This is a genomic window from Pseudomonas sp. B16(2017), from assembly GCF_002113205.1.
Classification (GTDB): Bacteria; Pseudomonadota; Gammaproteobacteria; order Pseudomonadales; family Pseudomonadaceae; genus Aquipseudomonas; species Aquipseudomonas pharyngis.
In genome coordinates this window covers 1-46,613 of the sequence record NZ_NEKA01000025.1, presented here as the reverse complement: position 1 = coordinate 46,613, position 46,613 = coordinate 1, and the positions used below count along the sequence as shown (strand labels likewise).

The 46,613-nt window shown below is 61.4% G+C and carries 39 protein-coding genes and 1 other RNA gene; 25 read left to right on the top strand and 15 right to left on the bottom strand.

Going from position 1 to position 46,613, the window contains the following annotated elements; genetic code table 11:
* Positions 1 to 331: 331 nt before the first annotated feature.
* The gene (locus tag CAG25_RS27480) at positions 332 to 799 is read left to right on the top strand and encodes a hypothetical protein (protein WP_085613305.1); all 468 of its coding nucleotides are present in this window, start codon (positions 332 to 334) and stop codon (positions 797 to 799) included.
* Positions 800 to 849: 50 nt separating this feature from the next.
* Here CAG25_RS27480 and CAG25_RS27475 read toward each other — a convergent pair whose 3' ends face one another.
* Positions 850 to 1,530, bottom strand: a complete 681-nt coding sequence (locus CAG25_RS27475) for an alpha/beta family hydrolase (protein WP_085613307.1) — start codon at positions 1,528 to 1,530, stop codon at positions 850 to 852.
* A 94-nt stretch (positions 1,531 to 1,624) separates the two neighbouring features.
* Here CAG25_RS27475 and ccoN (CAG25_RS27470) point away from each other — a divergent pair, with 94 nt between their 5' ends.
* The 17 genes from ccoN (CAG25_RS27470) to CAG25_RS27395 all read left to right on the top strand — a co-directional run bounded on the left by ccoN (CAG25_RS27470) (position 1,625) and on the right by CAG25_RS27395 (position 17,591).
* The gene (ccoN, locus tag CAG25_RS27470) at positions 1,625 to 3,049 is read left to right on the top strand and encodes a cytochrome-c oxidase, cbb3-type subunit I (RefSeq protein WP_007969190.1); all 1,425 of its coding nucleotides are present in this window, start codon (positions 1,625 to 1,627) and stop codon (positions 3,047 to 3,049) included.
* 10 nt (positions 3,050 to 3,059) lie between these two features.
* Positions 3,060 to 3,668 carry a cytochrome-c oxidase, cbb3-type subunit II gene (gene ccoO, locus CAG25_RS27465; RefSeq protein WP_085613304.1) on the top strand — a complete coding sequence of 203 codons (609 nt, stop codon included), beginning with the start codon at positions 3,060 to 3,062 and terminating at the stop codon, positions 3,666 to 3,668.
* A 5-nt stretch (positions 3,669 to 3,673) separates the two neighbouring features.
* Complete coding sequence (locus tag CAG25_RS27460; RefSeq protein ID WP_085613303.1) at positions 3,674 to 3,871, top strand: cbb3-type cytochrome c oxidase subunit 3; 198 nt, start codon at positions 3,674 to 3,676, stop codon at positions 3,869 to 3,871.
* Positions 3,868 to 4,821 carry a cytochrome-c oxidase, cbb3-type subunit III gene (gene ccoP, locus CAG25_RS27455; RefSeq protein WP_085613302.1) on the top strand — a complete coding sequence of 318 codons (954 nt, stop codon included), beginning with the start codon at positions 3,868 to 3,870 and terminating at the stop codon, positions 4,819 to 4,821. Before CAG25_RS27460 ends, ccoP (CAG25_RS27455) begins: the two co-directional genes overlap by 4 nt.
* Before the next feature lie 482 nt (positions 4,822 to 5,303).
* Positions 5,304 to 6,746, top strand: coding sequence for a cytochrome-c oxidase, cbb3-type subunit I (ccoN, locus tag CAG25_RS27450; RefSeq protein WP_039770049.1), 1,443 nt, complete (start codon positions 5,304 to 5,306; stop codon positions 6,744 to 6,746).
* Positions 6,746 to 7,354 (top strand): cytochrome-c oxidase, cbb3-type subunit II, encoded by a 609-nt coding sequence (ccoO, locus tag CAG25_RS27445; protein WP_011333287.1) that lies wholly within the window; start codon positions 6,746 to 6,748, stop codon positions 7,352 to 7,354. Before ccoN (CAG25_RS27450) ends, ccoO (CAG25_RS27445) begins: the two co-directional genes overlap by 1 nt.
* 5 nt (positions 7,355 to 7,359) lie before the next feature.
* Positions 7,360 to 7,545, top strand: a complete 186-nt coding sequence (locus CAG25_RS27440; protein ID WP_003175465.1) for a CcoQ/FixQ family Cbb3-type cytochrome c oxidase assembly chaperone — start codon at positions 7,360 to 7,362, stop codon at positions 7,543 to 7,545.
* Positions 7,542 to 8,525, top strand: coding sequence for a cytochrome-c oxidase, cbb3-type subunit III (gene ccoP / locus CAG25_RS27435; RefSeq protein ID WP_039770046.1), 984 nt, complete (start codon positions 7,542 to 7,544; stop codon positions 8,523 to 8,525). Before CAG25_RS27440 ends, ccoP (CAG25_RS27435) begins: the two co-directional genes overlap by 4 nt.
* Before the next feature lie 160 nt (positions 8,526 to 8,685).
* Positions 8,686 to 8,862, top strand: coding sequence for a hypothetical protein (locus tag CAG25_RS28590; protein ID WP_158090095.1), 177 nt, complete (start codon positions 8,686 to 8,688; stop codon positions 8,860 to 8,862).
* 258 nt (positions 8,863 to 9,120) lie between these two features.
* Positions 9,121 to 10,536: a cytochrome c oxidase accessory protein CcoG gene (ccoG, locus tag CAG25_RS27430; RefSeq protein WP_085613301.1), complete on the top strand. Its 1,416-nt coding sequence runs from the start codon at positions 9,121 to 9,123 to the stop codon at positions 10,534 to 10,536.
* An 11-nt stretch (positions 10,537 to 10,547) separates the two neighbouring features.
* Positions 10,548 to 11,087, top strand: a complete 540-nt coding sequence (locus CAG25_RS27425) for a FixH family protein (RefSeq protein ID WP_085613300.1) — start codon at positions 10,548 to 10,550, stop codon at positions 11,085 to 11,087.
* Positions 11,088 to 11,203: 116 nt separating this feature from the next.
* Complete coding sequence (locus CAG25_RS27420) at positions 11,204 to 13,654, top strand: heavy metal translocating P-type ATPase (protein WP_085613299.1); 2,451 nt, start codon at positions 11,204 to 11,206, stop codon at positions 13,652 to 13,654.
* 22 nt (positions 13,655 to 13,676) lie between these two features.
* Positions 13,677 to 13,889, top strand: coding sequence for a cbb3-type cytochrome oxidase assembly protein CcoS (ccoS, locus tag CAG25_RS27415; protein WP_064594725.1), 213 nt, complete (start codon positions 13,677 to 13,679; stop codon positions 13,887 to 13,889).
* The gene (locus CAG25_RS27410; protein ID WP_085613298.1) at positions 13,882 to 14,565 is read left to right on the top strand and encodes a sulfite exporter TauE/SafE family protein; all 684 of its coding nucleotides are present in this window, start codon (positions 13,882 to 13,884) and stop codon (positions 14,563 to 14,565) included. Before ccoS ends, CAG25_RS27410 begins: the two co-directional genes overlap by 8 nt.
* 82 nt (positions 14,566 to 14,647) lie before the next feature.
* On the top strand, positions 14,648 to 16,030 hold the full coding sequence (hemN, locus tag CAG25_RS27405) for an oxygen-independent coproporphyrinogen III oxidase (protein ID WP_011333280.1): 1,383 nt from the start codon (positions 14,648 to 14,650) through the stop codon (positions 16,028 to 16,030).
* A gap of 199 nt (positions 16,031 to 16,229) precedes the next feature.
* A complete protein-coding gene (gene fnr, locus CAG25_RS27400) occupies positions 16,230 to 16,964 on the top strand; it encodes a fumarate/nitrate reduction transcriptional regulator Fnr (protein ID WP_039770035.1) in 735 nt (244 codons plus the stop codon).
* 78 nt (positions 16,965 to 17,042) lie between these two features.
* Positions 17,043 to 17,591 (top strand): adenine phosphoribosyltransferase, encoded by a 549-nt coding sequence (locus CAG25_RS27395; RefSeq protein WP_085613297.1) that lies wholly within the window; start codon positions 17,043 to 17,045, stop codon positions 17,589 to 17,591.
* Between the two features lie 127 nt (positions 17,592 to 17,718).
* Here CAG25_RS27395 and CAG25_RS27390 read toward each other — a convergent pair whose 3' ends face one another.
* The 5 genes from CAG25_RS27390 to dnaX all read right to left on the bottom strand — a co-directional run bounded on the left by CAG25_RS27390 (position 17,719) and on the right by dnaX (position 23,407).
* Complete coding sequence (locus CAG25_RS27390; RefSeq protein WP_085613296.1) at positions 17,719 to 18,867, bottom strand: acyl-CoA dehydrogenase family protein; 1,149 nt, start codon at positions 18,865 to 18,867, stop codon at positions 17,719 to 17,721.
* Between the two features lie 71 nt (positions 18,868 to 18,938).
* Positions 18,939 to 19,541, bottom strand: coding sequence for a recombination mediator RecR (gene recR, locus CAG25_RS27385; protein WP_007951652.1), 603 nt, complete (start codon positions 19,539 to 19,541; stop codon positions 18,939 to 18,941).
* Between the two features lie 66 nt (positions 19,542 to 19,607).
* Positions 19,608 to 20,642, bottom strand: a complete 1,035-nt coding sequence (locus CAG25_RS27380) for an NADP-dependent oxidoreductase (protein ID WP_074687639.1) — start codon at positions 20,640 to 20,642, stop codon at positions 19,608 to 19,610.
* A gap of 262 nt (positions 20,643 to 20,904) precedes the next feature.
* The gene (locus CAG25_RS27375) at positions 20,905 to 21,243 is read right to left on the bottom strand and encodes a YbaB/EbfC family nucleoid-associated protein (RefSeq protein ID WP_007951650.1); all 339 of its coding nucleotides are present in this window, start codon (positions 21,241 to 21,243) and stop codon (positions 20,905 to 20,907) included.
* A gap of 67 nt (positions 21,244 to 21,310) precedes the next feature.
* Positions 21,311 to 23,407, bottom strand: coding sequence for a DNA polymerase III subunit gamma/tau (dnaX, locus tag CAG25_RS27370; protein ID WP_085613295.1), 2,097 nt, complete (start codon positions 23,405 to 23,407; stop codon positions 21,311 to 21,313).
* A 145-nt stretch (positions 23,408 to 23,552) separates the two neighbouring features.
* Between dnaX and CAG25_RS27365 the strand changes: the two genes are divergently transcribed.
* Positions 23,553 to 24,302: an ABC transporter substrate-binding protein gene (locus CAG25_RS27365; RefSeq protein WP_085613294.1), complete on the top strand. Its 750-nt coding sequence runs from the start codon at positions 23,553 to 23,555 to the stop codon at positions 24,300 to 24,302.
* 9 nt (positions 24,303 to 24,311) lie between these two features.
* Here the strand turns inward: CAG25_RS27365 and CAG25_RS27360 are convergent, their stop codons facing one another.
* The 7 genes from CAG25_RS27360 to CAG25_RS27330 form a co-directional block, all read right to left on the bottom strand.
* Positions 24,312 to 26,270 (bottom strand): hypothetical protein, encoded by a 1,959-nt coding sequence (locus CAG25_RS27360; RefSeq protein ID WP_085613293.1) that lies wholly within the window; start codon positions 26,268 to 26,270, stop codon positions 24,312 to 24,314.
* 245 nt (positions 26,271 to 26,515) lie between these two features.
* Positions 26,516 to 26,612: signal recognition particle sRNA small type (gene ffs, locus CAG25_RS27355), an RNA gene on the bottom strand.
* Between the two features lie 111 nt (positions 26,613 to 26,723).
* The gene (locus tag CAG25_RS27350) at positions 26,724 to 27,890 is read right to left on the bottom strand and encodes a putative zinc-binding metallopeptidase (protein WP_085613292.1); all 1,167 of its coding nucleotides are present in this window, start codon (positions 27,888 to 27,890) and stop codon (positions 26,724 to 26,726) included.
* Between the two features lie 68 nt (positions 27,891 to 27,958).
* Positions 27,959 to 30,316 carry an NAD-dependent DNA ligase LigA gene (gene ligA / locus CAG25_RS27345; RefSeq protein ID WP_085613291.1) on the bottom strand — a complete coding sequence of 786 codons (2,358 nt, stop codon included), beginning with the start codon at positions 30,314 to 30,316 and terminating at the stop codon, positions 27,959 to 27,961.
* Between the two features lie 87 nt (positions 30,317 to 30,403).
* A complete protein-coding gene (gene zipA / locus CAG25_RS27340; RefSeq protein WP_085613290.1) occupies positions 30,404 to 31,270 on the bottom strand; it encodes a cell division protein ZipA in 867 nt (288 codons plus the stop codon).
* A gap of 259 nt (positions 31,271 to 31,529) precedes the next feature.
* On the bottom strand, positions 31,530 to 35,018 hold the full coding sequence (smc, locus tag CAG25_RS27335; RefSeq protein WP_085613289.1) for a chromosome segregation protein SMC: 3,489 nt from the start codon (positions 35,016 to 35,018) through the stop codon (positions 31,530 to 31,532).
* A 2-nt stretch (positions 35,019 to 35,020) separates the two neighbouring features.
* Positions 35,021 to 35,680: a GntR family transcriptional regulator gene (locus tag CAG25_RS27330; RefSeq protein ID WP_039770022.1), complete on the bottom strand. Its 660-nt coding sequence runs from the start codon at positions 35,678 to 35,680 to the stop codon at positions 35,021 to 35,023.
* Positions 35,681 to 35,946: 266 nt separating this feature from the next.
* Between CAG25_RS27330 and xdhA the strand changes: the two genes are divergently transcribed.
* The 4 genes from xdhA (at position 35,947) to guaD (ending at position 42,090) form a co-directional block, all read left to right on the top strand.
* Positions 35,947 to 37,401 carry a xanthine dehydrogenase small subunit gene (xdhA, locus tag CAG25_RS27325; RefSeq protein ID WP_085613288.1) on the top strand — a complete coding sequence of 485 codons (1,455 nt, stop codon included), beginning with the start codon at positions 35,947 to 35,949 and terminating at the stop codon, positions 37,399 to 37,401.
* Positions 37,394 to 39,787: a xanthine dehydrogenase molybdopterin binding subunit gene (gene xdhB, locus CAG25_RS27320; protein WP_085613287.1), complete on the top strand. Its 2,394-nt coding sequence runs from the start codon at positions 37,394 to 37,396 to the stop codon at positions 39,785 to 39,787. The genes xdhA and xdhB overlap by 8 nt, the downstream gene beginning before the upstream one ends.
* A 127-nt stretch (positions 39,788 to 39,914) precedes the next feature.
* Positions 39,915 to 40,772, top strand: a complete 858-nt coding sequence (gene xdhC / locus CAG25_RS27315) for a xanthine dehydrogenase accessory protein XdhC (RefSeq protein ID WP_039770016.1) — start codon at positions 39,915 to 39,917, stop codon at positions 40,770 to 40,772.
* Positions 40,773 to 40,785: 13 nt separating this feature from the next.
* On the top strand, positions 40,786 to 42,090 hold the full coding sequence (gene guaD, locus CAG25_RS27310) for a guanine deaminase (RefSeq protein WP_085613286.1): 1,305 nt from the start codon (positions 40,786 to 40,788) through the stop codon (positions 42,088 to 42,090).
* 157 nt (positions 42,091 to 42,247) lie between these two features.
* Here the strand turns inward: guaD and CAG25_RS27305 are convergent, their stop codons facing one another.
* A complete protein-coding gene (locus tag CAG25_RS27305; protein ID WP_007952027.1) occupies positions 42,248 to 43,012 on the bottom strand; it encodes a GntR family transcriptional regulator in 765 nt (254 codons plus the stop codon).
* Positions 43,013 to 43,236: 224 nt separating this feature from the next.
* On the opposite strand from CAG25_RS27305, the gene CAG25_RS27300 reads away from it, so the two are divergent.
* A complete protein-coding gene (locus tag CAG25_RS27300) occupies positions 43,237 to 44,427 on the top strand; it encodes a benzoate/H(+) symporter BenE family transporter (protein WP_039770013.1) in 1,191 nt (396 codons plus the stop codon).
* Between the two features lie 60 nt (positions 44,428 to 44,487).
* Here CAG25_RS27300 and CAG25_RS27295 read toward each other — a convergent pair whose 3' ends face one another.
* Positions 44,488 to 44,832 carry a YggL family protein gene (locus CAG25_RS27295; protein WP_039770011.1) on the bottom strand — a complete coding sequence of 115 codons (345 nt, stop codon included), beginning with the start codon at positions 44,830 to 44,832 and terminating at the stop codon, positions 44,488 to 44,490.
* Between the two features lie 233 nt (positions 44,833 to 45,065).
* Here CAG25_RS27295 and dacB point away from each other — a divergent pair, with 233 nt between their 5' ends.
* A complete protein-coding gene (gene dacB / locus CAG25_RS27290; RefSeq protein WP_039770010.1) occupies positions 45,066 to 46,526 on the top strand; it encodes a D-alanyl-D-alanine carboxypeptidase/D-alanyl-D-alanine-endopeptidase in 1,461 nt (486 codons plus the stop codon).
* Positions 46,527 to 46,613 lie beyond the last annotated feature (87 nt).

Genomic DNA, 46,613 nt, shown 5'->3' with positions numbered 1-46,613 from the left:
TGTCGTAGCGCTTGCCTAAATTGGACATTGTTATGCACCTTCACCCTCTTGAATGAACGAGTCAATCAACAAGGGCGACAGGTAGCCTGACACAGAGGGCGTTTGCCAAAAGTGACCCGCCGTAAGGGCGGAACCCTAAGCAGCCATCACCGCAGCAACGGATATACACCCCATCAAGGCAATCTTATTAGCTGACCACTACAAGCACATATGAAGCCATCCGCCTAGCTGTCAGGTTTGACAGTAGACGCTCATCTTGAGGAAGGCATATCAAGTGTTTGGCGATCTATTAAAAGAACGCCAATCACCCTTCATGAAAAAGGAACTCCAGATGAGCAGCCTTACTGTTTTTGTCCCTCGATCCCATAGCCCTACGATCCTTGCAAATCAGTTCCACTGGAAATTTGGAAGCAATCCCGAAGTGGCAGCTGAAAGATCCCTGTTTTATCTACATGAGTATCCGCCAACGGGGGAGTTGTCTTGGTCAATCTCAGGATCGACCGGATCAATTTCTGGCGGAGACTACTTCGCCTACAGCATGAATTTCCCGTACATCAATGACGCCCCTCTCAAAGCCACCTACACGCTTAAGGACAAATTGAGCTTCAGACACAGTCATTCAATTCCCGCGCCGGATGGCTTTGATGGATGGAGTGTGGTCGATGCCGATGAAGCCACCCTGACCATAGACCTCGATCCTGCCAAGGGAATCGCAGTAGGTACTTTTGAAGCAAAGTTCAAAAGTCATGGCTATCGGACACAGCCCATCGGACGCTTTAACCTGGTGATCAGTGAATAGCGTCCACGGTTTCCGACATAAAGGATGTGCCCGGACTTTACCGGTCTGGGCTACATCTGAAGAAACCCAGCCACCTTCTCCGCAGCCGAAGCCAAATGCTGCTCATGCGTAAACCCGGAAACCTTGAGCGGCTTCAAATCATGATCCCCCGCAGCCAGCCAAAACACTTCAATACTCGGCGATAAGGAATACCCTTCAACAGCGTCCCGATTGCCAAGCGCATCCCGCTCCCCCTGAACAATCAACGTCAGTGTCTTCAACCCAGCCAGATGTTCGACCCGCGGTTTCTCAGGTTTCCCAACCGCATAAAACGGATAACCCAGACAAACCAAAGCATCAGCGCCAAGCTCATCAGCCAGCAAACTCGCCATCCGCCCCCCCATGGACTTGCCGCCAATCGCGAGTGTCCCAGCGACATGAAGTCGCACCAGGCCATAAACCTCACGCCAACATTCCAGCAACTTCGGCGCCGGATTCGGCGGACGCTTGCTGCCGTCGATACGCCGCTGCGCCATATAAGGAAACTCAAACCGCAACACGTTGATACCAAGCCCGGCAAGGCGCCCAGCCATATCAGTCATCCACTCGCTATCCATCGGCGCACCAGCACCGTGGGCCAGGATCAACGTCGCCGAAGCCTCACCACTGGCGGCGTTCCAGAGCCATCCATGATCGAGCACGCACTGCGCCCATTGATCCCCGTCAATACTGGCCTTGTGCTGTTTGTCCATGCTTGCCTCGCTTTTAGTCTGCCTATAACTCCAGACGAAGGATTCGCGGCGTTCCTGCGCGCGCTCACTTCGGCTGAACCGTGGATGGGGAACCATGAACACTTCTATCAGTACCGCCTACAACTACAAGGTGGTCCGCCAATTCGCCATTATGACGGTGGTGTGGGGCATCGTCGGCATGGGGCTCGGGGTTTTTCTCGCGGCTCAATTGGTCTGGCCCGAACTCAACTTCAACCTGCCGTGGACCAGCTTCGGACGCCTGCGCCCGCTGCACACCAACGCGGTGATCTTCGCGTTCGGCGGCTGTGCCTTGTTCGCCAGTTCGTTCTACTCGGTACAGCGCACCTGCCAGACGCAATTGTTTGCGCCGAAAATCGCCGCGTTCTGCTTCTGGGGCTGGCAGCTTGTGATTCTATTGGCGGCCATCAGCCTGCCGCTGGGTTACACCAGTTCCAAGGAATACGCCGAGCTGGAATGGCCGATCGACATTCTGATCACCATCGTCTGGGTCGCCTACGCCATCGTGTTCTTCGGCACGATCATGCAGCGCAAGACCAAGCACATCTATGTGGGCAACTGGTTCTTCGGCGCGTTCATCATCACTGTGGCGATCCTGCACATCGTCAACAACCTTGAGCTGCCGGTGAGTTTCACCAAGTCCTACTCGGTGTACGCCGGTGCAACCGACGCGATGGTGCAATGGTGGTACGGCCACAACGCCGTAGGCTTTTTCCTCACCGCCGGTTTCCTCGGGATGATGTACTACTTCGTGCCGAAACAGGCCGAACGCCCGGTGTATTCGTATCGCCTGTCGATCGTGCACTTCTGGGCGCTGATCACCCTGTACATCTGGGCCGGTCCGCACCACTTGCACTACACCGCGCTGCCGGACTGGGCGCAGTCGCTGGGCATGGTGATGTCGCTGATTCTGCTGGCACCGAGCTGGGGCGGGATGATCAACGGCATGATGACCCTCTCGGGCGCCTGGCATAAGTTGCGCAGCGACCCGATCCTGCGCTTCCTCGTGGTGTCGCTGGCGTTCTACGGCATGTCGACCTTCGAAGGTCCGATGATGGCGATCAAAACCGTCAACGCCCTCTCCCACTACACCGACTGGACCATCGGCCACGTACACGCCGGCGCACTCGGCTGGGTGGCGATGATTTCCATCGGCGCGCTGTACCACATGATCCCGAAAGTCTTCGGCAAAGAGCAGATGCACAGCATCGGCCTGATCAACGCGCACTTCTGGCTCGCGACCATCGGCACCGTGCTCTACATCGCCTCGATGTGGGTCAACGGCATTGCACAAGGCCTGATGTGGCGTGCGGTGAACGAGGACGGCACGCTGACCTACTCCTTCGTCGAAACCCTGGTGGCCAGCCACCCGGGCTTCGTCGTGCGGCTGATTGGTGGGGCGATCTTCCTCAGCGGCATGTTCCTGATGGCTTACAACACCTGGCGCACCGTGCGGGCCTCGCAGCCTGCTGATGTCGTTGCTGCCGCGCAGATGGCCTGAGGAGTCCGCCATGAAACACGAAACGATTGAAAAGAACGTCGGCCTGCTGATGTTGCTGATGGTGTTCGCCGTGAGCATCGGCGGCCTGACCCAGATCGTCCCGCTGTTCTTCCAGGACGTGACCAACAAACCGGTGGAAGGCATGAAGCCCTACACCGCGCTGCAACTGGAAGGCCGCGACATCTATATCCGCGAAGGCTGCGTCGGTTGCCACTCGCAGATGATCCGGCCGTTCCGCGCCGAAACCGAACGCTACGGGCACTACTCGGTGGCCGGGGAAAGCGTGTGGGATCACCCGTTCCTGTGGGGCTCGAAACGTACCGGTCCGGACCTGGCCCGGGTTGGCGCGCGTTACTCGGATGACTGGCACCGTGCGCACTTGTACAACCCGCGCAACGTTGTACCGGAATCGAAGATGCCGGCCTACCCATGGCTGGTGACCCAACCGGTCGACAGCAGCCACACCGAAACCAAGCTCAAGACCATGCGCACCCTCGGCGTGCCGTACACCGACGACGACATCAGCGGCGCGGTGACCAGCCTCAAGGGCAAGACCGAAATGGACGCCCTCGTCTCCTACCTGCAAGTGCTCGGCACTGCGATCAAGAGCAAGAGGTGAGCACGATGGTCATTGAAATGAGTGCAGGCCTGATTCGCGGCCTCGGCACGGTCGTGGTGTTCGTGGCCTTCGTCGGCCTGACCCTGTGGGTGTTCAACCGCAAGCGCACGCCGGAATTCGCCGAAGCACGCCTGCTGCCGTTCGCCGACGAGCCGCAACCCGACACTACCCAAGTTAATGAAACAAGGAGTACCCGGCCATGACCACCTTCTGGAGTACGTGGATCTGCGTACTGACCATCGGCAGCCTGATCGGCCTGACCTGGCTGCTGGTCGGCACCCGTCGGGGCGAAACCAAGGGCAGCGTCGACCAGACCATGGGCCACAGCTTCGACGGCATCGAGGAGTACGACAACCCGCTGCCGCAGTGGTGGTTCATGCTGTTCGCCGGCACGCTGGTGTTTTCCGTGGGCTATCTGATTCTTTATCCGGGCCTGGGCAACTGGAAAGGCATCCTGCCTGGCTACGAGGATGGCTGGACCGGCGTCCACGAGTGGGAAAAGGAGATGAGCAAGGCTGACGCCAGGTTCGGGCCGATCTTCGCCAAGTTCGCCGCGATGCCGGTGGAAGAAGTGGCAAAGGACCCACAGGCACTGAAAATGGGCGGCCGTCTGTTCGCCTCCAACTGCTCGGTGTGCCACGGCTCGGACGCCAAGGGTGCGTTCGGTTTCCCTAACCTCGCCGACAAGGACTGGCGTTGGGGCGGCAGCGCCGAAACCATCAAGACGACCATCATGGGTGGCCGGATGGCGGCGATGCCGGCGTGGGGTGAAGTGCTGGGCGAGGCCGGAGTGAAAAATGTCGCGGCGTATGTGCGTCATGAACTGGCGGGGCTGCCACTGCCGGCGGACAACAAGGCTGATCTTCAAGCGGGTCAGCAGGCGTTCAGCACAACCTGCACCGCCTGTCACGGGGCAAACGGCCAGGGCACCGAAGCCATGGGCGCGCCGAACCTGACGCACCCGGCCGGTTTCATCTACGGCACCAGCCTGACGCAACTGGAGCAGACCATTCGCCATGGTCGTCAGGGCCACATGCCAGCTCAGAACGAGCTGTTGGGCAACGATAAAGTGCAATTGCTGGCCGCTTATGTGTACAGCCTGAGCAATGGATTGAATACAGAAAAACTGATTACCGAGGACAATAAAAAGTAATCATTGCGCACAAGACGTGCCGCACGTTTCCAGTGCGGCAGTTTCCAGCCCCTTTGCGACGCATTGTCGCACCCCTTCACCCCCTCTCCTTTCGGTTACCCGGATTCGGGTCTACGCTTGCTCGATGCGGACTGGCCCGTGCCGGTTCCAGGTCGACCCCGAGCGAGGCGTTGAACGAATCGGCTGACTGACATGGCCGCAAAGGCCGGTAGATACCGGCTGTCGTGCCCATTACCGTCCGTCACCCGAACCGAGCGTTCGAACACACCCCGTTACATCTGACCGGGACCCCTCGCTTTTTTCGTCCGCTGCGACATTTTGCCCGAGGGCAATTTTGTCCTTACGCGGCGCATGGAAAGGCCGCAGAATCAGCGTTGGAAAGCATTGACCCAGGTCATGGCGCGTTGCATTGCCCCCCTGCTTTCTACATACTTGCGGCCGATTTTAATCCTAATAAAACACCCAAACCGTGGAACCTTAGAATGAGCACAGCAATCAGTCCGACTGCTTATAACTATAAGGTAGTCCGCCAGTTCGCCATCATGACGGTGGTCTGGGGGATCCTTGGCATGGGGCTCGGTGTCTTCATCGCCTCGCAACTGGTCTGGCCGGAGTTGAATTTCGGTCTGCCGTGGACGAGCTTTGGACGCCTGCGCCCGTTGCACACAAACCTGGTGATTTTCGCCTTCGGTGGTTGTGCACTGTTTGCCACTTCCTACTATGTCGTGCAGCGAACCTGCCAGACGCGACTGATTTCCGACAGCCTCGCGGCCTTCACCTTCTGGGGATGGCAAGCGGTGATCGTCGGCGCGATCATTACCTTGCCGCTGGGTTACACAACCACCAAGGAATACGCCGAGCTGGAATGGCCGATCGCCATTTTGCTGGCCATTGTCTGGATTTCCTACGGACTGGTGTTCTTCGGCACCATCACCAAGCGCAAGACCAAGCACATCTATGTCGGTAACTGGTTCTACGGTGCGTTCATCGTGGTGACCGCGATGCTGCACATCGTCAACCACATGTCGCTGCCGGTCAGCCTGTTCAAGTCCTACTCGGCCTACTCGGGCGCCACCGACGCGATGATCCAGTGGTGGTACGGCCACAACGCCGTGGGCTTCTTCCTGACCACCGGTTTCCTGGGGATGATGTACTACTTCGTGCCGAAACAGGCCGAACGTCCGATCTACTCCTATCGTCTGTCGATCGTGCACTTCTGGGCGCTGATCACTCTGTACATCTGGGCCGGTCCGCACCACCTGCACTACACCGCTCTGCCGGACTGGGCGCAGTCGCTGGGCATGGCGATGTCGATCATCCTGCTGGCACCGAGCTGGGGCGGCATGATCAACGGCATGATGACCCTGTCGGGCGCCTGGCATAAGCTGCGTACCGACCCGATCCTGCGTTTCCTGGTGGTATCGCTGGCGTTCTACGGCATGTCGACCTTCGAAGGTCCGATGATGGCGATCAAGACCGTCAACTCGCTCTCGCACTACACCGACTGGACCATCGGCCACGTACACGCCGGCGCTCTCGGCTGGGTAGCGATGATCTCGATCGGCGCGATCTACCACATGATCCCGAAACTGTTCGGCCGCGCGCAGATGCACAGCACCGGCCTGATCAACGCGCACTTCTGGCTCGCGACCATCGGTACCGTGCTGTACATCGCTTCGATGTGGGTCAACGGCATCACTCAAGGCCTGATGTGGCGTGCAATCAACGACGACGGCACCCTCACCTACTCGTTCGTCGAAGCGCTGCAGGCCAGCCACCCTGGCTTCATCGTCCGAGCTCTGGGCGGTGCGTTCTTCGCCAGCGGCATGCTGCTGATGGCTTACAACGTATGGCGCACCGTTCGCGCCTCGAACCCGGCTGAAGCCGAAGCCGCCGCCAAGATCGCCGTAGTTGGAGCTCACTGATGAAGCATGAAGCTGTCGAGAAGAATATTGGTCTGCTGGCCTTCTTCATGGTCATCGCCGTCAGCGTCGGTGGCCTGACCCAAATCGTTCCGCTGTTTTTCCAGGACGTCACCAACAAGCCGGTCGAAGGCATGAAGCCGCGCACCGCCCTTGAACTGGAAGGCCGCGACGTTTACATCGCCAACGGCTGTGTCGGCTGCCACTCGCAGATGATCCGACCGTTCCGTGCCGAAACCGAACGCTATGGCCACTACTCGGTCGCCGGTGAAAGCGTCTGGGATCACCCGTTCCTGTGGGGTTCCAAACGTACCGGTCCGGACCTGGCCCGCGTCGGCGGTCGTTACTCCGATGACTGGCAGCGTGCGCACTTGTACAACCCGCGCAACGTCGTCCCCGAGTCGAAAATGCCGGCCTACCCGTTCCTCGTAGAAAACAAGCTCGATGGCAAAGACACGGCCAAGAAAATGGAAGTGTTGCGCACGCTTGGCGTCCCTTACACCGACGAAGACATCGCCGGTGCAAGAGATGCCGTGAAGGGCAAAACCGAAATGGACGCGCTGGTGGCCTATCTGCAAGGCCTGGGCACCATCATCAAAAGCAAACGGTGATTCTGATGGATATCGGGATGATTCGAGGCCTGGGTACCGTTGTCGTGATGGTTGCCTTCATCGGCCTGGCGTTGTGGGTGTTCAGCCCCAAGCGCAAGTCGGAGTTTGAAGACGCGACCTTGCTGCCCTTCGCGGATGATCCCGAAGCCATCAAGCACGTCGAGCAAGCTTCTAGGAGTAACAAAGAATGACTACATTCTGGAGTCTGTACGTCACAGTCCTCAGTCTCGGTACGATCTTTTCCCTGACCTGGCTGTTGCTGTCGACCCGCAAGGGCCAGCGCAGCGAACAGACGGACGAGACGGTCGGCCACTCCTTCGACGGGATCGAGGAGTACGACAACCCGCTGCCGAAATGGTGGTTCATGCTGTTCGTGGGCACTATCGTGTTTGCTCTGGGTTACCTGGTGCTGTATCCGGGCCTGGGCAACTGGAAAGGTCTGCTGCCGGGCTACAACTACCTCGATACCGAGAAGCAGACCGCGTTCGCCAACGGCCAGACCGGCTGGACCGGCGTTCACGAGTGGGAAAAGGAAATGGCCCGTTCGGACGCCAAGTTCGGTCCGATCTTCGCCAAGTTCGCCGCCATGCCGATCGAAGAAGTCGCCAAGGATCCACAAGCCCTGAAGATGGGTGGCCGTCTGTTCGCCTCCAACTGCTCGGTCTGCCACGGCTCCGACGCCAAGGGCGCTTATGGTTTCCCCAACCTGACCGACGCCGACTGGCGCTGGGGCGGCGAGCCGGAAACCATCAAGACCACCATCATGGGCGGTCGTCACGCGGTGATGCCGGCCTGGGCAGAAGTGATCGGCGAGCAAGGCGTGGCCGACGTGGCCGCGTTCGTGCTGACCAATCTGGATGGCCGCAAGCTGCCGGAAGGCACCAAGGCAGACCCGGCCAACGGCCAGAAACTGTTCGCTGCCAACTGCGTGGCCTGCCACGGCCCGGCGGGCAAGGGTACGCCAGCCATGGGCGCACCCGACCTGACTCACCCGGCCGCGTTCATCTACGGTTCGAGCTTTGCACAACTACAGCAGACCATCCGTTACGGCCGTCAGGGCCAGATGCCTGCCCAGGAACAACTGCAGGGCAACGACAAGGTTCACCTGCTGGCGGCTTACGTTTACAGCCTGTCCCACGGTGAAAAACCTGCGGAAGCCGAGGCCCAGTAAGGCCGACGCCTGAAGCAAACAAAGCGGCCCCGCCAATGAGAATTGGCGGGGCCGCTTTGCATTCCGGCACCTTCATGATTTGAGACGAATGCTCGATGGACGCTTAATGAGGTGCCCTGTAGCTTGTCGTTCGACACATTGACCTCAAGGAAGAAAACCAATGCGAGAATCTGATCACGACTGCGTTCAACCCCATGACGATTTCCTTTACGCCTATTCGGAAATTCAAACCACACCTACCGAAGCCCCTGCCAGCGACAAAACAAAAACAGTCGAACGCGCCGAGAAGAGTAACGGCAACGGGCTGGACAGTCTCGGAGGTGGAAAACTGGTTTGATGCCGCTCCAGACAGGCATGTCAGCGTATTCCGGAGGCTCGTTCGCGAGAACGGGACCAAGGATCGTCTATAGTCAATTGATCTGCATCATGCTTTGTTACATTCGCTACACCATTCATGATTTTTCCCCAACGCGACCAAAGGTCGCACCCGTTCGTCGGTAGTACAGGCGTATCATTGCGCCACCGCAACACCCCTTTTTGACCCCGGCCGGCACGTATCGACCGAGGCATTTTTCCACTGCCGTGGGATGCAATGATGAGCAACCAGATTCCGGTACACGACGTCACGCCACCCAGCAAGAACGCAAACAACAGCGTCGACCTTTACGCCTCTCGAGAAAAAATCTACACCCGTGCTTTCACTGGCCTGTTCCGCAATCTGCGGATGGCAGGCGGCGCCGCCCTGTTCCTGCTGTATTTCGGTACGGTATGGCTGAACTGGGGCGGCCATCAGGCCGTATGGTGGAACCTGCCGGAGCGCAAATTCTTCATTTTCGGCGCCACGTTCTGGCCCCAGGACTTCATTCTGCTTTCGGGCCTGTTGATCATCGCTGCGTTCGGCCTGTTTTTCATCACCGTGTATGCCGGCCGGGTCTGGTGTGGTTACACCTGTCCGCAAAGCGTCTGGACATGGATTTTCATGTGGTGCGAGAAGGTCACCGAAGGCGACCGCAACCAGCGCATCAAGCTCGACAAGACGCCGATGAGCGCCAACAAGTTCCTGCGTAAATTCGCCAAGCACGCGCTGTGGCTGCTGATCGGTTTCGTCACCGGCATGACCTTCGTCGGTTACTTCTCGCCGATCCGCGAACTGGTAATCGAATTCTTCACAGGGCAAGCCGATGGCTGGTCGTATTTCTGGGTCGGTTTCTTCACCCTGGCCACGTACGGCAATGCCGGCTGGCTGCGTGAGCAGGTGTGCATCTACATGTGTCCGTATGCACGCTTCCAGAGCGTGATGTTCGACAAGGACACGCTGATCGTTTCCTACGACCCGCGTCGCGGTGAAAGCCGTGGTCCGCGCAAGAAAGGCATCGACTACAAGGCTCAGGGCCTGGGCGACTGCATCGACTGCACCATGTGCGTCCAGGTCTGCCCGACCGGCATCGACATCCGCGACGGCCTGCAGATCGAATGCATCGGTTGCGCCGCGTGCATCGACGCCTGCGACAGCATCATGGACAAGATGGATTACCCTCGCGGGCTGATCAGCTACACCACCGAGCACAACTTGTCCGGGCAGAAAACCCATAAACTGCGGCCACGCCTGATCGGTTATGCCGTGGTGCTGCTGGCGATGATCAGCCTGTTGGTGACGGCCTTCTTCATGCGTTCGCTGGTGGGTTTCGACGTCAGCAAGGACCGCGTGCTGTATCGCGAAAACGCCGAAGGCCGGATCGAAAACGTCTACAGCCTGAAGATCATGAACAAGGATCAGCGCGACCACACCTACGTGCTGGAAGCCGCCGGTTTGCCGGATCTGCGCCTGCAAGGCAAACGCGAGATCAAAGTGCCGGCCGGGGAAATCTTCAGCATGCCGGTCGAGCTGTCGAGCGCGCCTGAACAATTGCCTTCGAGCACCAACGAGGTGAAATTCATCCTCAGGGATGCCGATGACGACAGCGTCCACGTAGAAGCCAAGAGCCGGTTCATCGGCCCACAAAATCGTTGAGAGAACTGAACATGCCCGCAGCAAACGCCGCAAGTCCCTGGTACAAGCACCTTTGGCCATGGATCATCATCGGGATTCTGGCCTGTTCGGTGACCCTGACGCTGTCCATGGTGACCATCGCGGTGAACAACCCGGATAACCTGGTCAACGACAACTACTACGAGGCCGGCAAAGGCATCAACCGTTCGCTGGACCGTGAATTGCTGGCGCAGACCCTGAAGATGCGCGCCGCCGTGCACCTGGATGACGTCACCGGAGAAGTCGACCTGCGCCTGAGCGGCGACAGCCAGCCGAAAACCCTGGAACTGAACCTGATCTCGCCGACCCAGCCGGAAAAGGATCGCAAGATCGTCCTGGCCCGCAGCGAGACTGAACAGGGCCGCTACATCGGCCAGTTGAGCGACAAGATCGAAGGCCGGCGCTTTGTTGAGTTGCTGGGCACTCAGGACGACCACGTGTGGCGGATGTTCGAGGAGGAGCTGGTGAGTCATGACAAGGACTTGTTGCTGGGTGATGAGCCGCTTCAAGGCGCTGAAGACCTGAAGAAATAAAGCCGCGCTTCGCGCATCGCGAGCAGGCTCGCTCCCACAGGTTTTGTGAACGCCGCAAACCCAATGTGGGAGCGAGCCTGCTCGCGATGAGGCCCTCCCGGACGACGATTTAGCTGATGAACACCCCACTCCCCTGTTACCACTGCGCCCTGCCCGTCCCGTCCGGCAGCCGCTTCACCGCCGTCGTGCTCGGGGAGTCCCGCGAGTTCTGCTGCCCCGGCTGCCAGGCGGTGGCCGAAGCCATCGTCGCCGGCGGGCTGGAAAGCTATTACCAGCATCGCAGCGAAGCTTCGGCCAACCCCGAAGCGCTGCCGGTGCAACTGGTGGACGAGCTTGAGCTGTACGACCGCGCCGACGTGCAGCAACCCTTCGTGCGCCACGAAGGTGAACTGGCCGAAACCACGCTGTTGATGGAAGGCATCAGTTGCGCCGCGTGCGGCTGGCTGATCGAGAAACACCTGCGCACCCTGCCCGCCGTGGCCGAAGCGCGGCTGAACCTGTCCAACCATCGCCTCTACGTACGTTGGGCCGACGGACAATTGCCGCTGAGCCAGATCCTCGGCGAACTGCGCCACATCGGCTATGCCGCGCACCCGTATCAGGCCGACCGCGCCAGCGAGCAACTGGCCAGCGAAAACCGCCTCGCCCTGCGTCAGCTTGGTGTGGCCGGGCTGCTGTGGTTTCAGGCCATGATGGCGACCATGGCCACCTGGCCGGAATTCAACATCGACCTCAGTCCCGAGTTGCACACCATCCTGCGCTGGGTCGCGCTGTTCCTCACCACGCCGATCGTGTTCTACAGCTGCGCGCCGTTTTTCAAAGGGGCCATGCGCGACCTGCGCACCCGTCATCTGACCATGGACGTTTCGGTCTCACTGGCGATCGGCGCGGCTTATATCGCCGGGATCTGGACCTCGATCACCGGGGTCGGCGAGCTGTATTTCGACGCGGTGGGCATGTTCGCGCTGTTCCTGCTTGCCGGACGTTACCTCGAACGCCGCGCCCGAGAGCGTACCGCCGCTGCCACTGCGCAACTGGTCAATCTGTTGCCCGCTTCGTGCCTGCGCCTCGACAACGCCGGCCAGAGCGAACGCATCCTGCTCAGCGAACTGCGCCTCGGTGACCGGGTGCTGGTGCAGCCCGGTTCGGTGCTGCCGGCGGACGGCAAGATCCTCGATGGCCAGTCGAGCATCGACGAGTCGGTGCTGACCGGCGAATACCTGCCGCAACCGCGTACCAAGGGCGATGCGGTCACCGCCGGCACGCTGAACGTGGAAGGCGCGCTGACCGTCGAGGTGCAGGCGCTCGGCCAGGACACGCGGCTGTCGGCAATCGTCCGCCTGCTGGATCGCGCCCAGGCGGAAAAACCACGGCTGGCGGAAATCGCCGACCGCGCCGCGCAATGGTTCCTGTTGCTGTCGCTGATCGCGGCGGCCGCCATCGGCCTGTTGTGGTGGGAACTGGATTCGTCGCGGGCGTTCTGGATCGTCCTCGCCATGCTGGTGGCGACCTGCCCGTGCGCGCTGTCACTGGCGACACCGACCGCCCTCACCGCCGCCACCGGCACTCTGCACAAACTTGGCCTGCTGCTGACGCGCGGCCATGTGCTGGAAGGTCTGAACCAGATCGACACGGTGATCTTCGACAAGACCGGCACTCTCACCGAAGGCCGACTGGTACTGCGCTCGATCCGCCCGCTCGGCGCCCTCGACAGCGATCAATGCCTGAGCCTCGCCGCCGCCCTGGAAAACCGTTCCGAACACCCGATTGCCCGCGCCTTTGGTCGCGCGCCACTGGCTGCCGAAGACGTCCACAGTACGCCGGGCCTGGGGCTTGAAGGCTTGGTCGGCGAACAGCGCTTGCGCATCGGTCAGGCGGATTTTGTCTGTGATCTCAGCGGCGCGCCGGTACCATCGATGCCGAAAGAGCCGGGGCAATGGCTGCTGCTCGGTGACAATCAGGGCCCCCTGGCCTGGCTCGCCCTCGACGACCGTCTGCGCGACGACGCCCCCGCCCTGCTCGCCGCGTGCAAGGCGCGCGGCTGGCGCACGCTGCTGCTGTCGGGCGACAGTTCGCCGATGGTCGCCAGCGTCGCCGCCGAACTGGGCATCGACGAGGCCCGGGGCGGTCTGCGCCCGGACGACAAGCTGCAAGTGCTGCAACAACTGCACAAGGACGGCCGCAAGGTGTTGATGCTCGGCGACGGGGTCAACGACGTGCCGGTGCTGGCTGCTGCGGACATCAGCGTGGCCATGGGCTCGGCCACCGATCTGGCGAAAACCAGTGCCGATGCGGTGCTGCTGTCCAACCGACTTGACGCCTTGGTACAAGCCTTCACGCTGGCGCGCCGCACACGCCGGGTGATCATCGAGAACCTGTTGTGGGCCGCGCTGTACAATGGCCTAATGTTGCCGTTCGCCGCCCTCGGCTGGATCACTCCGGTGTGGGCCGCCGTCGGCATGTCGATCAGTTCGCTGACCGTGGTGCTCAACGCCCTGCGCCTGACTCGCCTGCCGAGCGCGCCGGCCGTTAGCGCCACGTCAGAAACCCGCCCGCTGCCGGCCTGAGCCGCGCGGGCATGGAGTACAGATGCCAGCTCTCTACGTGATGATTCCGGCCGCGCTGCTGATCGTGGCCATCGCCGTCTACATCTTCTTCTGGGCGGTGGACAGCGGCCAATACGACGACCTCGACGGCCCGGCCCACAGCATCCTGTTCGACGACCAGGACCCGAACCACACCGCTGCGGTGGACGAAGCCAACCCTACAAAAGCGGACGACAAGGCGCCACCCCATGCTTGAACTGGCGCCGCTGCTGGTGTCTGCGTTGATCCTCGGCCTGCTCGGCGGCGGCCATTGCCTGGGCATGTGCGGAGGCTTGATGGGCGCACTGACCCTGGCGATTCCCAAGGAACAACGCAGCCGACGTTTTCGATTGCTGCTGGCCTATAACCTCGGGCGGATTTTCAGTTATGCCACGGCGGGATTACTGATCGGACTGGCCGGATGGGCCGTGGCCAACAGTCCTGCCGCGCTGTTCATGCGCGTGCTCGCCGGTTTGCTGCTGATCGCCATGGGTCTGTATCTGGCGGGCTGGTGGAGCGGCCTGACCCGTATCGAAAGCCTTGGGCGCGGACTGTGGCGTTACATTCAACCCGTCGCCAACCGCTTGCTGCCAGTGTCGAGCCTGCCCCGGGCCTTGCTGCTCGGCGCGCTGTGGGGCTGGCTGCCGTGCGGGCTGGTTTACAGCACGTTGCTGTGGTCGGCCAGTCAGGGCAATGCACTCGACAGCGCGTTGCTGATGCTCGCCTTCGGGCTCGGCACCTGGCCGGTATTGCTGGCCACCGGCCTCGCGGCCGAGCGGGTCACGGCGCTGTTGCGCAAACGCAGCGTGCGCATGGCCGGCGGTCTGCTGGTGATCCTGTTCGGTATCTGGACCCTGCCGGGGCCGCACCAGCACTGGCTGATGGGCCACTGATCCCGTTGATGCAAATCAAGATGCCTTTTTGTGCCCTCCCCTAGACTCGGCACACTGCCAGCCTATCCGGGGGAATGCCCGCATGCTCGACGCCATTCGTTGGGACACCGATTTGATCCGCCGCTACGACCTGGCGGGGCCGCGTTACACCTCGTACCCGACGGCCGTGCAATTTCACAGTCAGGTCGGCACCTTCGACCTGTTCCACGCCCTGCGCGATAGCCGCAAGGCCCTGCGCCCGTTGTCGCTGTACGTGCACGTGCCGTTCTGCGCGAACATTTGCTATTACTGCGCCTGCAACAAGGTCATCACCAAGGATCGCGGCCGCGCGCTGCCCTATCTGCAACGGCTCGAGCAGGAAATCCAGCTGATCGCCTGTCACCTCGACCCGGCGCAGAAAGTCGAGCAACTGCACTTCGGCGGCGGCACGCCGACCTTTCTCAGCCACGATGAATTGCGCCAGTTGATGGCGCACCTGCGCAAGCATTTCAATCTGCTGGATGACGATTCCGGCGACTACGGCATCGAAATCGACCCGCGCGAAGCCGACTGGTCGACCATGGGCCTGCTGCGCGAGCTGGGTTTCAATCGGGTCAGCATCGGCCTGCAGGATCTCGATCCGGCGGTGCAACGGGCGGTCAATCGCCTGCAAAGCCTGGAGGAAACCCGCGCGGTGATCGACGCGGCTCGCACCCTGCAATTTCGCTCGATCAACATCGACCTGATCTATGGCCTGCCCAAGCAGACCCCGGACAACTTCGCCCGTACCGTCGAGGAAGTCATCAGCCTGCAACCGGACCGGCTCTCGGTATTCAACTACGCCCACCTGCCGGAACGCTTCATGCCGCAGCGGCGGATCAACGGCAACGAACTGCCGAGCCCGGCGCAGAAACTGGAAATGCTGCAACGCACCATCGAACAACTGACCGCCGCCGGCTATCGCTACATCGGCATGGACCACTTCGCCCTGCCCGACGATGAACTGGCGATTGCTCAGGAAGAATCGACCCTGCAACGCAATTTCCAGGGCTACACCACCCACGGTCACTGCGACCTGATCGGCCTGGGCGTGTCGGCCATCAGCCAGATCGGCGATCTGTACTGCCAGAACAGCAGCGACCTCAATCACTACCAGAACACCCTCGCCGGCGCGCAACTGGCCACCAGCCGAGGCCTGGTGTGCAACGCTGACGATCGCCTGCGCCGCGCGGTGATCCAGCAACTGATCTGCAATTTCAGCCTGGACTTCGCCGAGATCGAGCGCAGCTTCAACATCGATTTTCAGGGCTACTTCGGCGCGCTCTGGCCACAATTGCAGGGTATGGCGCAGGACGGGTTGATCGAACTGGATCGCGAACGCATCACCGTGCTGCCGGCCGGGCGACTGCTGGTGCGTTCGGTGTGCATGGTGTTCGATGCGTATCTGGAACAGCAGAATCGCCAGCGCTTTTCCCGGGTGATCTGACTTTTCATCAACAACGCAGGGGGCTGCGTATCCATAGCGGTCATCGAAACGGTGCCTTGCACGCCGTCCGAGACACGTTTATCGGCCGTCATCCCTGCGGCGTTTTGCCGGTGGGGCAATCTCGCCACAGGCTGGCCTGAATGTCTTCCAGTGGGTTACCCTTACGCCTTATGTGTGTTTTCCCACAAGGATTTAAGAAATGTCCGAGCCAGTTAAACTGCGCGCTCACAACCAGGCTAATTGCAAGGATTGCAGCCTGGCCCCTCTCTGCCTGCCACTTTCGCTGAATCTGGAAGACATGGAAGCGCTGGACGAAATCGTTAAACGGGGTCGCCCGTTGAAAAAGGGTGAGTTCCTGTTCCGCCAGGGCGACACCTTCGATTCCGTTTATGCAGTACGCTCCGGCGCTCTGAAGACCTTCAGCCTGAGCGATACCGGCGAAGAGCAACTGACCGGTTTCCACCTGCCGAGCGAGCTGGTCGGGCTGTCCGGCATGGACACCGAGAAACACCCGGTGTCCGCCCAGGCCCTGGAAACCACTTCGGTCTGCGAGATTCCGTTCGAACGCCTCGATGAACTGGCCCTGCAACTGCCGCAGCTACGCCGTCAGCTGATGCGCGTGATGAGCCGGGAAATCCGCGACGACCAACAGATGATGTTGCTGCTGTCGAAGAAAACCGCCGACGAGCGCATCGCCACGTTCCTGGTCAACCTGTCGGCGCGTTTCCGCGCTCGCGGCTTCTCGGCCAACCAGTTCCGCCTGAGCATGTCGCGCAATGAAATCGGCAACTACCTGGGGCTGGCGGTGGAAACCGTGTCCCGGGTCTTCACCCGCTTCCAGCAGAACGAACTGATCGCCGCCGAGGGCAAGGAAATCCACATCCTCGACCCGATCCAGCTCTGCGCCCTGGCTGGCGGCTCGCTCGAAGTCTGATCTCGACCCGCGGCCGAGCGAATCGTTTCAGCCGCGGGTATACTGCGCCGTTTGCAGCCCTGCCAGGACACCTCGACGATGGTCTTCGACTCCTTCGACATCAAATCCCTGATCCGCCCCGTGATCGACTTCCCGAAACCGGGTGTGATCTTTCGCGACATCACCCCGCTGTTCCAGTCGCCCAAGGCTCTGCGCCTGGTGATGGACAGCTTCGCCCACCGCTATGTCGAAGCCGACTTCACCCACATCGGTGCGATGGATGCGCGTGGTTTCCTGATCGGTTCGGTACTGGCCTATCAGTTGAACAAGCCGCTGGTGTTGTTCCGCAAGCAGGGCAAGCTGCCGGCGGACGTGCTGGCCGAAGGTTACGCGTCCGAGTACGGCGAAGCGTTCCTCGAAGTGCACGCCGACAGCCTGTGCGAAGGCGACTCGGTGGTGATGTTCGATGACCTGATCGCCACCGGCGGCACGCTGATCGCAGCGGCCAACCTGATCCGCCGCATGGGCGCCCGCGTTCATGAAGCAGCGGCGATCATCGATCTGCCGGAACTGGGTGGTTCGCAGCGTCTTGAGGACATGGGGATTCCGACGTTCTGCCTGACGCAGTTTGCGTTGACTGATAAATAAGCGGCGCCTGCCATTACGCCTTCGCGAGCAAGCCCGCCCCCACATTCGACCGCATTCCCCTGATGGAACATGGTCGAATGTGGGAGCGGGCTTGCTCGCGAATGGGCCGGCAGCCTCACTGCAAAATCTAAAGTCCCATCTGTTTGCTGATGATCTCGTTCATCACTTCCCGCGTCCCGCCGCCAATCGACAGAATCCGGTTATCCCGATACAGCCGCTCCACCAGACTTTCGCGCATATAACCCAACCCACCAAGAATCTGCACCGCTTCGTTGGTGATGCGGTCCGAAGTGTCCGTGGCAAAGTTCTTGGCCATGGAAATCTCCTTGATCACGCTCTGCCCCGCCGCCATCTTCGCTGCCTGCCGGTAGGTGAACTCCCGCGAGACTTCCAGCGCCGTGGCCATTTCCGCGAGGCGATGCTTGATCACCTGGAACTTGCCGATGGGTTTGCCGAACGCTTCACGTTCCTTCGCCCACTTCAGACTCTCTTCCAGCGCCAATTGCGCGGTCATGTTGGCCATCAGCGCCAGCGCCAGACGTTCGCTCTGGAAGTTGCCCATGATGCAGGCGAACCCCATGTTCTCCGCGCCAATCAGGTTTCCTAAGGGCACCCGGCAATCATCGAAGAACAATTCAGCCGTGTCCGACGCCCACCAGCCCATTTTCTTCAGCGGCCGGCCGACGGTGAAACCCGGCGTGCCCTTCTCGATCAACAACAGGCTGATGCCGCCAAAACCGGGCGCACCGGTACGCACCGCGACGGTGTAGTAATCGGCGCGCTCACCACTGGTAATGAAAGTTTTGCTGCCGCTGACTCGATAGTGGTCGCCATCGCGTACGGCGCGGGTCTGCAGATTGGCGACGTCGGAACCGCCGCCCGGTTCGGTGACGGCCAAGGCGCTGATTTTCTCGCCGCTGAGCACTAGGGGGACGACGCGGTCACGAACTTCAGGCCGGGCCCATTTGATGATCGGCGGCAATCCGATGTCGAGCGAGCCGAGCCCGGCGACCAGCCCGCCGGAGCCGCAACGCATCAGTTCTTCGCTGGCGGCGATCTTGGCGAACAGATCACCTTCGTGACTGCCGCCCAGCGCTTCGGGGTAACCGATGCCGAGGATGCCGGCCGCACCGGCCTTCAGGTACAGCTCACGGGGAAAGCTTTCGGCTTCTTCCCACGCATCGACGTCCGGCAGGATCTCGCGCTCGACGAAACGTCTGACGCTGTCGCGGACCATTTGGTGGCTGGGGTCGAAGTATTCCTGGAAGGCGGGCATCGGCGAACTCCATGGAAGGGTTCGCCGAACTTAACCGAGCGCTTGCTTGGTTTTCAACAGGATTGTGTGGCTCAGAGGGAAATCGGCTTGCGCCCGGCAAACGAGTGAGCCAGCGTGCCGCCGTCCACCAGTTCCAGTTCGCCACCCAGCGGCACGCCGTGAGCGATGCGCGAGGCGATCAAGCCTTTGTTCTGCAGCAACTGGGCGATGTAGTGTGCCGTCGCTTCACCTTCCACGGTCGGGTTGGTGGCGAGGATGACTTCGGTGAAGGTGCCCGCCTCTTCGATCCGCGCCATCAATTGCGGAATGCCGATGGCTTCCGGGCCCAGGCCGTCCAGCGGCGAAAGGTGCCCCTTGAGCACGAAGTAGCGACCACGGAAGCCGGTCTGCTCGACCGCGTAGACGTCCATCGGCCCTTCCACCACGCACAGCAGCGTGTCGTCGCGGCGGGTGTCGGCGCATTGCGGGCACAGATCGTCTTCGGTCAGCGTGCGGCACTGGCGGCAGTGTCCGACCCCTTCCATGGCCTGGCTCAAGGCCTGGGCCAGGCGCGTACCGCCGCTGCGATCACGTTCGAGCAACTGCAACGCCATACGCTGGGCAGTTTTCTGACCCACGCCCGGCAAGGTTCGCAGGGCGTCGATCAGTTGGCGAATCAAAGGGCTGAAGCTCATGGGGAAAAAGTCCGACAAAACAACGAGACGCGGTTTATACCCGCGCCTCCGGCCAGCGTCAAATCCTCAGTCCTGGGCGACCTTCACCACCAGTTTGCCGAAGTTGCGCCCCTCCAGCAGCCCGATAAACGCCTCAGGCGCCTGCTCCAGGCCCTCGACCACGTCCTCGCGGAATTTCACCTTGCCGTCGCGCACCCACGGCACCATGGCACTGATGAATTCCGGCTGTCGGTCGCCGTAGTCGTCGAACACGATGAAACCTTGAATCCGTACGCGTTTGGTCAGCAAGGTGCGTTGCAACATGGGCAGGCGATCCGGGCCTTTCGGCGCTTCCGAAGCGTTGTAGCCGGCAATCAGGCCACACAACGGAACCCGCGCCTTGGGATTGAGGAGCGGCACGACGGCATCGAAGACATGGCCGCCGACGTTTTCGTAATAGATGTCGATGCCATTGGGGCAGGCCTTGGCCAGTTGTTCGGCAAAGTCCGGCGCCTTGTGATCGATACAGGCGTCGAAGCCCAGTTCCTCGACCACGTATTTGCACTTCTCGGCACCACCAGCCACGCCGACGGCGCGCAGACCTTTGATCTTCGCCACCTGGCCGACCACCGAGCCCACTGCGCCGGAAGCGGCGGCGACCACCAGGGTCTCCCCTTCTTTCGGCTGACCGATGTCCATCAAACCCATGTAAGCGGTCATGCCCGGCATGCCCAGCACGCCGAGCGCCATCGACGGGCTCGGCAGGCCCGACGGAATCGGGATGATGTTGCGGCCATCGCTGATGCTGTGGCTTTGCCAACCGGTGGCACCGACGACCAGATCGCCAGGGTGGAATTTCGGATGACGCGACTGCTCGACCCGGCTGACAGCGCCACCGGTCATCACTTCGCCGATTTGTACCGGCGCCGCGTAGGACGGCGCGTCACTCATGCGTCCGCGCATGTAGGGATCGAGCGACAGATACAGGGTCTTGAGCAACACCTGGCCGTCCTCAAGGTCCGGCAGCGCCTCGCGCTCCAGACGGAAATTCTCGGGCGTCGGCGCGCCCACCGGACGCGAGGCCAGCACGAAGCGTTGATTGAGGGTCAGAGGGTCGGACATGTCGGCTTCTCCTTTGAATGATGAATTCGGGGGTATAGGAAGCAGACCCTTGGGGCGGTGGGGTGTTCGATGTTTATTCCGGCAAATCGTGTTGACGCTTTCGCGAGCAAGCCCGCTCCCACATTTGAAATGCAATCCCATATGGGAGCGGGCTTGCTCGCGAAGGCGTCATTACAGCCAACACATCTCTACCGGCCAGAAACAAAAATGCCAGGCGCACTGCCTGGCATTTTGTGTAGCTCATCTGTCGCCGGATGGCGAATCAGAACGGCAGTTTCATACCGGCCGGCAGGTTCATGCCAGCGGTCATGCTGCCCATTTTCGCCTGGCTGTTGGCTTCGATCTGACGCACAGCGGCGTTGACGGCTGCGGCCACCAGATCCTCGACCACTTCACGGTCGTCTTCGTCCAGGCCCGGCAGTACGCTCGGGTCGATGCTGACTTTTTTCACGTCATGACGACCGGTCATCACCACGGTGACCAGATCGCCACCGGCTTTGCCGGTGACTTCGGCGTTGGCCAGTTCTTCCTGCATCTTGGCCATTTTTTCCTGCATCTGCTGCGCCTGCTTCATCAGGCCGGCCATGCCACCTTTCATCATGGGAATCACCTCAAAAGTACTTGGATCAAAACAGCGCCCGGCCATACAGGCCGGACGCCCTCAGTTATTAGCCCTGACTGACCAGGGCGTCGACAGGTTCAATAGTATCGTGTCGCACGACCGCACCGAACTGCTGGACCATCTGCTGGATGAACGGATCGCCGTGGATCGATTCCTCCGCCTCGCGCTGACGGTTGGCACGGCGCCGGGACGCGGCCTGGGCCGGGGTTTCCTGCTCGGGCTTGATCAGCTCGATGGCCAGGGTCAGCGTGCGCCCGTGGAACTGGTTCAACGCATCGTTCAGACGACGCTGCTGGGTGGCGTTGAACAAGGCGCTGTGGGCCGGGTCCAGGTGCATCAGCCAGTGATCGCCATCGACCGCGATCAGCGTGCAGTTGGCGGCGATGCTGCCGGTCATGCCGGAGATCGGCAGTTGCGGGAACAGCTCCAGCCATTGCAGGGCCAGACCGGTGGCCGGCGCGGCGGCAGGTTCCGGCTCGGGCTCGGGGGCCGGTTCTGCAGCGTGTTCGCTGGCCAGATCGTCGAGGTAACTGTAGGCCGAATCCATGTCCGGCTCGATGTAGTCCTCGTCCAGCGGCGGCTCGTCGTCCATGTCCATGCCCGGCGTGGCAGCATCGACTTCGGCCACTGACGGTTCGGGGATTGGCGCGGCGGCCCACTCCGGGGCGTCCGGCACGACGCTGTCCGGAGTCGGCAGTGGCATTGGCGGCAAATCGGGTTGTTCGGCGGTGGTTTCCAGAACGGGCTCCACCGCTGGCTGCTGCACAGGCGCCGGTTCTACCGGGTCATTCCACGGCAGATCGACAACTTCCTCAACGGCAACCGGCTCTGGCTCTGGCTCTGGCTCAGGAACGGGTTCCGGCACAATCACCTGGGCAACCGGTGCAGGCTCGGGAGCAGGCGCAGGCGTAACCACCGGTGCTGGCGCGGGTGTGGGTGCAACAGCCGCAGCAACTACCGGCGCAGGTTTCGGCGCGGCAGCCACTGAGTTTGCGGAATCAACTGTGGCCTGGCTGATCCCCACTGGCTTTAGCGGTTGCCTCGGGGCGTCTGCCGTGTCCGCCGGCCGGAAGGCCAGCATCCGCAGCAGGACCATTTCGAAGCCGCCTCGCGGGTCCGGCGCCAGCGGCAAGTCGCGGCGGCCGATCAGGCCCATCTGGTAATAGAACTGCACGTCTTCGGCCGGCAACGCCTGCGCCAGGGCCAACACCCGGTCACGGTCGCCATGACCGTTGTCGACACCTTCCGGCAAGGCCTGGGCGATGGCGACACGGTGCAGCACATTGAGAATTTCCGAGAGCACGCCGTTCCAGTCCGGCCCCTGTTCGGCCAGATGGCGCACGGCTTCGAGCAACGCCTTGGCGTCGCCTTCAATCAGCGCGTGCAACACGTCGTAGACCTGACCGTGATCCAGCGTACCGAGCATCGCCCGCACATCGGCGGCCAATACCTTGCCTTCACCGAAGGCGATGGCCTGGTCGGTCAGGCTCATGGCGTCACGCATCGAACCGTCCGCCGCGCGGCCGAGCAGCCACAGGGCGTCGTCTTCGAACGGGACGTTTTCGGCGCCCAGAACGTGGGTCAGATGCTCGACCACCCGCTCAGGCGTCATGTTCTTCAGGGAGAACTGCAGGCATCGCGACAAAATCGTTGCCGGAAGTTTCTGCGGGTCGGTGGTCGCCAGGATGAACTTGACGTAGGGCGGCGGCTCTTCGAGGGTTTTCAGCAGCGCATTGAAGGAATGGCTGGAGAGCATGTGCACTTCGTCGATCAGGTAGACCTTGAAGCGCCCGCGGCTCGGGGCGTACTGCACGTTGTCGAGCAGTTCGCGGGTATCCTCGACCTTGGTCCGGCTCGCGGCGTCGATCTCGATCAGGTCGACGAAACGGCCTTCATCGATCTCGCGGCACACCGAACACTCGCCACACGGGCTTGAAGTGATACCTGTTTCACAGTTCAGGCATTTGGCGATGATCCGCGCAATCGTGGTCTTGCCGACGCCCCGCGTACCCGTGAAGAGGTAGGCGTGGTGCAGGCGCTGGCTGTCCAAGGCATTGATCAGAGCCTTGAGCACATGGGTCTGGCCGACCATTTCGCGGAACGAGCGCGGACGCCATTTACGTGCAAGAACCTGATAACTCATCGAAAACCGTCGCGGCAAAGGAAGCAGAAGCGGCTAATGCTAGCGGAGCAGGGGCAAAATTGCATCCGGTGTGCTCGTCTATTCTGGCTAAGCTGCATGGGCAGGGGCTTTTATCGGTTCGGGATCGGGAATTACCGGAGCGTTTATGCGGTGGGCCGTGGGGGCAATACTGGGAATCAGCCTGAGCGCGATGGCGTCGCAACCGCCGCTGCGCTTCGCCGTTGCCGACAGCTGGGCGATGCCGATGGTGCAGATCGAACGCGGCCGCCCGACCCAGGGCATCCTCTACGACATGATGCTCAGCCTCGCGACCCAGGTCGGCGTGCCGACGCAATTTCACGTCCTGCCCCGCGCCCGGGTGCAGAACGCCATGGAACACGGCGAAGTCGACGTGCGCTGCTATGCCGCACAATCGTGGCTGCCGAACCTGTCCGGCGATTACATCTGGAGTCTGCCGCTGTTCTTCCAGCGCGACCTGCTGATCAGCCGTCAGGGGTCGCCGGTCCAGTCCGACCCGGCCCACCTGCCCCGCCAGTCGATCGGCACCGTCCTCGGCTACAGCTACCCCACGCTGCAACCAATATTCGACGCCGACCGACTCTCGCGCGAAGACGCGCGCAATCAGGAGCAGGTGCTCGACAAACTGCTGGCCGGCCGCTATCGCTACGCCGTGAGCAATCAATGGACCCTGGACTGGTTCAATCAGCGCCTGCTGCCGGGGCAACAACTGCAAGCGGTGGCGGTGTTGCAGGAACAGAAGGTCGGTTGCTATGTGCGCAACGATCCGAACGTGCCGGTGCAGCAGATATTGAGGACGTTGCTGCGGATGAAAATGTCGGGGGAGATTGATGACATCATTCGGTTGTATACCGGCAGCTCGGGCAGTGAACCGTGAGCCCGACCCTCAATGCCCCGCCGTATCGCGAAACCGCTGGTACTCGTGATACTCGACCCACGCCACGACATCGTACGGCACGTAAAGCTTCAGCCTGGCCCGGGAGATGGCGATGTACACGGCGCAGATCCGCTGATCGAACGCGTAGGCGTCCTTGAACTTCTCGTTGGTCAGCAGCCCCGGTGTCAGTAGCACCTTGTCGAACTCCATGCCACCCGCCTCTTCCGCCAGCATCAGCAGGCAGCCGTTGCCGGCGTTGTCGATCATTCGGTTCAGGCGTGTCAGGTCGGCAATCATGAAACCGTTTTCCAGCTTGGCCTTGACCCGCAGAAACGACTCGTCGAACCGGTTGGCGTCGCACACAGCCTGCCAGTCGGGCAGATCGCTGAAGTACGGATGCACGCCGTTTTCGCTGAATTCGGAACGGTAGAAGTCCGGCTTGAACAGTTCGATGGCGGTGGCCATGAAATGCTTGAGTTCATCCTGAGTGCGCTTGTCCGGAAATCTGAACTTGCAGTTGGCATCGTGCAGGTGGATGGCCCAGATCATCGTGTCCCACGGCGATGCCGTCAGCACCACGCAGCCTTCGGGCGGCACGAACCCTTCTGGATATTCCTTGATCAGGACGTCAGCATCACTGGCGCCTTCGAACGGTATCTTGCCCTTCTGCGAGTGCCGGGCGATCAGCGGGTTGACCAGCCGCTCGACGTTGCGACCCGAACGCACGGAATAGCTGATATCGCTCTGGCGAACCTCACGGTGCCGTTTGACCGGCACACCGCTGGCCTGCTGGTACTCGTCGCCGAGGGTGATCAGCACTTGGCGGCCACGTTCGATGATCTGCAACAGCGACCCGGGAATATCCTGGCTCTCGTCGATCAGCACGTGCGTGTAGCGCGCCGGCACCACGCAACCAGCAATGCAGGCCCGCTTGATCATCAGCAGCGCTTCGAACCCGGTCTGGCTGCCCCACGCCGGGTTGAGTTCGAGATAGCCCCACACCCGGCTCGAATACTCCAGCAACACCTGAGCGTCCACGCTGGAGAGCGGCTGGTTGAAATGTGGAAGATGCTTCGCCGAAAAAGTGTGATCGCGGAAGCGGCAGTAGCGCTCGATCACCTTGAGGCAGAGTTCAAGGGTCGCCTGCCCGTCGTGGTGGCGAAAGCCGAAGATATTCAGTTCCTGCGCCAGCGCCTGGCGACTGAGGATCCGAGTCGCCCCTTCAGCCTGAGGCCTGCGCCCGAGCATCAGCGACTGTGCAAACGCCAGGAAGGTCTTGCCAGCCTTCTTCTCGCTCGGCCCCACCATGCGCTGGCGAAGGACTTCCAGCTTGGCCGGGGTGCGCGCCAGCAACAGAGTCTTTTCCGGGCGCAGGTGCTCCAGCAACGCCACCAGCAGATGGCTTTTGCCGATTCCTGCGTAGCCTTGAACGTGCAGGTCTTCGTCCAGATTGGCGCGGAAGGTTCTGACCAGTTTGTCCTGTGCCGGGCTCAACCAGCGCTCGCGGTAACGGGGCGTCACAATCGACTGGCTGAACGGGTCATGGCTGCGATGGCGCCGCACCTTGTATTCGAAGTCCCACTGGCCGTCGGGCAACAAGTAGTCGCGTGCGGATACTTCTTCGGCCAACAGAAAACGCAGGTTCAGAGGATTCAGGACCTTCAGGCCGAAATACAGTTTGCGCGGGTCGAACAGTCGCTGCGCTTCCGACAGCAGGCTCGCATTCGTAGACTGACGGGTGTCGACAGCCCACGCCAACAGCTTGGCCAGAACCTTCTCTGCCGCCACGGCGCCGAGATCCTGCTCTTTCGTCTGCACCAGATTCTGGATGACCAGCACCGCTGCCAATTCCGGATCGGTCAGGCTTTCGAGCGCTTTTGCGCCACCCGCCTGCAACAGGTTCGCGCAGGTTTCATCCGTGACGGGCAAGAACACAGGGCTGGATAGATCGGAATGTTCCGGGAGCATAAAACCTCGCGGCCAGGGCGCAGACCTTGCTGGGTCGATCCTGGCCAGACTCTTCATTTATTTCGGTGGCTGCGAGTATGCGGGATTGCAGGGGAAATGATTACCCTGTGTCGACGCCATCGCGAGCAGGCTCGCTCCCACAGGGTGTGCTGACTCGAACGCCAAATCGCAGGCATAAAAAAACCGCAGTGGGCGAAACCCATGCAGTTCGGTGTTGATTCGTTCGATGTTCGTTAAGGTGGTAACCCTACCAGCCACACCCCGGCACACAATGTTCCCGCTGTGGCTGCTGCCTTCCGGCTCTGACCAGGTTCACGGGTAATCGTTGCGGGGGGACCGATAGGGTCACCATAACGACGCTCACCTGTCGGCGAGCCGCGCCATTGTACCTATCTGAGACGAAGTTACAACCGCTCGTTGCAGATTAAAAATATGAAGGGCTTCAAGCACTTGCTATTGCGCCTGAAGCACCTCGTCCGCGCGGCCGCCCTCTTGCTGGATCACCAGATGAATGAAGTGCAGCTTGGCGATCGCCGCCGGCGGCAGGACAAACGGATAGAAATCCGGCTGGCCCATGCTGCGCGACAGTTCGTTGAGCATGCCGGCCAGTTCGATCCACGCGTTGACGAACGACAGGAATGCCGCGCCGCCGGGATGCTCCGGGTCGTACAGGGTGCTCGACGGAAACGGCTGGTAGTCGAGGTCCATCTCCCGGGCGCTCATGCCGAAACTCAACGCCGTATCCACCGCGTCCATCATGTGCAGGTAATGCGCCCAGGTTTCCGCCCAGTCCTCCCACGGGTGCATGGTGGCGTAGGCGCTGACGTAGTGCTGCGACCAGTCCGCCGGCGCGCCCTGTTGATAATGCCGTTCCAGCGCCTCGGCATAACTGGCGCGCTCGTCGCCGAACAGGTTGCGGAAGGAACCGAGCCACGGGCCGTTGTCGATCAGGCGATCCCAGTAGTAATGCCCGACCTCATGGCGAAAGTGCCCGAGCAGCGTGCGATAAGGTTCGTGCATCTGCGCCCGGACGCGCTCGCGGTGGGCGTCGTCGGCTTCTTCGATGTCGAGGGTGATCAGGCCGTTGGCGTGGCCGGTCATGGGTGCATTGCCTTGCAGATCGACGCCGATGAAATCGAAGGCCAGGCCGGTGGCTTCGTCGACGGTTTTCGGGACGACCGACAGGCCAAGGCTGATCAGTTGCGCGACCAGCCGCCGCTTGGCGATTTCCACCTTGCGCCAGCGTTCGGGGTTTTCCGGGACGGACAGGTCGGGGATGGTGCGATTCAGATCGCAGGCCGCGCACAGGGTGTCGTGATCATTGGCGGGCAGCAGCCAGTTGCAGGCCGCCGGGGTGTCGAGATTGGCGCAGCGCCGGAACAGCCCGGCGTCGGGATCGACGTCCAGCGTCCAGGTGCCCTCTTGCGGCCCCGGCTGCAACGAGGTCAGTCGACTGTGTTCCGGTTGATAACCCAGTGCCGCGTTGCAGGCCAGGCACTGGCTGTTGCGAAAGAACAGCGACTGGCCGCAGCGACACGGCCAAACTTTGCTGTTGCGCGAGGATTCGCCCATGAACGGCGCGACGATGCGGGAACTGAGCTGCTCGAAAAAGCGGTACATGGCGATCTCTCCCTTGGGCTTGCCAAGACTAGATCATTCCCGCGAGTTGATCGTTCCCGCGCGTTGCATCAGGCGGAAATACCGTGTCCTTTCAGGAACGCGATAAACGCCTCCTCATCCATGACCCTCACGCCCAGTTCGTTGGCCTTGGTCAGTTTCGACCCCGCACCCGGCCCGGCGACTACGCAGTGAGTCTTGGCTGACACGGAACCGGCGACCTTGGCGCCAAGGCTTTCCAGGTGTTCTTTGGCGACATCGCGGCTCATCAACTCGACCTTGCCGGTCAGCACCCAGGTTTCCCCGGCCAGCGGCAGGCCTTCGACGACTTTCTTTTCGCTCTGCCAGTGCATGCCGAAATCGCGCAGTTGCTTTTCGGCGTCTTCAGCCAGTTGACGATGCTCGGGCAAGGCAAAAAACTCGCGTACCGAATTGGCCTGCTTCTCCGGCAATGCCTGGCGCATGTCCAGCCAGTCAGCGTTCATCACCCCTTCCAGCGATTCGAACTTGTCAGCCAGCTTCTGCGCCCCGCCCGGCCCCACCGAAGGAATGTGCAGCTTGTCGAGGAAGCCGCCCAGCGTGGTGCTGGCGGCAAACTCGGCACCCAGCTCGCCCTGATCCTGAATCTGCAAACCGTGGCCCAGCAACTCGGTGATCACCTGCTGGTTGTGTGCATCTTCGAAGAAGCTGTGAATCTCGTGCGCCACTTCCAGACCGATGTCCGGCAGGTACGTCAGCACCTGCGGCAAGGCTTGCTGGACGCGCTCCAGCGACCCCAGCGAGCGGGCCAGCACCTTGGCCGTCTCCTCGCCGACATCCGGGATCCCGAGCGCATAGATGAAGCGCGCCAGCCCCGGCTTCTTGCTGTCTTCGATAGCGGTCAGCAACTTGTTGCTCGACACTTCGGCAAAGCCTTCGAGGTCGACGATGTCGTCGAACTTCAGCGCGTAAAGATCGGCCGGCGAATTGACCAGACCTTCGTCCACCAACTGCTCGACGCTCTTGTCGCCAAGACCTTCGATGTCCATCGCGCGACGGGAGACGAAGTGAATGATCGCCTGCTTGAGTTGCGCACCGCACGCCAGTCGGCCGACGCAGCGATACACCGCGCCTTCGCTGATGGTTTCCTTGCCCTTGCTGCGTTTGACCAGTTGCGTGCGTTCGACATGGGAACCACAAACCGGGCAGCTCTCGGGAATCTGCACCGGCCGCGCGTCTTCGGGACGACGCTCGGTGACGACCTGCACCACTTGCGGGATCACGTCACCGGCGCGGCGAATGATCACCGTGTCGCCGATCATCAAGCCCAGCCGGGCCACTTCATCCATGTTGTGCAGCGTGGCATTGGCCACGGTGACGCCGGCAACCTTGACCGGTTTTAACCGCGCCACGGGTGTGACGGCACCGGTGCGGCCGACCTGGAATTCCACATCGAGCAGTTCGGTGAGTTCTTCCATCGCCGGGAATTTGTGGGCGATGGCCCAGCGCGGTTCACGGGCGCGGAAACCCAGTTCGCGCTGATCGGCAATGCTGTTGACCTTGAACACCACACCGTCGATTTCATAGGCCAGCGAATTACGGCGTTCGCCGATATCGCGGTAGTAATCCAGGCATTCGCCAATGCCCTTGGCCAGCTTCAATTCGTGGCTGATCGGCATGCCCCAGGCTTGCAGCTGTTTGAGGTTGCCGATGTGAGTGTCGGCGATGTCGTGAGAGACCTGACCGATGCCGTAGCAGCAGAATTCCAGCGGGCGGTTGGCGGTGATCTTCGAATCCAGCTGACGCAGGCTGCCGGCGGCGGCGTTGCGCGGGTTGGCGAATGTCTTGCCGCCGACTTCCAGTTGCGAGGCGTTGAGGCGTTCGAAACCGGCCTTGGACATGAACACTTCGCCGCGCACTTCCAGGGTCGCCGGCCAGCCCGTGCCGTGCAGCTTCAGCGGGATGTTGCGCACCGTGCGCACGTTGACGCTGATGTCTTCGCCAGTGGTGCCGTCGCCGCGCGTGGCGCCGCGCACCAGCACGCCGTCCTGATACAGCAGACTGACCGCCAGACCATCGAGTTTCGGCTCGCAGCTGTATTCCACCGCCGCGCCACCGCCAAACAGATCGCCGGCCGGCAGATCCAGACCCTCGGTCACCCGACGGTCGAACTCGCGCATGTCGGTTTCCTCGAAGGCGTTGCCGAGGCTGAGCATCGGCACTTCGTGACGCACCTGGGTGAACGCGGTCAGCGCGACGCTGCCCACACGCTGGGTCGGCGAGTCGCTGGTGATCAGTTCCGGGTTGGCCGCTTCCAGCGCCTTGAGCTCGTGGAACAACCGGTCGTACTCGGCATCCGGAATGCTCGGCTCATCGAGGACGTGGTAACGGTAGTTGTGCTGATCGAGTTCAGCGCGCAGCTCTAAAATGCGGTCTTTGGCGGCAGTCATGGGTGTTCTCTCATAAAGCAAAAGAGCAGCCGAGGCTGCTCAATCTATTTTGCCGATTGCCTCTTTATGACGAGGCAACCTTTTCAATCAACGCTTCTGGGTCAGGGCGCGACGTTCGAATTCGACGATGCGCTGACGGTAGTGCTCGATGGTCTGCGCGGTCAGGACGCTGCGCTGGTCATCTTTCAATTCGCCGTTCAGTTCCTGGGACAGCTTGCGGGCTGCCGCCACCATCACGTCGAAGGCCTGCTTCGGATGACGCGGGCCTGGCAGGCCGAGGAAGAAGCTCACCGCCGGGGTGCTGAAATGGTCGATATCGTCCAGATCGAAGATGCCCGGCTTGACCGCGTTGGCCATCGAGAACAGCACTTCACCGTTGCCAGCCATGCTTTCGTGACGGTGGAAGATATCCATCTCGCCGAAACGCAGGCCGCTTTCCAGAATGTTCTGCAGCAGTGCCGGGCCCTTGAAGCCGGCCGGGTCGCGGCAGATCACGCTGATCACCAGCACTTCTTCGGCTTGCGGCTGATCTTTATCGGCAACGGCAGGCGACGACTTGGCGGCAGATTCGACAAAATCATCATCGCGGCTGCTGAAGCTCGGGCCGCCGTCCAGATCCAGATCGAGGTTCAGGTCGCCCTGGGCCGGACCGTTGCTGCCACGCTTGCCGCGCTTGGAACCGGATTCGCGAGGCTCGCGTGCTTCGCGGGCCGGCATGCTCACCGATGGCAGATCGTGTTCGTCCAGTTGTGGCTCTTTATGGGTATCCAGCACGCGGGCCGGGCCCAGCAGTTCGGCGCTGGTGTCCTCGTCCGGCAGGTTGGACAGACTTCGGTCAAGACGGAATTTCAGTTTTCCCTTGCCGCCGCGCATACGGCGCCAGCCATCGAAAAGAATACCGGCTATCACAATGATGCCGATGACGATCAGCCACTCGCGCAGACCGATTTCCATGTAATCCCGTGCCTCTATAAAAAATGCTGAAAAATAAGGGGTTTACACTGTGCAAACCGCTTTAAAACGTGGCGCCAACTCTATGTTCTGACAGGCGTTTTGCCCACGTATACGAAAAATTGACATTAAACTAGCACGACCAAAGACAACTTTACACCGTCTGTCTCATTGGCTTGCGCGATTATGTCGATTGGCCAGCAAGTCGAAGCCGGTAAATATGTCCTACAGACTACAAATACCTTTTCCGACACGCGCCGACTCAGGCATCCACCATCGCCATCGCCTCCTCGACATCCACGGCTACCAGTCGCGAACAACCCGGCTCGTGCATCGTCACACCCATCAACTGGTCAGCCATTTCCATGGCGATCTTGTTGTGGGTGATATAGATGAACTGCACGGTCTGCGACATCTCCTTGACCAACCGTGCGTAGCGTCCAACGTTAGCGTCATCCAGTGGTGCGTCAACTTCATCGAGCATGCAAAACGGCGCCGGATTCAATTTGAAGATCGCAAAAACCAGTGCCAGTGCGGTCAGCGCTTTTTCACCACCGGAGAGCAAATGGATGGTGCTGTTCTTCTTTCCGGGCGGCTGCGCCATGATCGTCACCCCTGTATCGAGTAGATCTTCGCCCGTCAGTTCCAAATACGCCCGCCCGCCACCGAAAACTTTTGGGAAAAGTGCCTGTAAACCGCCATTGATCTGATCAAAGGTATCTTTGAAACGGTTACGGGTTTCCTTGTCGATCTTGCGGATGACGTTTTCCAGGGTCTCCAGGGCTTCGACCAGATCGGCGTCCTGGGCGTCCAGATAACGTTTACGCTCGGATTGTTGCTGGTATTCGTCGATCGCCGCGAGGTTGATCGCGCCCAGGCGCTGAATGCGCGCGGCGATGCGTTCAAGTTCTTCTTCGGCAGCCTTCTCGCTGGCCTCGGCAGTCAAGGTGTTGAGCACGCCGTGCAGGTCGTAGCCGTCTTCCAGCAGTTGATCCTGCAGGGCCTTGCGGCGCACGGTCAGGGCCTGCCATTCCATGCGTTGCTGTTCGAGCTGGCCACGGATCAATTGCGATTGCTGCTCGGCCTGGGTCCGGCGTTTTTCCGCGTCGCGCAGTTCGCGGTCGGCGTCTTCCAGAGCGATCTGGGCGGTCTTGAGTTCGTCGTCGACGCTCATGCGCTTGTCGAGCAATTCTTCGAGTTTGAGGCGCAGCTCTTCCAGCGGCGCCTCGCCCTCCTCCAGATTCAGGCTGAGCTGTTCACGCTTTTCAGTCAGGCGCTCGGCCTGCATTTCCAGACGCTCAAGGGCCTGACGGGTCGAGTCGTGTTGTGCCCGCAGCGAACCGAGGCGCACGGCCAATTGATGCGCGTGATCCTTGTGCTGACGGGCTTCCTGACGCACGCGATCCAGGCGTTCGCGCAGACTGTCACGCTGGGCCAGCAGCAACTCGCGCTGCTCGGTGTCGAGGGCCATGGCGTCGAGGGCGTCCTGCAACTGGATCCGCGCTTCGCCGATGTTTTCGTGTTCCAGTTCGCGCTGCTCGGCGAGCTCGACCAGTTCTTCGTCGAGACGGGTGCGACGCAGATTCAACTGCTCGGCCTTGGCTTTGCCGGCGGACAGTTGAGCTTTCAACTCGCCTTGTTGACGGGCTTCGTCTTGCAGCAAACGACGCAAATGTTCGCGGCCGTTTTCCTGCTGACGCTGTTGCGCGCGCAGGGTTTGCAGACGGGTTTCCATGGCCTCGACCGTGGCTTCGCGCTCTTCGCGCTCCGCATGCAACGATTCAATTTCCTGGCCGCGTGCAAGCATGCCGCTTTCGGCTTCGCTGGCGCGACGCACTCGCAGGAAATGCCGGCCGACCCAGTACCCGTCGCGGCTGATCAGGCTCTGCCCGGCAGCCAGTTGACCACGCAGGGCCAGCGCCTGTTCAAGGCTGTCGACCGGTTTGACCTGAGCAAGCCAAGGCGACAGATCGACCTGCGCCTCGACCTTGTCCAGCAGACTGCCAGCCACGCGCACGCCGTCGTTGCCGGGGCTGAGCAAACGCAGATCGCCCTGGGCAAAACCGGACAGATCGAAGCCGTCGAAATCATCCACCAGCACCGCTTGCAGATCGGCGCCGAGCACGGTTTCCACCGCCAGCTCCCAACCGGCCTCGACCTTCAGGCCTTCGGCCAGACGCGGGCGTTCGGCGAGGTTGTGTTCCTTCAGCCATTCGGCAGTACCGGTGCCCGGATCGAGCGCGGCCTGCTGCAAGGCTTCCAGCGATGCGAGGCGGCCATTGAGGCGCTGCAAATCGCCCTGCGCCTGCTGCTGCGCAGTCAGTGCCTGCTGCAATTCCTGGCGCAACTGCTCAAGTTTTTCGACCTGGGCTTCTTCGCTGGTCTGCAGATCTTCAAGGGTGGCCTCGGACTCGGCGAGCTGTTCGCTGAGTTCCATGATCGCCGCGTCTTCCGGATCGGCCGACAGCAACGCCCGCTCTTCGCCGAGACGCTTTTGCCGATCGGCCAGACGCTCCATGCTGGTTTCCAGCTGCTGGATGCGCGACTGCTGCACTTCGGCCTGACGACGGGGTTCGGCGGCGGTCAGGTTGAAGGCGTCCCACTGCTCCTGCCAGCCGTGCATGACGGCTTCGGAATCTTCCAGCGCAGCGGCGGCTTCTTCTGCGGCGGCGTTGGTGATTTCCTGCTCGGGAGTCAGTTGATCAAGTTCTTCGCCAAGGGTCAGCAGCAAGGTGCGGTCGTGGCCCAGGTGCGATTCGGTTTCGAGGCGTGCGCGCTCGGCTTCTTTCAGATCGTCCTGCAATTGGCGCAAGCGTTGCTGACCGTGCTGGATGCTCTGCTCGACCCGGGCGATGTCGCCGCCGACCGAATAGAAGCGCCCCTGCACCAGATTGAAGCGCTCGGACAGGTCATGGTGACCGTCGCGCAGGCGTTCAATGGCGGCGTCGGCGTTGCGCTGCTCGGCAACCAGCGCTTCGAAGCTGATTTCCTGGTTGCCGATGATCGATTCACGCTGGCTGACCTGATCGTTCAGATCCTGCCAGCGCAGGGCCGACAGTTGGGCCTTGAGCTGGCGTTCTTCAGCCTTGTATTCCTGATACTTCTTGGCGGCCTCGGCCTGACGGTGCAGGCGTTCGAGCTGACGTTCGAGCTCTTCGCGCAGGTCGGTCAGACGGGCCAGGTTTTCGTGGGTGCGGCGGATGCGGTTTTCGGTTTCGCGTCGGCGCTCCTTGTACTTGGAGATGCCGGCGGCTTCTTCGATGAAGTTACGCAGGTCTTCCGGTTTGGACTCGATCAGCTTGGAGATCATCCCCTGTTCGATGATCGAATAACTGCGCGGGCCGAGGCCGGTGCCGAGGAAAATGTCGGTGATGTCGCGACGACGGCATTTGGCGCCGTTGAGGTAATAAGTCGTCTGGCTGTCGCGGGTCACTTTGCGGCGGATCGAAATTTCCGCGTAGGCCGCCCACTCGCCCAGCAGCGTGCCGTCGGAGTTGTCGAACACCAGCTCGATGCTCGCCTGGCTCACCGGTTTGCGGCTGGTCGAGCCATTGAAGATGACGTCGGTCATCGACTCGCCGCGCAGGTTCTTGGCCGAGCTTTCGCCCATCACCCAGCGCACGGCGTCGATGATGTTCGACTTGCCGCAACCGTTCGGCCCGACGACCGCCGCCATGTTGCTGGGGAAGTTCACCGTGGTCGGGTCGACGAAGGATTTGAACCCCGCCAGCTTGATGCACTTGAGCCGCAAGGTCAGGCAACCGTCAGGGCGGACACCACCAGATCGCAGCTGCGCTGGGCGTAAGCCGTCAGCACGATGCGGATCTGCGGCAGGTCACGGGCGAGGACGGCGGCGAGCAGGCGTTCGAACAGGTCGAGGAACTCGCTCATCTCGGCCTTGCGCTGCTCCAGCGCGAGGAAGTACGCACGGCTCATGGCCGGTTGCAGGTTCTCGACGGTTTCCTGCAGGTACGGGTTGTTGGCGAACGGGTACGCGGCGCGCATGACGTTGAAGCTGTCGTCGACGAAGGTGCGGATGTCCTGACGCTCGTAGCTGGCGGTCAGGCGCTGCTGGATCTGCACGAACGGCGCCATGTCGGCCTGGGTCTGCCAGCCATTGGCCACGGCGTTGCCGAGCAGGATGTACAGCTCGCTCATCAGCGTGCACAGGCTCTGCACCTTGTGCGCCGTAAGCTCGGTGACGTGCGCGCCGCGGCGCGGCAAGATCGCGATCAGGTGACGGCGCTCGAGGATCAGCAAGGCTTCGCGGACCGAACCGCGGCTGACGTTCAGCGCCAGCGTGACCTTCTGTTCCTGGATGCGCTCTCCCGGCTTCATTTCGCCACGAATGATCCGTTCGGCGAGGTGGTGAGCGATTTGCTCGGCGAGGCTGTCCGGCGCCTTGAACGTCATGGTTGTCCTTCAAACTCTTCGATCTGCACAAGCGGCGCAGTGTAGCGCAATGCGCGGTCATGGCGGAGTGCCCGCACAGCGGTTTTTGGCACGATTCCCGCAAAAAAGCGCTTGATCCAATGAGGGTCAATACTGAAGAGACACGCGGTTGAGCGACAAAACGGCTTTTCCTGACCTTTAAGTCAGAAAACCATTGACCGAAAAGTCAGACCTGCTAAATTCGGCTCAAGTCGCTCAACAACAATAATGAGTCTGCGAGGCCTTCCGTGATCCAGTTTTTACTTAACCAGGAACTCCGTAGCGAGCACGCCCTGGACCCGAACCTGACTGTGCTCAACTACCTGCGCGAACACGTGGGTAAATCCGGCACCAAAGAAGGCTGCGCCAGCGGTGACTGCGGCGCGTGTACGGTGGTGGTCGGCGAGTTGCAGACGGATGACGATGGCCGCGAACATATTCGCTATCGCAGCCTCAACTCGTGCCTGACATTCGTTTCGTCGCTGCACGGCAAACAATTGATCAGCGTCGAAGACCTCAAGCACAAGGGCGAACTGCACAGCGTGCAGAAAGCCATGGTCGAGTGCCACGGTTCGCAGTGCGGTTTCTGCACCCCCGGTTTCGTGATGTCGCTGTTCGCCCTGCAAAAGAACAGCGATGCACCGGATCAGGCCAAGGCCCACGAAGCGCTGGCCGGCAATCTCTGTCGCTGCACCGGCTACCGGCCGATCCTGGCCGCCGCCGAACAATCCTGCTGCGCCAAGCAACCGGACCAGTTCGACGCCCGTGAAGCGGAAACCATCGCCCGCCTCAAAGCCATTGCCCCGACGTCGATCGGCGAACTCAACAGCGGCGACAAACGCTGCCTGGTGCCGCTGACCGTGGCCGATCTGGCCGATCTCTACGACGCTTATCCACAGGCCCGCCTGCTGGCTGGCGGCACCGATCTGGCGCTGGAAGTCACTCAGTTCCACCGCACGTTGCCGGTGATGATCTACGTCGGCAACGTCGCCGAAATGAAGCGCATCGAAACCTTCGAAGACCGCATCGAAATCGGCGCCGCCACCGCCCTCTCCGATTGCTACGAAGCGTTGACCGCCGAGTACCCGGACTTCGGCGAACTGCTGCACCGCTTCGCCTCCCTGCAGATCCGCAACCAGGGCACTTTGGGCGGCAACATCGGCAACGCCTCGCCGATCGGTGACTCGCCACCGCTGCTGATCGCCCTCGGCGCGCAGATCGTGCTGTGCAAGGGCGAGACCCGCCGCACACTGGCGCTCGAGGATTACTTCATCGATTACCGGGTCACTGCGCGTCAGGAAAGCGAGTTCATCGAGAAGATCATCGTCCCTCGCGCCACCGCTGAGCAGCGCTTCCGCGCCTACAAAGTCTCCAAGCGTCTGGACGATGACATTTCTGCCGTCTGCGCCGCGTTCAACCTGCGCATCGAAAACGGCGTGATCACCGACGCCCGCGTCGCCTTCGGCGGCATGGCCGCGATCCCGAAACGCGCCGCTCATTGCGAAGCTGTGCTGCTCGGCCAGCCGTTCAACAACGCTGTGATCGAACGTGCCTGCACCGCGCTGGGCGAGGATTTCACCCCGCTCTCGGACTTCCGCGCCAGCAAGGAATACCGCCTGCTCAGCGCGCAGAACCTGCTGCGCAAATACTTCATCGAACTGCAAACACCGCACATCGAGACTCGGGTGACCGCTTATGTCTAACCATCACGGCGTAGAGAAAACTCAAGCTGAACTGGCTGAATTGTTCGCCAGGGACCTGACCACCGGCGTCGGCCGCAGCGTCAAGCACGACAGCGCCGCCAAGCATGTGTCCGGTGAAGCGCAGTACATCGATGACCGGCTCGAATTCCCTAACCAGTTGCACGTTTACGCGCGGCTGTCGGATCGCGCCCACGCGAAAATCATCAGCATCGACACCCAGCCCTGCTACGCCTTTGAAGGCGTGCGCATCGCCATCACCCATGAAGACGTGCCGGGCCTGAAAGACATCGGCCCGCTGCTGCCGGGTGATCCGCTGCTGGCTATTGATGACGTGCAGTTCGTCGGTCAGCCGGTGCTGGCCGTGGCCGCGAAAGATCTGGAAACCGCACGCAAGGCCGCCATGGCCGCGATCATCGAATACGAAGATCTGGAGCCGGTGCTGGACGTGGTCGAAGCCCTGCGCAAACGCCACTTCGTGCTCGACAGCCACACCCATCAGCGCGGCGATTCAACTACCGCACTGGCTACGGCTGAACATCGCATTCAAGGCACGCTGCACATCGGCGGCCAGGAACACTTCTATCTGGAGACCCAGATCTCCTCGGTGATGCCGACCGAAGACGGCGGCATGATCGTTTACTGCTCGACGCAGAACCCCACCGAAGTGCAGAAACTGGTGGCCGAAGTCCTCGACGTGTCGATGAACAAGATCGTGGTCGACATGCGCCGCATGGGCGGTGGTTTCGGCGGCAAGGAAACCCAGGCCGCCAGCCCGGCGTGCCTGTGCGCAGTGATCGCGCACCTCACCGGCCAGCCGACCAAGATGCGCCTGCCGCGTGTCGAAGACATGCTGATGACCGGCAAGCGTCACCCGTTCTACGTCGAGTACGACGTCGGCTTCGACAGCACCGGGCGCCTGCACGGGATCGCGATGGATCTGGCCGGTAACTGCGGCTGCTCGCCTGACCTGTCGGCCTCGATCGTTGACCGTGCGATGTTCCACTCGGACAACTCGTACTACCTCGGCGATGCGACCATCAACGGTCACCGCTGCAAGACCAACACCGCGTCGAACACCGCGTACCGTGGTTTCGGCGGGCCGCAAGGGATGGTCGCGATCGAAGAAGTGATGGACGCCATCGCTCGTCATCTCAATCTCGATCCGCTGGCCGTGCGCAAGGCAAACTACTACGGCAAGACCGAGCGCAACGTCACCCATTACTACCAGACCGTCGAGCACAACATGCTCGAAGAGATGACTGCCGAGCTGGAAGAAAGCAGCCAGTACGCCGAGCGCCGCGAAGCGATCCGTCGCTACAACGCCAACAGCCCGATCCTGAAAAAAGGCCTGGCGCTGACCCCGGTGAAATTCGGCATTTCCTTCACCGCCAGCTTCCTCAACCAGGCCGGTGCCTTGGTGCACGTCTACACCGACGGCAGCATCCACCTGAACCACGGCGGCACGGAAATGGGCCAGGGCCTGAACACCAAAGTCGCGCAGGTCGTGGCCGAAGTGTTCCAGGTGGAAATGGACCGCGTGCAGATCACCGCGACCAACACCGACAAAGTGCCGAACACCTCGCCGACCGCGGCCTCCAGTGGCGCCGACCTGAACGGCAAAGCGGCGCAGAACGCTGCCGAGACAATCAAGCGGCGTCTGGTCGAATTCGCCGCGCGGCACTACAAGGTCAGCGAAGAAGACGTGGAATTCCACAACGGCCACGTACGGGTGCGTGACCACATCCTGACCTTCGAAGCGCTGATCCAGCTGGCGTATTTCAATCAGGTGTCGCTGTCGAGCACCGGGTTCTACAAGACCCCGAAAATCTACTACGACCGCAGCCAGGCCCGTGGTCGGCCGTTCTACTACTTCGCCTTCGGCGCGGCGTGCTGCGAAGTGATCGTCGACACCCTGACCGGCGAGTACAAGATGCTGCGTACCGACATCCTCCACGACGTCGGCGCCTCGCTGAACCCGGCCATCGACATCGGCCAGGTCGAGGGCGGCTTCGTCCAGGGCATGGGCTGGCTGACCATGGAAGAACTGGTGTGGAACAACAAGGGCAAGCTGATGACCAACGGCCCGGCCAGCTACAAGATCCCGGCCGTGGCGGACATGCCGCTGGACCTGCGGGTGAAGCTGGTGGAAAACCGCAAGAACCCGGAAGACACGGTGTTCCACTCCAAGGCTGTGGGTGAGCCGCCGTTCATGCTCGGCATCGCCGCGTGGTGTGCGATCAAGGATGCGGTGGCCAGCCTCGGCGACTACAAGCATCAACCGAAGATCGACGCGCCGGCGACCCCGGAGCGGGTGTTGTGGGGCTGCGAGCAGATGCGCCAGCTCAAGGCGGTGAAAGCCGTCGAAGCTGAAACCGAGGTTGTTTGATGATCGTTCCCACGCTCTGCGTGGGAATGCAGCCCGCGACGCTCTGCGTCGCATCCTGAACAGCGGACGCGGAGCGTCCAGTGATGCATTCCCACGCAGAGCGTGGGAACGATCTGAGAGGTGAGATATGTACAACTGGATCGACGCCCTCGCCGACCTGCAGAACCAGGGCGAACCCTGCGTTCTGGTGACGATCATCGAAGAACTCGGCTCGACGCCGCGCAATGCCGGCTCGAAGATGGTCGTCAGCGCCCGCCAGACGTTCGACACCATTGGTGGCGGGCACCTGGAATACAAAGCCATGCAGATCGCCCGCGAGATGCTCGCCAGCGGCAGGCAGGACACCCATCTGGAGCGCTTCAGCCTCGGTGCAAGTCTGGGCCAGTGCTGCGGCGGCGCCACGGTGCTGTTGTTCGAGCCAATGGGCCAGGTGCAGGCGCAGATCGCCGTGTTCGGCGCCGGTCATGTCGGCCGCGCGCTGGTGCCGCTGCTTGCCAGCCTGCCCTGCCGGGTGCGCTGGATCGATTCCCGGGAAGAGGAATTTCCCGAACAGATTCCCCACGGCGTGCGCAAAATCGTCGCCGAGGAACCGGTGGATGAAATCGACGACCTGCCCGCCGGCAGCTACTGCATCGTCATGACCCACAATCATCAGCTGGATCTGGAGCTCACCGCCGCGATCCTCAAGCGCAACGACTTCACCTGGTTCGGCCTGATCGGCTCGAAGACCAAACGCGCCAAGTTCGAACACCGCTTGCGTGACCGTGGCTTCGACGCCAGCGTCGTGCAACGCATGCGCTGCCCGATGGGCATCGGCGAAGTCAAAGGCAAGCTGCCTGTGGAAATCGCCATCTCCATCGCCGGCGAAATCATCGCCACCTATAACGCCAATTTCGGCCAGCACACCGCCAGCGCCGAACCGATTGCCAAACTGCTGCCGGTTTCACGCCGCAGTCAGGCCGCCACACTCAAAGCCTCAAACTGATTAGAGAACCCTCATGCCTCTGACTCGCAAAGCCTACCGCGCCGCCATCCTGCACAGCATCGCCGACCCTGCCGAGGTCGGCATCGAAGCCTCCTACGAGTATTTCGAGGACGGCCTGCTGGTGGTCGATGGCGGCAAGATCAGCGCCCTCGGCCACGCCAGTGAACTGCTGCCGACACTGCCGGCGGACATCGAGATCGTTCATCACAAGGATGCGCTGATCACCCCGGGCTTCATCGACACCCACATCCACCTGCCGCAGACCGGCATGGTCGGCGCCTATGGTGAGCAACTGCTGGACTGGCTGAACACCTACACCTTCCCGTGCGAAAGCCAGTTCGCCGACAAGGCCCACGCCGATGAAGTGGCGGACATTTTCATCAAGGAACTGCTGCGCAACGGCACCACCACTGCGCTGGTATTCGGCAGCGTGCATCCGCAATCGGTGAACTCGTTCTTCGAAGCGGCCGAGAAGCTGGACCTGCGGATGATCGCCGGCAAGGTGATGATGGACCGCAACGCGCCGGACTACCTGACCGACACTCCGGAGTCGAGCTACGTCGACAGCAAGGCGCTGATCGAGCGCTGGCACGGCAAGGGTCGTCTGCACTATGCAGTCACCCCGCGTTTCGTCCCGACCAGCACCCCGGAACAGCTGACCCTCGCCGGCCAGTTGCTCAGCGAATACCCGGATCTGTACATGCAGACCCACATCAGCGAAAACCTCAAGGAAGTCGAGTGGGTCAAGGAGCTGTTCCCGGAGCGCAAGGGCTATCTGGACGTCTACGACCACTATCAATTGCTCGGCGAGCGTTCGGTGTTCGCCCATGGCGTGCACCTGTGCGACGACGAATGCGCGCGCCTGGCGCAGACCGGTTCGGCGGTCGCGTTCTGCCCGACCTCGAACTTCTTCCTCGGCAGCGGCCTGTTCAACCTGCCGATGGCCGAGAAGCACAAACTGAACGTCGGCCTCGGTACTGACGTCGGTGGTGGTACCAGTTTCTCGCTGCTGCAAACCCTGAACGAAGCCTACAAGGTGATGCAGCTGCAAGGTGCGCGCCTGAGCCCGTTCAAGTCGCTGTACCTCGCCACCCTCGGCGGCGCGCGGGCGCTGCGTCTGGAAGACAGGATCGGCAACCTGCAACCGGGCTCCGACGCCGACTTCCTGGTGCTCGACTACAACGCTACGCCGCTGCTGAGCTACCGCCTGAAGCAGGCCAACAATATTGCCGAGACGCTGTTCGTACTGATGACCCTGGGCGATGACCGCACCGTGGCCCAGACCTATGCGGCGGGTGCGCTGGTACACCAGCGCTGAGTTTTCCCCAAGGCAAAAAAATCCCCCGAGAGCGTTCAGCGCCGGGGGATTTTTATTGCCTGTCAGGACATCTTCGCGAGCAAGCCCGCTCCCACAGGAGGAATACATTTCAAATGTGGGAGCGGGCTTGCTCGCGAATGCCGCAACAGGGTGCCGGTCAGAGCTTGACCGCCGGCCGCCCCGGCTTCTTGGTCTGCAACAGATGCGAGAACACTGCATGCAGATCGTCGGACGCGCTTTCCTCGTCGAGGTTGAGCTTGCTGTCGATGTGATCCATGTGATGCATCATCAGGTCCACCGCCAGCTCGCCATTGCGCGCTTCGATGGCGTCGATCAACTGGGTGTGCTCGTCGTAGGAACAGTGCGAACGGTTACCGCTTTCATATTGGGCAATGATCAGCGACGTCTGCGAAACCAGGCTGCGCTGGAAGCTGATCAATGGCGCGTTCTTCGCTGCCTCGGCCAGTTTCAGGTGGAATTCGCCGGAGAGACGGATGCCGGCGCCGCGATCGCCGCGAGAGAAGCTGTCGCGTTCGTCGTTGACCATCTGGCGCAGTTCGGCGATCTGCTCGGCGGTGGCGTGTTGCACCGCCAGCTCGGTAATCGCGCGCTCCACCAGACGTCGGGCGAGGAACACCTGACGCGCTTCTTCAACGCTCGGGCTGGCGACGACTGCGCCACGGTTCGGCCGCAACAGCACCACGCCTTCATGGGCCAGACGCGAGAGCGCGCGGCGAATGATGGTGCGGCTGACCCCGAAAATTTCCCCCAGCGCTTCTTCGCTCAACTTTGTGCCGGGCGCCAGGCGCTGTTCGAGGATGGCCTCGAAGATATGCGCATAGACAATATCGTCCTGGGTTCCGCTGCGGCCGGCTTTGCCTGCTCGCGGTTGTTTCTTGAGGGGTTGCAACTGTTCGTTCATGGGCACTCGAGTCGGGAAGAACGGCGGCGAATTGACCGTGACTGTAATACGGCACAGTGGGTCGCTGGCAAGTATCGCGTAAAAAACAGCGCGATTGTACACAATGGAAGGTGGCAACACGACTGTACGGCTGTTTGCGACTTCGGCTGTATTGCAACGCTCCGTTACGTTTGAGTTTAGGCTTAAACCCGAAATCCGTGGCTTGAACAAGGAACACCGCTGTCATGAACGAAATTACCCACACCCGACTGCGCCCGCTGGCGGACACATCGCCCTCCGCAATCGTCGCCGGGTTCATCGCGATGATGACCGGCTACACCAGTTCGCTGGTGCTGATGTTCCAGGCCGGGCAGGCGGCGGGCCTGACCAGCGGGCAGATTTCGTCGTGGATCTGGGCGATCTCCATCGGCATGGCGGTGTGTTCGATCGGTCTGTCCCTGCGCTATCGCACGCCGATTACCATTGCGTGGTCGACGCCCGGCGCGGCGCTGTTGATCACCAGCCTCGGCGGCGTCACCTACGGCGAAGCCATCGGCGCCTACATCACCTGCGCAGTGCTGGTGACCATTTGCGGCCTGACCGGCAGCTTCGAACGGCTGGTGAAAAAGATCCCGGCCTCCCTCGCCGCCGCGCTGCTGGCGGGGATCCTGTTCAAGATCGGCAGTGAAATCTTCGTCGCCGCACAGCACCGCACCGGCCTGGTGCTAGGGATGTTCTTCACTTACCTCATCGTCAAACGCCTGTCACCACGTTATGCGGTGCTCGCTGCGCTGCTGATCGGCACCGCGCTGTCGGGCTTCATGGGTTTGCTGGACTTCAGCGGCTTTCATCTGGAAGTGGCGACACCGGTCTGGACCACGCCGCACTTTTCCCTCGCGGCGACCATCAGCATCGGCATTCCGCTGTTTGTGGTAGCGATGACCTCGCAAAACATGCCCGGCATCGCCGTGCTGCGGGCCGACGGTTACAACGTCCCGGCCTCGCCGCTGATCACCGCCACCGGCATCGCGTCGTTGCTGCTGGCGCCGTTCGGTTCCCACGGCATCAACCTGGCGGCCATCAGCGCGGCGATCTGCACCGGCCCCCATGCCCATGAGGATCGCAACAAACGCTACACCGCTGCGGTGTGGTGCGGGATTTTCTACGGGATTGCCGGAGTGTTCGGCGCCACGCTGGCGGCGCTGTTTGCTGCGCTGCCGAAGGAACTGGTGCTGTCGATTGCGGCGCTGGCGCTGTTCGGTTCGATCATCAACGGCTTGAGCATCGCCATGACCGAGGTGAAGGAACGGGAAGCGGCGCTGATCACGTTCATGGTTACGGCGTCGGGGCTGACGTTGTTTTCCATCGGTTCGGCGTTCTGGGGGATTGTCGCGGGGGTGCTGACCTTGCTGATCCTCAACTGGCGCAAGGCTTGAGGCCTGAGTAAAAAGCAGGCATAAAAAAACGGCGACCCTCGGGTCGCCGTTTTTTCAGTATCACTTGGCCGCGTTGATCGGCTTTTCCGGATACCAGACGTCCAGCAGCGGGCTGATTTCAGTGCTGGTCAGCTCGGAGCGGGTTTTCAGCCAGGCTTCAACAGCAGCGCGCTGCTCTTCGGTGACCGAGCCGCGCTTCTGCAGGCAAACCAGACCGAAGTCGTCGCCGCCGACATAGCCCAGACCGTTGGCTTCCATGGCTTCTTTGATGAATGCTTCGAGGAAAGCGTCAATGGCTTCTTCGGACAGGTCTTCTTTGAAGCCCAGGTTCAGTTCGAAACCCAGCTCTTGAAATTCATCGACGCACAGTTTTTTGCGCAGACGCTGGGAACGGTTAGTCGCCATTGGAACAATCCTCTTAAGTAATAACGGCCGGCACTTTACCAGTTTAAGCCGGCGATTGCCCGACTCTCTGGGACGTGCGTGCGACCGCCTGTAAAAAAATAACGAATTGGCGCCCTTGCGAAAGGCACAAGCTGTAACAGCTTGGGGCATAATGCCGACACTTTCATGACCACTGAGGGCCTTTTCATCCATGTCCTCGTCTTTTTCCCCTCGGCTGTAGGGTTTTATTTCATATGATCAAATCGTTGCGTCCTCTGCTCCTGGCCGGTCTTCTTCTGCCGCTGGCCTTGCCCGTCTCCGCTGCCACCATCAACACCGCCCTGACCCCCAACGTCGAAAAAGCCCTCAAGGCCAGCAAGCTGCAGCCCACCGCCCTGTCGCTGGTGATGGTGCCGCTGGACGGTCCGGGCACGCCGACCGTGTACAACGCCGACGTGTCGGTCAACCCGGCCTCGACGATGAAGCTGGTCACCACTTACGCGGCACTGGAAATGCTCGGCCCCAACCATCAGTGGAAAACCGAGTTCTACACCGACGGCGACCTGAACGGCGGGATCCTCAACGGCAACCTCTACCTCAAAGGTGGTGGCGATCCGAAGCTGAACATGGAAAAACTCTGGCTGCTGATGCGCGACCTGCGTGCCAACGGCGTGACCCAGGTCACCGGTGATCTGGTGCTCGATCGCAGCTTCTTCGTGCAGCCGCAACTGCCGGAATTCAACGATGACGGCAACGACGAGAACAAGCCGTTCCTGGTCAAGCCGGATTCGCTGCTGGTCAACCTCAAGGCTCTGCGTTTCGTGGCTCGCAATGACAACGGCCGGGTATTGATCTCGGTCGAGCCGCCGATTGCCAGCATCAACATCGAAAACACCGTCAAAGCGCTCAACTCCAAACAATGCACCGGCGGCGTGCGCTACAACCCGGTGCCGCAGGCCGATGGCAGCGTGACCGTGACCGTGGCCGGCCAGTTGGGCGAAGGCTGCAGCTCGCAGACTTATCTGTCGCTGCTCGACCACGCGACCTATACCGCCGGCGCCGTGCGGGCGATCTGGAAGGAACTGGGTGGCAGCATCCAGGGCAAGGATCGTCTGGCCCCGACCCCGAGCAGCGCCAAAGTACTGGCCCGTGCGTTCTCGCCGGATCTGGCGGAAATCATCCGCGACATCAACAAATACAGTAACAACACCATGGCTCAGCAACTGTTCCTGAGCCTGGGCCAGAAATTCCGCAACGACGCCGACGGCGATGACGCCAAAGCCGCGCAACGTGTGGTCCGTCAGTGGCTGGCGAAGAAAGGCATCACCGCGCCGCATCTGGTGATGGAAAACGGTTCAGGTCTGTCGCGCTCCGAGCGGGTCAGCGCCCGGGAAATGGCCAACATGCTGCAAGCGGCCTGGCACAGCCCTTACGCCGCCGAGTACATCAGCTCGCTGCCGATTGCTGGCACCGACGGCACCATGCGCAAACGCCTGAAGACCACCGCGATGCGTGGCGAAGCCCACGTCAAGACCGGCACCCTGAACACCGTACGGGCGATTGCCGGCTTCAGCCGCGACGTCAACGGCAACACCTGGGCGGTGGTGGCGATCCTCAACGACAAGGCCCCGTTCGGCGCATCGTCGGTGCTGGATCAGGTGCTGCTGGATCTCTATAAACAGCCGCGGACGCCGCAGACTGCTTCGGTTCTGTAAGCACGCCACAAAACACTGTGGGAGCCAGCAGGCTGGCTCCCACACGTTTAGTGCCTAGTTCATCTGCCGCTCAACCCGATCCCGCCC

Coding starts and splice junctions, on each gene's coding strand:
- CAG25_RS27480 (WP_085613305.1), top strand. CDS start 332: ATGAGCAGCCTTACTGTTTTTGTCCCTCGATCCCATAGCCCTACGATC.
- CAG25_RS27475 (WP_085613307.1), bottom strand. CDS start 1,530: ATGGACAAACAGCACAAGGCCAGTATTGACGGGGATCAATGGGCGCAG.
- ccoN (WP_007969190.1), top strand. CDS start 1,625: ATGAACACTTCTATCAGTACCGCCTACAACTACAAGGTGGTCCGCCAA.
- ccoO (WP_085613304.1), top strand. CDS start 3,060: ATGAAACACGAAACGATTGAAAAGAACGTCGGCCTGCTGATGTTGCTG.
- CAG25_RS27460 (WP_085613303.1), top strand. CDS start 3,674: ATGGTCATTGAAATGAGTGCAGGCCTGATTCGCGGCCTCGGCACGGTC.
- ccoP (WP_085613302.1), top strand. CDS start 3,868: ATGACCACCTTCTGGAGTACGTGGATCTGCGTACTGACCATCGGCAGC.
- ccoN (WP_039770049.1), top strand. CDS start 5,304: ATGAGCACAGCAATCAGTCCGACTGCTTATAACTATAAGGTAGTCCGC.
- ccoO (WP_011333287.1), top strand. CDS start 6,746: ATGAAGCATGAAGCTGTCGAGAAGAATATTGGTCTGCTGGCCTTCTTC.
- CAG25_RS27440 (WP_003175465.1), top strand. CDS start 7,360: ATGGATATCGGGATGATTCGAGGCCTGGGTACCGTTGTCGTGATGGTT.
- ccoP (WP_039770046.1), top strand. CDS start 7,542: ATGACTACATTCTGGAGTCTGTACGTCACAGTCCTCAGTCTCGGTACG.
- CAG25_RS28590 (WP_158090095.1), top strand. CDS start 8,686: ATGCGAGAATCTGATCACGACTGCGTTCAACCCCATGACGATTTCCTT.
- ccoG (WP_085613301.1), top strand. CDS start 9,121: ATGAGCAACCAGATTCCGGTACACGACGTCACGCCACCCAGCAAGAAC.
- CAG25_RS27425 (WP_085613300.1), top strand. CDS start 10,548: ATGCCCGCAGCAAACGCCGCAAGTCCCTGGTACAAGCACCTTTGGCCA.
- CAG25_RS27420 (WP_085613299.1), top strand. CDS start 11,204: ATGAACACCCCACTCCCCTGTTACCACTGCGCCCTGCCCGTCCCGTCC.
- ccoS (WP_064594725.1), top strand. CDS start 13,677: ATGCCAGCTCTCTACGTGATGATTCCGGCCGCGCTGCTGATCGTGGCC.
- CAG25_RS27410 (WP_085613298.1), top strand. CDS start 13,882: ATGCTTGAACTGGCGCCGCTGCTGGTGTCTGCGTTGATCCTCGGCCTG.
- hemN (WP_011333280.1), top strand. CDS start 14,648: ATGCTCGACGCCATTCGTTGGGACACCGATTTGATCCGCCGCTACGAC.
- fnr (WP_039770035.1), top strand. CDS start 16,230: ATGTCCGAGCCAGTTAAACTGCGCGCTCACAACCAGGCTAATTGCAAG.
- CAG25_RS27395 (WP_085613297.1), top strand. CDS start 17,043: ATGGTCTTCGACTCCTTCGACATCAAATCCCTGATCCGCCCCGTGATC.
- CAG25_RS27390 (WP_085613296.1), bottom strand. CDS start 18,867: ATGCCCGCCTTCCAGGAATACTTCGACCCCAGCCACCAAATGGTCCGC.
- recR (WP_007951652.1), bottom strand. CDS start 19,541: ATGAGCTTCAGCCCTTTGATTCGCCAACTGATCGACGCCCTGCGAACC.
- CAG25_RS27380 (WP_074687639.1), bottom strand. CDS start 20,642: ATGTCCGACCCTCTGACCCTCAATCAACGCTTCGTGCTGGCCTCGCGT.
- CAG25_RS27375 (WP_007951650.1), bottom strand. CDS start 21,243: ATGATGAAAGGTGGCATGGCCGGCCTGATGAAGCAGGCGCAGCAGATG.
- dnaX (WP_085613295.1), bottom strand. CDS start 23,407: ATGAGTTATCAGGTTCTTGCACGTAAATGGCGTCCGCGCTCGTTCCGC.
- CAG25_RS27365 (WP_085613294.1), top strand. CDS start 23,553: ATGCGGTGGGCCGTGGGGGCAATACTGGGAATCAGCCTGAGCGCGATG.
- CAG25_RS27360 (WP_085613293.1), bottom strand. CDS start 26,270: ATGCTCCCGGAACATTCCGATCTATCCAGCCCTGTGTTCTTGCCCGTC.
- CAG25_RS27350 (WP_085613292.1), bottom strand. CDS start 27,890: ATGTACCGCTTTTTCGAGCAGCTCAGTTCCCGCATCGTCGCGCCGTTC.
- ligA (WP_085613291.1), bottom strand. CDS start 30,316: ATGACTGCCGCCAAAGACCGCATTTTAGAGCTGCGCGCTGAACTCGAT.
- zipA (WP_085613290.1), bottom strand. CDS start 31,270: ATGGAAATCGGTCTGCGCGAGTGGCTGATCGTCATCGGCATCATTGTG.
- CAG25_RS27330 (WP_039770022.1), bottom strand. CDS start 35,680: ATGACGTTCAAGGCGCCGGACAGCCTCGCCGAGCAAATCGCTCACCAC.
- xdhB (WP_085613287.1), top strand. CDS start 37,394: ATGTCTAACCATCACGGCGTAGAGAAAACTCAAGCTGAACTGGCTGAA.
- xdhC (WP_039770016.1), top strand. CDS start 39,915: ATGTACAACTGGATCGACGCCCTCGCCGACCTGCAGAACCAGGGCGAA.
- guaD (WP_085613286.1), top strand. CDS start 40,786: ATGCCTCTGACTCGCAAAGCCTACCGCGCCGCCATCCTGCACAGCATC.
- CAG25_RS27305 (WP_007952027.1), bottom strand. CDS start 43,012: ATGAACGAACAGTTGCAACCCCTCAAGAAACAACCGCGAGCAGGCAAA.
- CAG25_RS27300 (WP_039770013.1), top strand. CDS start 43,237: ATGAACGAAATTACCCACACCCGACTGCGCCCGCTGGCGGACACATCG.
- CAG25_RS27295 (WP_039770011.1), bottom strand. CDS start 44,832: ATGGCGACTAACCGTTCCCAGCGTCTGCGCAAAAAACTGTGCGTCGAT.
- dacB (WP_039770010.1), top strand. CDS start 45,066: ATGATCAAATCGTTGCGTCCTCTGCTCCTGGCCGGTCTTCTTCTGCCG.